Raw genomic sequence first — 57496 nt, forward strand, 5'->3', positions numbered from 1 at the left:
TCACCTCGGTGAGAGTTCGGCAGAGGGTGCCCGGTCGCGCGTACTGCCCTTCCTCGCCCCGCACTCCCGGACCCGAGTCCGCCCACCGACCTCGCGAGGCGAGCATCTGGCCCCCGTGAGGTCGCCATCGCCGCCACGGCCGGGGCGGTCGAGCCGCCATCGCCGCGGCGGCAACAAACCCGGAGCGGCCGGACCCGAGGTCGAACCCTGAGCCGCCGGCCATCGATCCTCGCACCGGCGCACTCGCGAATCTGGCAAGCTCGGGGCTCGTACCGTGGTGACGGTTCCGCAGACCTTCGGGAGTTGCTCATGCCCTACAGTTCTCAGCCCGGCGACCCGGTGTGGGCCGATCTGCTCACCTCCGATCCCGAGGGCGCGATCGTGTTCTACCGCGAGCTGTTCGGCTGGCAGGCCGAGATCTCGCGCGAGTACGGGGGCTACATCACCTTCTCCAAGAACGGGAAAGCCGTGGCCGGGGCGATGACCAACGACGGCGGTTCGGGTGCGCCCGATGCGTGGACCGTCCATCTCGCCGCGACCGATGCCGAGGCCACCGCGCACAAGGCCGCGGCACACGGTGGTTCGGTGCTGGTTCCGGCGACGGCGGTCGGTGAACTCGGTGCGTTCGCCGTGCTGGGGGATTCGGCCGGCGTGCGGGTCGGGGTGTGGGAGAGCGGCACCATGCCCGGATTCGGGGCGCGGGGACAGGTCTCGGACGGGGCGTGGAGCGAGCACGACGGTGTGCCGTCCTGGTTCGCCCTGCACACCCGAGAATACGAGAATTCGCTCGTTTTCTACCGCGACGTGTTCGACTGCAAGGACCTGTTCACCCTCAGTGACGCCCCCGAATACCGGTACACCACACTGCATTCCACCAGTCCCATGCTCGGCGGCATCATGGACGCGAGCGCCCACCTGCCCGAGGGCGTGCCCGGCTACTGGACCGTCTACTTCGGCGCCGAGAACGTCGACGCCTCCGTCCAGCAGGTCCTGGACCTGGGCGGATCGATCGTCTCCCCGGCCATCGACGCCGGGTACGGGCGCATGGCCGCGGTCGCGGACCCCACTGGCGCGCGCTTCAGCCTCGGCGGCAACCCCACCCGATGACCACGAAACCGCTCCCGCACACCGGGAATGCACATTGATCCACCCGTGTTGGCCGCAGATATGACCAATCATGGCGTGGGCACCATCGGGGTGTGGCAACACTATTCGGAACCGACCGCCGACTCGGTGCGCGAGCTCGAACAACTCGGATACGGCGCGCTGTGGCTGGGAGGATCCACCCCCGCGGACTGGCCTGGCTTCGACACCCTGCTCTCGGCCTCGGACTCGATCACCGTGGCCACCAGCATCCTGAACCTGTGGGTCTCCCCGGCCAAGGACGCCGCGCGCACCTACCACCGCCTCGAGGAACGCTTCCCGGGCCGTTTCCTGCTCGGCGTCGGCGTGGGACACCGCGAACAGGACGGGGTCTACGCCAAACCCTACGATGCGATGGTCGCCTACCTGGACGAACTCGACGAGGCCGGGGTCCCCGCCGAACGCCGCGCACTCGCGGCCCTGGGCCCGCGCGTGGCGACACTGGCGCGCGAGCGCACCGCCGGCGCGCTGCCGTATCTCACCGTCCCGGAACACATCGCGAGCCTGCGCGCACTGCTGGGCCCGGACGCGCTCATCGCCACCGAACACAAGGTGGTCCTGGACGCGGACCCCGAGCGCGCGCGAGAGACCGCGCGCGGCACCGTCAACTTCTACCTGGGCCTGAGCAACTACGTGAACAACCTGCGCCGCTTCGGTTTCGGCGAGGACGAGCTCACCGCACCCGCCGGTGACCGCCTCGTCGACGCGGTCGTGGCCCACGGCACCCCCGAACAGGTCGCCGACCGGCTCACCGCCTTCCTGCACGCGGGCGCCGACCACGTCGGCATCCAGGTCCTGGGCGGCGATTCGCTGCCCGCGCTGCGCACCCTCGCGCCCCTGCTGGCCGAACGCAGTCGCTGACACCGTGCACGCCGTGCACATCGGCCGCGAGTGCACGGCGTGCGCATCGGCGTAGACATCACCCGACGAGTGTGAGTACGAACGCCCGCACGATAGTTCGCGCGGCGGGCGGCGACAGCGGTGAGGAACCCGACAGCTGCTCGCTCGCGGACCGCGAACCCTCTTCTCCGATGGCGGCTTTCATCATTGCTCGGCAGAGCCCGGGTGCGCGTGCCCTGCCGTGGTGGTCGGCTCGGGAACACTCGGGTGTGGGGAGCGGATCGGGGTGCTCGCGCACCATGGCGGGTCGCCCGGCTGTTCCCTACCCGGGATCGGGGGCGGTGTCCGGGTGGTAGAACGGCGCGGCCAGACTCGGATCGAGGCCGCCCTCACCACCCCCGCTCGCGCGGCCCGCTGCGCGAGCGTCCGGTTCGTTGTCGGTGGTCAAACGAAAGATCACGCGCTCGATCGCCGGCAGGATCTCGGTGATCGCGAGCGTGCCCTCGGCGAAACGCCCGATCAGCGTGTACGTGACATTGGTCAGGATCAGCGCCACATCCGCCAGATACACCGGATCCGCCCCCGCCAGCACGTCGCGGGCGATCGGGAAGACCGCGGTGACGCCCTGGGTGTCGAGCCGATGCCCGCCCGGCCCCGACCGCGCCCGATGGTAGGCCTCGAGCATCCTCGGATGTCGCTCCCACGGCTCGAACACCGTGCGGCACAACCCCATCAGGCTCTCGCGCAGCGTGCCACCCGGCGGCGGGGGAGTCAGATCGGCGTAGGTATTGCTCGCCATCCACTGCTCGACCGCGGTGACGATCAGCTCGTCTCGGGTCGGAAAAAGCTTGTAGACCGTCGCGAGTGAGACGTGGGCGCGTCGCGCGACCTCACGCAACTGCACCTCGTCGTAGCCGTGTGCGGTGAGCAGCTCGAGCACCGCGTCGATCACCTGTGTGGAGGGATCGGTTCCCTTCTGTCTCGGCACGTTGTTACAGTAACGCGGTTACCGAGTAACCGTGTTACTCGTCACGCCCACCCCGGCGAGGTGACACACGACATTCGCGCACCGAGGCACGAATGCGACCGCGCAGAAAGACCACCCATGCATCGACCGCACCACACCTTCCCGCCCACACCCCCGCGCGCCACGCGCCTGCGCAGGGCGGCGGTGATCGGGGTCGCGCTGTGCACCGCCATGGCCGCGAGCTGGTTCGGAGCGAGCGACTCCGGCGCCGCGCCGGCGCCGGACTTCTACACCCCGCCCGCGCAGTTCGACACCACCCCCGGCGCGATCATCAGGACCGCCGACATGCCCGTACTGCTCGCACCACCCAGCGCGGCGGTCGAATGGCCCGTGCCCGCACAGCGCGTCCTGTACACCTCACGGCTGCAGGATGATTCACCCGTCGCGGTGAGCGGCACCTACATCGACTCCACTCGGCCGTGGCAGGGTGCGGGGGATCGACCCACCATCGTGATCGCCCCGGGAACCGTCGGACAGGGCACCCAGTGCGCGCCCTCGCTCGCGTTCTCCACCGGCCTCTACGCCGACCTCGGCCGGCTGAGCGTCTCGGCGAACCAGGAGGCGATCTCCGCGGTCGCCTGGAACCTGCTGGGCGCACGCGTGTTCGTGACCGACTACATCGGCCTGGGCACCCCCGGCGTGCACACCTACGCCAACCGCCTCGAAGAAGCACACGCGGTCCTGGACGCCGCGCGCGCCGCGCACAACCTCTCCGGCAGCGGACCCGGCACCCCGCTGGCGCTGTGGGGATACTCCCAGGGCGGTGGCGCCACCGCCGCGGCCGCGGAACTGGCACCGCTGTACGCACCGGAACTGAACCTCAAAGGCACCTGGTCCGGTGCGCCGCCCTCGGACCTGACCGCGGTCGTGCGCCAGATCGACGGCAACCTGATCGGCGCGGCGATCGGCTTCGCCATCAACGGCTTCCTCGCGCGCTACCCCGAACTGGCCCAGGACATCGACAAGGTGATCACCCCGGCCGGGCGCACCCTGCTCGACACCGTCAAGACCGAATGCGTCGCGGACATCATCGCCAAACAGCCCTTCACCAAGACCAGCGATCTCACCGTCGACGGCCGTCCGCTGATCGAGCACCTGCAAGATCTGCCCAACGCGGTCAAGGTGATTCGCGATCAGCGCATCGGCACCCTCACCCCGGCCGGCCCCGTGCTGATGACCAGCGGCATCAACGACGACACCATCCCCTACGCACAGGTCCGCCAGCTCGCCCTCGACTGGTGCGACAAGGGCGCCACGGTCACCTTCCGCACCAACAACCTGCCGCCCATCGCACCGGGCACCACGTTCGCCAATCACTTCGGACCCGAACTGATCGACGGCTTCGGCACCAACAACGCCATCAGCTATCTACTCGATCGTCTGGCGGGCAAACCCCTGCAGGGCTGCACGTTCGACTGAAAACCGGTATCGCCCAGGAGGTTCCATGTCCCAGCCCGCCACGTCGTCCCAGCCCGCCACGTCCACACCCGCGTCCCCGTACGGCCCCGCCGTTCACCGGGTCGTGCAGTGGACCACCGGCAATGTCGGCAAGAGTTCGGTGCGCGCGATCGCCTCGAACCCCGGCCTCGAACTCGTCGGCTGCTACGCCTGGTCCCCGGACAAGGTCGGGCGCGACGCCGGGGAACTGGCCGGCATCGAACCCCTGGGCGTCACCGCCACCGACGACATCGACGCGCTGCTGGCGCTGAAACCCGATGTCGTCGTCTACAACCCGATGTGGATCGACGTCGAGGAACTCGCACGCATCCTGTCCGCGGGCATCGATGTCGTGGCCACCGCCTCCTTCATCACCGGGCACAATCAGGGCGCGGGCCGCGAGACACTCCTGAACGCCTGCGCCCGTGGCGGTTCCACCCTGTTCGGATCCGGAATCAGCCCCGGGTTCATCAACCTGATGGCGATCGTGTCCGCCGGAATCTGCGATCGCGTCGACAAGATCACCGTGTCCGAAGCCGCCGACACCACCTTCTACGACTCACCCGAGACCGAGAAGCCCGTCGGATTCGGCCGCCGCATCGACGATCCGGAACTGCCCGCCCTCACCGCCGCGGGAACCGGAGTGTTCGGCGAGGCCGTGCGACTGATCGGCGACGCCCTGGGCATCGAACTCGACGAGGTGCGCTGCGCGGCCGACTACGCCCGGACCACCGCCGATCTGGACCTGGGATCCTGGACCATCGCGGCCGGCTGCGTCGCCGGTGTGCACGCGAGCTGGACGGGGTCGGTCGGCGGGCGCACCCTCGTGCAGATCGATGTGCGCTGGCGCAAAGGCCAGACCCTGCAACCGGATTGGAAGATCGACCAGGACGGCTGGGTGCTGCGAGTCGACGGCCGCCCGACCGTCACGAACGTCATCAGCTTCCTGCCGCCTCCGGATTTCCAGGCCGAGACCATCGCCGACTACATGAGTCTGGGCCACGTCATGACCGCCATGCCGGTCCTCAACGCCATTCCCGCGGTCGTCGCGGCGGCACCGGGCATCCTCACCTACAACGACCTGCCGCTGATCCTGCCGCGCGGGCTGGTCCCGCACGAGTGAACACACACCGACAAGGGCGAAATCCCTCCACGCCCCTGTCGGGTAGCGTATTCACCGCGGTGATGCGTGGCCCGCAGGTGTCGCTGCGGCGAAGAAGATTCCGGTGGCACGATCGAGGAGTTCGTCACGGGACGCGCGACTGCGGTCGGCCAGCCACCAGGTGATCAGTTCGATGTACCCGCCGCTGAGAATGACGGACGTCACCCGGAACGCGGCGGGCTCGATATCGTCGGGAAAAATGGCAACAGCCTGCGCGGTGATGGCGTCGGCGTAATCGAGCAACATGCGCTCGCGGCGTTCGCGCAGCACGGGTTCGATAGCGGTGCCGAAAAGCAAAGGCGCCAAGCGGGGATCGCTGTCCAGGGCGTGAAGCACGGCATCGAGCGACGCGCGCACCCGGGCCGCCTGGTCCCCGCGGTCCGTGCTCAGGACATCCAGCGCAACACGCAGCACCTGGGCGGCGGCCTTGTCGTAGAGCGCCACCAACAGCGCGTCGCGGTCGGCGAAACTCTCCCGAAAATAGCGAGGCGCGATTCCGGCCTTGGCGCTGACCGGGCGCACACCGACACCGGGCAGGCCCTGTTCACTGAAACAGTCCAGTGCCGCATCGAGAAACTGCTCATACCGGAGCTGTCTGCGTTCCTGCGCGGAACTGCCGCCGTATCGGCGTCCTGCTTCGTCCTGCGGGGGAATGGCCACGCGCCTCATCCTGCCAAAACCATTCCGGCGGTGCTGCCACGTGTCATGACTCCGGCTCACTGTGGCCGGATCCTGAGCACGGTTCGATCGCCGAGGTCGACTTGCACCCGTGCGACACCATCGGGCCCGGCACACACGGTGTCCTCGCAGCCGCCCTCGACCAGATACCAGGTTCGCGGCCGTAGCCGGTCCACCTCGATGGTCGTTCGCCGCCGGCCGGCACCGTGACGCAGTACCAGATCGAGGGCCACGCCGTCGGTCTCGGCCCGAGCCACCAGGACATCGGGATATGCGACCGCCGCCAGCCGCGGACCTGTTCTCCATTCCTCGGGCACGCCGTGCCGGGCCAGGTCGTGGAACGCGTTGTGGTGCGTGAACGCGGCCATCACATGCACCTGATTGGACCAGGGGGACAGGCCCTCGTACCGCAGGACCCCCTCGTGCTCGATCAGGCTCTCCTGCTCCTGGATGGCGTGGCGCAGGATCGCGGCCGTCTCGCCGTCGCCCATTTCGTTCGCCGCCAGAAGCGCTCCCGCCCAAGCGAACACACCGCGACCGAAGCGATAGTTCCCGGGGTCGATGCGGTCCCAGGGTTGTAAACGCAATCGCGTGGTCGCGCGGCTGGTGTCGATAACATTCTTCCGGGTCATCCACCAGGTGCGTTCGGCAAGCTCGGGCAATCCCGCATGCAGCCAGAATGTCGCGCCGGCCTCGCCCGAGATCGACGTCGGCAACAGTGTGGGGCCGAGTTTGTTCTTGATGAACATGATTCGACCGTCCGGGCGCATGAACTCACCACTGTCATAACTGTGCTGCACCCGTTCGATCACCGCCTCGGCCAGCGAGGTGCCGTAGACGGTGTCGTACATCAGCAGCGTGTTCACCCCATAGGTGTTGCAGTACGGGTAGATCCAGAACGGTTCGCACGGAAACTGCCCCAGTGGTTCGGCCAGGAAGTTCCGGCGTATCGCGTGCGCGAGAGTGGGGAAATCGCAGTCGTAGACGGTCTTTTCGTCGCGTCGCAGCGACAGTGATCCGGCGCGGGCGTAGTACGAGCCGTTGAGCAGTTCGTACATCCCGATCATCGTGCCCCAGTAGCCGGTGAACATGATGTTGTCCCGGGGAATCGGATCGGGGTCCCAGGACAGGTTGCCCCAGAGATTCTCGATCGCCCAGTAGTTCCAGACGCGGCGATCACGCATCTTGTCGATGGCATTGCGCTGCGCCTCGGCGAGATATCCGGAAAAGGCGGGAGTGCGGGTGTACTGCGCCATCGACAGGGCATAGCCGATGGCGTTGAGCTGGTAGCGGGTCGCAGCCTCACGGAATTGGTCGATCTTGACGAAACCGTCGAAGTTTTCCAGCGGCTGCAACGCGAGATCCAGGGGGTAACGCAGCATCGCGAGCTCGTCGATCGTCGCTTCGGCCACCGGCGGCAGCGCTGAACGAACGGGCACCGACACCGACACCGACACCCGTGCCAGCTCATCGTTGATCGCTCGGCCCCGACCCACCGCGGCTCGGAACGACAGCACACGCGCGAGGGCCCCCGTGCCGAGGGCGGCCGCGGCCGCGGCGGGCACAACCCATTCGGACCACGCCCACACCGCACCATCGGCGCACAGCGCCGCCAGCGCGGCGCTGCCGAACCAGACCATCGGGGGCGCCACGATCGGACCGGTCGTCACCCATACGAACATCGCCAGGACGAACAACAGCAGTGATACGACGAACCACCCGATACCGCCGGAGTGGAGAAATCCCGCGCCCGGCACGAACAATCCGAGCCCCGCCGCTTTGCACCGATCGGATGCGTCGATCACCAACGGGATCGCACCGATCGACCACAGCAGCATCAGGGCCAGGAACATCCGGCGAACCCGGATCCGGGTCACAGGGCCGTGCACGTGAGCCATTTCCGGAATCGGCTGGAATCGCTGTGTCGTGGTACGGGATTCGGTACTCACCACACACCTGCGGCATACGTTGCGCGGACAGTGATCACCATGCCGAGCACCGCCACGATCGGACCGGACACGACCACGAGCAGATGCTGCTGATGCGCGCCATGACCACCAGCCATACCGAAGACGTGTGGATCGAGGGCGACCAGCAGCAGCCAGACCAACCCGCCGACGACCACGACGGGCCCGAGCCGGGACGAGTGCGGACCCGATCGAGCGGATCGCGGTTCGGCGGTGAGGATCGGAACCGTCCCCGGGGCCGCGCGCCGTGCCGGTGGCGGAAACGGAGTATCGCTGCCCGAGCGGTGCCGCAGGGTCACCGCTCGCCATACCATCCGGAACACCCCGAAGATCGTCAATGCAACTGCACAGCAAAGCATTTCGTTACTCCCCCTGCCCGACGTGCGGAACCCGGGCGGCGCCGCGGTCGCGCTGTTGCCCGATTCGGGCGAAGTCCGGATACGCGGTGGTGTGGCCGAACAGCTCTACCCACGATCGATCGCTCGGATCGGGCAGCACCCGTGTGCCGATCAGGTACCCCCGCATCGCCAGCACCGCGACGGCTCCCTGATATCGCGACGGCCGCGACAACCGGTGCACATCGAGCAACTCGTCATCGCAGAGCGTCAACAGCAGGATGCGGGCCGCGCGCCGCAGAGGCAGCGGGAATCGGGCCGCGAAGTCGGCGATCATCACATCGGCCACCGCGCGACCGCCGGCGGTGTATTCCGCGTTCTGTCTTTCGTAGTGCCGGGTCCACCGCATGAACTCCGCGCTCGACCCGGGCACATCGGTGATACCCATGCGACGGCCCACGCCTCGCCAGAAGTAGTACAACGCGTCGAGTTCGCGATCCGACAGCACCGGCGTACCGACCGACTCGGCGATACGGTGCCCTTCCAGGGTCAGCGAGGCCAGCGTGTACAGGTTCTGGTCGTTGGAGATTCGGTAACGGGAGTGGATCTCGTTCAGTCGATCGATCACCGCGCCCCCGCGCCCCGAGGTGTAATCGCATCGCATGATCTCCCCGAAGAACACCAGCGTGTCGTCATTGCGCTGCCGCGTCGCCCGCATGATGTCGCCCGTCCCACCACGATGCACGGTGCGGGCGATGGACGGTATGGACATCTGCCGCAGAAACGCCAGCGTGTAGGCGGCCGCGACGAACACCGAGTTTCCGTACCGGACTTCGAGTAGTAGATGAGTCATGCGCTCGTTGTCGTGCTCGGGATCGAGCCGGGCCAGTTCGTCGCGGATCCGCCGAGGGTGTAGCGCCATTGCCACAGTATCTGTCCACATGCGTGCAAAGATAACAATCTGTCTACGGCCGTGTAAAGATCGCCTGTGCGGCCGGTACCGGCGTGTCCTGCCACGCGGCGCGCGGTTTTCCCTCGTCTATCCCCGGTCGCGGCACCGCTAGGGGCCAGGGACCACCGCGGGCTCGTCCGGCACGGAGGATTCGATGGCGCGCCCGGGCGCCCACGCGCCCAGCACTATCGCGGCCACCAGGGTGAGAATGCCCAGAACCAGGGACGCTTGGCGGATGCCGTGGATGAACGCCGCCTCCGCCGCCTCGGCCAGTGGGTTCGCCTGCGGACCCAGCCGCGCGCTCACCTGCAGCGCGGAGGCGAGGGAATCGGAGACCGGCGCGCGCAGCGGCTCGGGCAGCGCCTCGATCACCGGGGCGATGCGGCGAGAGTACGCCGCGGCCAGAATGCTTCCCGCCAAGGCGATTCCGATGGCGGCGCCGACCTCGCGCGCCGCGTCGTTCACCGCCGCGGCCACACCGTGGTTGCCCGCCGGCACCCCGGACACGATGGCCGTCGTGGCCGCGGCCGCGGACACCCCGAGACCGGCGCTGGTGATCACCAGCGGAAGCACCAGATCCAGATAACCGCCACCCGAGGACACCCGCGCCACCGACACCAGGCCGATCCCGAGAATGCCCAGCCCCACCGCGGTGGGCATCCGCAATCCGAATCGTTCTGCGAGCCAAGGGGATACCGGTGACAGCGCCATCATCGGCCCGGCCATCGGGGCCATCGCCACCGCGGACAGCAGCGGGCGATAATCCAGGATCAACTGCAGATACTGCACGATGAGCAGGAACAACCCGAACGAGACCAGGAACTGGATCGACACCGTGACCGTGCCGCTGCCGAACCCCCGCTGAGTGAAGAGCCGAACGTCCAGCAGCGGGTGGGTCACCCGTAATTCCACGAGCACGAACGCCACCCCCGCCACCAGCGCACCGGCGCCCGCGATCCACACGATCGGCTCGGACCATCCACGTGCCGGGGCCTCGATCGTGACCAGCACCAGCAGCCCGACCGCCGCGGCCGACAGGGCCGCACCCCACAGATCGAACGGCGGATGCGCGGGATCGCGCGACTCGGGCAGCGTGCACGCCGCCACCGCCAGCAGTGCGCCGATCACACTCATGGCCAGCGGAATCGATTGCCACGACCACTGTTCCAGCAGCAGACCCGATCCGATGATCCCCACCACCGCGCCCGTGCCCGCCATCCCGGCCCAGATGCCGATCGCCACACCCCGGCGCGCGGGCGGGAACCCCGCGGTGAGCAGCGAGAGCGTGGAGGGCATCACCAGCGCGGCTCCCACTCCCGCGATCGCGCGCGAGCCGATCAGCCACCCCGAGCCGTGCACCACGAGCGGAACCGCCGAGGCCAGCGCGAAGATCGCCAACCCGACGATCAGCGCGTTGCGCCGCCCGTACCGGTCACCCAGCGCGCCGCCCGGCAACACCAGGCACGCCAGCGCCAGGGTGTAGGCGTCCACGATCCAGGTCAGATGCTGCTGGGTCGCACCGGTGGAGGCGGCGATGCTGGGCAGGGCGGTGTACAGCGCCGCCATCGAGGCGATCACCAGAACGATTGCCAGACAGGTGATCACGAGGGTCCAGCGTTGGGTGCGGGACATGCGGGTCGTGGCGGAGTCCATCGAATCCCTCTATGAAACTAAGAGTAGCGTTACGCTACTATCAGTAGCATAAGTGGGCAGGTCTTCGATAGCCGTCGCGGGGAAGGAATGCTGGAGCCATGAGCGGCCCATCCGAACAACCCGCGCACGACGACGTCGACCCCCGCAAGGCGCGCTCGCGGGCCCGGCTGGTCGACGCCGCGACCGCCCTGCTGAAAACCGGTGGGGTGGAAGCGATCACGATCGAAGCCGTCACCCGGGTCTCGAAAGTCGCCCGCACCACCCTCTATCGGCACTTCGACAACGCCGCCCACCTGCGCGCCGCGGCCCTCGAGCACCTGCTGCCCCCGGTGGTGCGAGCCCCGGAGGCCGGATCACTGCGAGATCGACTGGTGGAACTGGTATCCCGCCAGGCCGCCCTGATCAACGGCGCCCCCGTGCACGTGACCACCCTGGCCTGGCTGGCCACCGCCGATCACACCGACTACGGCACCGCCCCGGCCTTCACCTCGCTGCGCCACCGCATCATCGAACAACACCGCAAGCCCTTCGACGACCTGCTCGGCAGCCCCGAGGCCCGGGCCGCGCTCACCGACGGCACCTGCGAGCTGGCCCTGGCCCAGCTCATCGGCCCCATCGTCTTCCTGCGCCTGATCGGCAGCGCCCCGGCCACCCCCGCCGACTGCGCCCGCATCGTCGATGATTTCCTGGCCGTGCGCACCCGCGACTGAGGCACACGCGCCGATCGCGTTCGACGCGACCGCACCGCGGTGGCGATCGCGCGCACCGCGGCCCATGTCACGCCCGGCATCAGCGCAGGGCGATGGTGACGACCATCGTGGCCTCGGTGGGGCCGTAGCCGCTGACCATCACGCGGCCCGGAGCCCTGCGCGCCACCGATTCCGGCCCGCACGGTGGTGTGCGGCTTATCCGAACACGGTGCCGCACAAGCACATCGATCGTGCGGTGGACCCGAGTCGCTACGCGGCCGCTTCGGCCATCGCACACGAGCGATGGTCGCCGCTCAGTCCTCGGAAGGCTTGCGGGCCTTGCTGGGTTGCACCCGCGAGGGCTCGTTGGGCATCTTCGGATACTGCGGCGGCCACGGCGCGTCCATCAGGCCCGCGGCCATATCCTTCTCCGACATCTCCAGCAGGGGAGCCAACGACTGAGGCGTGCGATCCGCCCACGGGTCACCCAACTGCGCCACCCGCGCCGGGACCGTGGCGATGGTCAACTCGTCGGGCACGACATCGGCCAGATCGTGCCAGGCGATCGGCGTCGAGACCTGCGCACCGACCTTCGGGCGCACACACCAGGCGCCGAACACCGTCTTGTGCGGGGCGTTCTGGTTGTAGTCGACGAACACGCGCGCACCGCGTTCCTCTTTCCACCAGTGCGCGGTGATCTCCTCGGGGTGGCGGCGCTCGAGCTCCCGGGCCAGGGCGACCGCGGCCGCGCGCACTTGATAACCGTCCCACCGGGGTTCGAGTTGTGCGTACAGGTGCAGGCCGCGCGAACCCGAGGTCTTCACCCGCACATCGATACCCAGCTCGGTGCACAGCGCGCGGGTCTGCACCGCCGCGCGGCGCAGGTCCTCGAACCCGATCCCGGGCGAGGGATCCAGGTCGATGCGCAACTCGTCGGTCACCCCGGTCGGGGGCAGCTCGGCTCCGGCGGCGTCGAACACCGGCGGCGCGGTACTGTCGCGATCGGCTCCGGCATGGGTGGCCCAGACGTGAAAACCCAAGCAGCCCAGGTTGACCGCCCACACGATGTGCGCCATGTCCGCCGCGACCAGCGCGTCGCTGGTGGTGCCGTTGGGGGTGATCACCTCGGTGGTCTGCAACCAGTCCGGCACCGAGGCCGGCACCCGCTTCTGGAACCAGGACTTGCCCGAGGCCCCGTCGGGATACCGCTCGAGCAGCACCGGGCGATCCCCGATGGTGCGCATGATCGGATCGGCAACCGCGAGATAGTAATTCACCAGATCGAGCTTGGTGTCCCCGCGCTTGCTGAAATAGACCTTGTCCGGGTTGGAGACGCTCACCGTGCGCCCGGCCACCTCGAGTTCGATCTTGGCGCTCATCGTCGGGCCTCGTCGAAGATCGTGCCCAACTCCGCGGGCGCGACCTCCTCGAGCTGTGCGTAGGTACACGATTCGGGGGTGCGGTCGTCCCGGAAGCGCACCAGGCGCCCGCCGTGCCGCAGTCGTCCGGACATGAGGTGTTCATACCGCACCTCGGCGACAAGTTCCGGGCGCAGCGGCTCCCACGACAGATCCTTGCCGCCGCTCCAGCGGCTCACCCCACCGGGCATCTTGCCCTCGGCCGCGGCCTGCGCGGCCGCGTCGGCCCAGCTGCGCCACGGATGGTTCGCCAGCGCGTTCTCCCGCAGCGGCGCCAGTTCGGTCACCAGTTCCCTGCGGCGCTTGGCGGTGAAGGAACTGGCCACGCCCACATGATTGAGGGTGCCGTCCTCGTCGAACAACCCCAGCAACAGCGAACCCACCCCTTCGCCGTCCTTGTGCCAGCGAAAACCCGCGATCACACAGTCCGCGGTGCGCTCGTGCTTGATCTTGAGCATCACCCGCTTGTCCTGCAGATACGGCAGATCCGCGCCCTTGGCCATCACCCCGTCGAAGCCCGCGCCCTCGAACCGGGTGAACCAGTCCACCGCGGTATCGGGATCCTCGGTCACCGGCGTGAGATGAATGCGCAGCACATCGCTGTCCGAACCGGGCGCGTCAGCGGTCTCGAGCACGGTCTCGAGGAGCCTGCGGCGTTCGGAGAACGGCTCACCGGTCAGATCCCGCTCGCCCAGCGCCAGCAGATCGAACGCCACGAAACTGGCCGGAGTCTCCACCGCGAGCTTGTTCACCCGCGAGGCCGCCGGATGCAGTCGCTGCTGCAGCGTGTCGAAATCCAGGCCGTCGTGCGTGACCAGCACGATCTCACCGTCGATCACACACTTGTCCGGCAGCACCTTGCCCAGTAGCTCCACCAGTTCGGGGAAGTACCGGGTCAAGGGCTTGTCGTTGCGTGATCCGAGCTCGATATCGGGCCCGTCACGGAACACGATGCAGCGGAATCCGTCCCATTTGGGTTCGAACAGCAGACCTGGTTCGCGTGGCACGGCCGCTACCGACTTCGCGAGCATCGGCTTGACCGGCGGCATGACGGGCAGATCCACTGGACCTCCTCGGTTCGATGCTGATCCGAGAACGATCGTAATCCGAACCGGTCAGTTTTCGATCCATCCGTGCTGATCCGCGAACGCGGTCAGCCGGTCCCGAATGGTCAATATCTCCCCGGCCGTCAACGCCGGAGAGGCATCGAGCAGCAGTTCGGTGATGAGCCGACGATGTTCGGTCGCGCTGAGCTGCCCGGCGCCCACCCGCTCACGATCCTTGCTCTTGTGCGCGCGCACCGGCGGCGCCTGCCCGGCGACCAGCGCCAGATTGATCGCCTTGGGACCGCGATCCCCTTCGGTCACATCGAATTCGAACACCCGCCCCTGCCGCAACTCGTCTTCATCCAGCCCTATGTCGTTGACATGCACGAACACATCCGGCCCACCGTCTTCTGGACGAATGAACCCGAAACCCCGAGAGCTGTCGAACGACACCAATTTCCCGATGGACACCTAAACACCCGCTCCTCGTCGCCGCGTCCCTCTGGCGGCCACTTTAGCCCGCAGCTTGATCATTGTTGGAAGAAAGTGCCTTTTGCAACGAATTGAAGACGGTCAGGCCCTGACCGACCATGCCGTTGAGCATCTCGCTGACGCCCTCGGGCCCGTTGAGCACCGTGAGATTCGCACCGGACAGACCCATCGAGGCACTCTTCACGATTTCCGGAAGTTGTTCGATGAGCAACTGATCGAGTGCGATCCGATTGTTCGAGGCCGCGGCCTCGGCTTGGATCCGCATGCGGTCGGCCTCGGCCTCGGCCAGGATCCGTACTCGTTCCGCTTCCGCCAGAGCGGGTTTGACCACCTCCGTCTGCAATTGCTGCTCACGCAGCTCGGCTTGTTTGCGTGCCTGCTCGGCCTGGGCCTGCAGCACCGCCTGCAATGCCAGCGCCTGGGCGAGCGGACCCGCCTGCGCGGCTTCGGCATTGGCCTTGTCGATATCGCGCTGGTATTCCGCGCGCAGCACCGCGGTCTGGCGCTGATACTCCGCCTGCTTGCGCTGGGATTCCTGTTCGGCCTCGGCCGCGGCCTGCGAGGCGGCGGCCTGGGCGATCTGCGCGTCGCGCTTGACCGCGGCGTTGTGCGGAGCCGCCAGCGCCGCGATGTAGCCGAGATTGCCGTCGTCGATGGACTGGATCTGCAGCGAGTCCACCCACAGCCCGATATTGCCCATCTCCACCTTCGAGGCCACCAGCACCTCGTCCGCGAGCTTCTGGCGCTCGCGGATGATCTCCTCGACCGTCATCGACCCCACGATCGAGCGCAGATGCCCGGAGAAGATCCGTCCGGTCAACACCGACATCTCGCGTTCCTGTTCGGACAGGAACCGTTGTGCCGCATTGACGATGGACTGCGTGTCGTTGGCGACCTTGAACGCGATCACCGCGCGCACGTCGAGCTGGATGGCCTGCTTGGTGACACAGCGCTCCTGGATCTCGGCCTCGAACATGGCCAGGGACAGATAGCTCACCTTGCGAAACAGCGGCATCACCCAGGTGCCGTGCCCGATCACCACGCGGAACGGGGCGTCGTCCTTGCTGCCGCCACCGCTGACGAGCATGGCCTCGTCCGGGTCCGGAACGTGATATCCCAGCATCGATGTGTCTCCCTCGATGAATTGATGAATTGTCGAAAGTCAATCGCCGGGAAGCGGTATCCACGCAACAACGTCGACGATTCGGCCCGGATGCACGGCCACGACCAGCACGCTGGTGCCCCCGGCGAGTGCCTCCTCGGCGCGCGCGATGTACAGCTCTGTTCCCCCTCGAATAGCGACCAGCACCTCCCCGAGTGCTCCCGCCCGTCGGATCGGCGTGGTCAGCGTACCCGTCAAGCCCACTACCGGGTCGGTCATCGCCGAGACTCCTTGCCCTCTTGTTCCCAGCGTACGACCGTTTACGGAGTGCTCGAATTTAGCCGAATAATTGCTACTGGTCGGTATGATTACTCGGTCCGCAGGCACCGCTGGTTTCCGAAAGGAACTCCTGATGGGTAAATGCACCGCGCCGGAAGAATATTGCTGGTTCTCGAGCGATCGACCTGGCAGGCTGAAGCGGTGACCACCCCTCCGGATATAGCGGCCGGCTCGGCCGACGACAAACTGGACGCCGGCGTACTCAAGATCGCCGGCGTCGTGGTGCTCGGCGCGATCATGTCGATCCTCGACATCACCGTCGTGACCGTGGCGATTCCGCGGTTCCAGGAAGAATTCCACACCACCTACGCCATTGCCGCCTGGTCCATGACCGGCTACACCCTGGCACTGGCCACCGTGATCCCGCTGACCGGCTGGGCCGCTGATCGTTTCGGCACCAAACGCCTCTACATGGCCGCGCTGATCTTCTTCGTACTCGGCTCGGTGCTGTGCTCCACCGCGTGGAACATCAACTCGCTCATCGCGTTCCGAGTGATCCAGGGCCTGGGCGGCGGCATGCTCATGCCGCTGGGCATGACGATCATGACTCACGCCGCCGGGCCCGCCCGCATCGGGCGCGTCATGGCCGTGCTGGGCGTGCCGATGCTGTTGGGCCCCATCATGGGACCGATCCTGGGCGGCTGGCTGATCGACAGCTACAGCTGGCACTGGATCTTCCTGATCAACCTGCCCATCGGCATCGTGGCGCTGATCCTGGCCGCGATCATCTTCCCCAAGGACAACCCGCAACCGTCCGAGAGCTTCGACTTCGTCGGAATGCTGCTGGCCTCACCGGGTTTGGCGGCGTTCCTGTACGGAGTGTCCTCGATCCCCGGTGAGGGCACCGTGGCCTCGGCCAAGGTGCTCATCCCCGCCGGCATCGGCCTGGCACTGCTGGTGGCGTTCGTGTTCCACGCCCTGCGCACCGAACACCCGCTGATCGATCTGCATCTGTTCCAGAACAAATCGCTGCGCTACGCGGTACTGACGATGACCCTGTTCGCGATGGCGTTCTTCGGCTCGGGCCTGCTGCTGCCGAGCTATCTGCAGCAGGTGCGCGGGGAATCCACCCTGATGGCCGGTCTGCTGATCGCCCCGCAGGGCCTGGGCGCGATGCTGACCATGCCCATCGCCGGCCGGCTGGTCGACAAGATCGGGCCCGGAAAGATCGTGCTCACCGGTATCTCGGTGCTGTCCATCGGTATGGCGTTCCTGACCCAGGTCAAGGCCGACACCCCCTATCCGATGCTGATCGGGGCACTGTTCGTGATGGGCCTGGGCATGGGCTGCACCATGATGCCGACCATGACCGCCGCCATCCAGACGCTCACCCACGCACAGGTCGCACGCGGTTCCACGCTGATGAACATCATCAACCAGACCGCCGGATCCATCGGCACCGCAACGATTTCGGTGGTATTGACCTCGCTGCTGAACAAGCACGCACTCGCCGGTGCGGCCATCGCCTCGCACTACAACCCGAAGGTGGGCCAGGACCTGCCCCCGGGCGCACTGGACGAGGGCTTCGATCTGGCGGCGCAGGCGTTCGCGCACACCTTCATCGTCGCGCTCGTGCTCCTGCTGCTGACCCTGATCCCGGCGTTCTTCCTGCCGCGGGTCAAACCCAAGAGTCCCGAGGGGATCGGCGCGACGACCGTCGTCGCGCACTAGCCGGTACCCCGAGCACCTCGACTACCCGAGCACATCGACGCGGATCGCCCGCCCCGGCAGCAGTCGGGGCGGGCGATCGTTTTTCGCGCGGTGCGCGAATGTAGCTGTGCGCCTTGCGCGGAGGTAGCTGCGCGCAAGGCGCGACAGGAACCCGCTACAGATCCGAGGACAACGGATTGCCCGGGGCGATCGCACCACAGCTGGATCCGGCCGGTTGCCCGGCGAAACGCGCGTCGATCCACGCGAGCGCGCCGGTGGACCACACCGCCAGGGTGGGAATGTGGCTCAGGCCGTCGTACTGGTGGTACTCCACGAGCGCGTTGCCGCTCTCGCAGTATCGGCGCGCCAGTGCACGCACGTCACCGGCCACCATCACCCCGTCCCCGGGGCCCACGCTCGGATTGCCACCGCTGGTGCCCTCGGCCTCGCCGCCCGCACCCTGGGCGATGTACAGCGGGATCGTCGGAGTCGGCGCGGTGGCCAGATTCACCTTGTCCACCGAATCCACCAGCGGGACAACACTGTTGGGGTCGGCGTACTCGGGCTTGACCATCTGCGCCCAGGTCAGTCCGGGATGCTGGAACAGCACGTTGCCGATCGAGGCGTGCTCGACCGCGGCGACGATCTGCGCACCGTACGGGCTCAGATACGGGGTGAAATCGATGCCGTAGGAGCGCGCGACACCGATGATCGCCATCGCCGCCACCCCGGACCAGCCCAGACTGCCGCTGACATAGCGCAGGTTGTGCGCGGGGTTGACCAGCAGTCCGCCCTCGGTCGCGCCGACGATCCGCGCATCGACCTCCGGAGCGTAGGTGGGCGCCAGTGCCGCGGCCCAGCCGGTGGCGATCGCGCCGCCGGAGTAACCCATCAACCCGATCCGGGTCTCGGGGGTCAGGCTCGTGTCCGCGCTGTGGGTCGCGGCCCGGATCGAATCGAGGGTGGTCATCCCGTACTCGGGCCCGGCGGCGAAATCGGCCTGCGGCCCTTCGGTATCGGCGATGATCACCGTGTATCCGCCCGCCAGGATTCCCGAGATCAGCGTCGCCTCCGAGGCCACCACCATCCCGCCGAAACTCAGATCGCCCGCGATCGAACGCGAGGGGCCGTGCTCGGGATCGAGCGAATCGTAGAACGACTGGTAGGCAACGGCTCTGGCCGGATCCGCCCCGCCCGGCGGGATCAGCACCGAGGTGACTCCGGCGCTGGGGCGGTACTGCGCGTCGGTGGTGCGATAGAGCAGCTGGATCGCGGTGACGGGCGTGGCGATACCGGCGATGTGATAGCTCAGCGTCCGGGTGTCCAGCACGGTCCCGGGCTCGATGTCCGAGAGCGGGACATCGCCGTGATAGGTGTAGAACGAATCCGATGCCGCGAACGCCGGGGGCGCGCAGACCGTCGTCGTGGCCGTGGCCACCGACAATGCCGCGATCGCCGACAACATCGGGGCGATCGTGCGTACTTTCCTCATGAATCCCCTCGAGAAGCTACGGCCTGATCGAGGGACGAATCATGCTGCGGCACAACGAGGGCAACAGGATTTCGGTGACGATTCCCGATCAGGGCTCCAACCGGTAACCGGACAGTAATGTCCGGTTACCGGTTGGTAGTTTGTCGCGCTCACCGGTTTCCGTCAAGACCTGCCCGACGGGAACCGGTGAGCGCGGCCGACTCTCACGCCCGCACGCCGACTCTCACGCCCGTACCGGGCGCGGTGCGCTCAATTCCCGCAACGCGGACAAGAACAGCTCGTCCATCCTCGGGCTCAGCTCGCCCAGCGTCGCGGCCCCGGCGTGGGACGCCGATCCGAAGACGCGCTCGAGCTCCTCGGTGCCGGTGGTGGCGCCGATCGAGAGGCACAGGCACGCCACCCCGTCGGCGCGCAGTTCCTCGAGTGCCTTGTACGCGTCGGCTTCGGCGTAGCGCCCCTCGTACCCGTCGTCGTACGGGACCCCGTCCGAGAGCACCAGCAGCAGCCGGTTCTGGGTCCCGGCCTCGTTCGCGAGAATCGCTCCCGCGCCGCGGATCCCGGCTCCCAGACGGGTGTAGTTCGCCGGCTCGAGCTGATTGAGCCGGGCTCGCCCGAGCGCGCCGAACCGCTGATCGAAGGTCTTGATCGCCGGCAGATGCACCGCGTGCCGCCCCTGGGAGCGGAACGCGTAGACCGCGACGCGATCCCCGAGTTCCTCGAGCGTCAACGCCAGCGTGGCCGCGGCGCGCCGCTGATGATCGTGCACCGCCAAGCCTTCCGGATCGGTGTCGGTGGCCGAACCCGAGGCATCGAGCAGGATGAGCACGCCGAGATTGCGTGCGAGTTTGCGGTGCTCGAGGTAGACGTTCTCCGCGCGCGAATGGCCCGAGCGCAGATCGACGAACAGATCGATCAGCGCCTCGATGTCGAGATCGTCGCCATCGGGTCGCGCGCGTAAGACCTTCGGGCCCAGCCCGACCCGGGCCAGCCGCCGCCGCAGCACGTCATCGGCCGAGATTCCGGCCGCGGAGATGTCCGCGGCGACCGTGAGCGGAAAGTCCAGGACCCGGCACCATTCGGGCCGATACCGCTGCTTGTGCACATCCCATTCCGGATGCAGCGCCCCGCCCACTCCCACCGCGGCGCCCGGCTTGTCCGCATCGGTGAAGCGGATTTGCGTGGGCAGCGGCCGGGCCTCGGGCCCGACCACGCGCGCTCGCCGCACGGCGCGCACTTTCGCCTCGGCTCCGGCGGCACCGTCGGAGGACGACCGCGAACTGCCCAGCCGCTTGCGGATCTGATCCATCAGCGATTGCGAACTGAAGAGCGGGTTCTCGAACAATGTGAGAATTTTGCTCCCGCCGGACTGTTCCTCGTCACCGTCGTCCTCGGTCTCGGGGACATCGAGCGGATCGAATTGCAGGTGCAACTCCTGCGTGCCGGCCCGCGCGCCCGGACCGGCGACCGGTTCGAGCAGCCGGGAGGGCTTCAGGACCCCGAACCACTCCGGAGGATCGGGGAGTTTCGCTCGGCCCCGTGCGGTGTCGAGCGAGTCGCCCGTGCTCGCGGTGAACGCCGGGCCCTCGGGTGCCAGCGCCGCGGCGAGGGGGAGTCGGTGCCCGAGCTCGGCGAGCACCCGGCGACCCTCCACCGCCAGATAGCGGCGAGCGATCACCGGGCGGCCACGCAGGGCCTTGACCCACCGCGGGTCCAGACTCCCCGCACCCAGCAGAGCGCTCTGCAGCAGCACCTCGCGCCGCTGCTGTTCGAGCGCCCGCCCCGCCGAGACGAACACGACCCGGCCGTTGGTGTGTGCCCGCTCGCCCGGTCCGGCCTCCGCGACCGTCACGGCCCGGCCGGCCACGAACGTGGCCAGCAGGCGAAACCGCTCGGACGGACTCGGATCCGAGCGACCGCGCACCGTTCCGTTCGTATCCGTTCCGTTCGTATCCGCGTCGTCGATATCCGTGCCGTAGGTATCGACGTCGTAGGTATCCACGTCGTTCACGACCGTGGCAGTACGGCATCGACCAGTTCGCCGAGCGCGCGCACCACATCGCGGTCGTCCGAGAGCGTCTGCACCACCGCGGACTGGACCGCAGCGCGCAGATCCAGCCCACCGGCCACCAGACTTCCCGCGAGAATCAGCATGCGGGTGGAGGACACCTCGCGCAGTGGTGAGCCGTCCAGGTTCCGAATGGCGTTGCCGAGCGAGACCAGCGCGCGGGCGGTCTCCGCATCGACCCCGGCCTCGTGCGCCACCACCTCGATTTCGGTTGCGGCAGAAGGATAATCGAGGTCGATGGCGATGAAGCGCTGGCGCGTGGATTCCTTGAGGTTCTTGAGCACGCTCTGATAGCCGGGGTTGTAGGAGATCACCAGCTGGAACCCCGGCGCCGCCCGCAACGTGGTGCCGAGCCGATCCACGGGAAGCTCACGCCGATGATCGGCGAGCGGATGAATGACCACCGTGGTGTCCTGCCGCGCCTCCACCACCTCGTCGAGGTAGAAGAGCGCGCCCTCGCGCACGGCCCGGGTCAACGGGCCGTCCACCCAGACGGTCTCTCCGCCCTTGAGCAGGAAACGCCCGACCAGGTCCGCGGAGGTCATATCCTCATGGCCCGCCACGGTGATCAGCTCCCGGCCGAGCTCGTTCGCCATCGCCTCCACGAAACGCGTCTTGCCACATCCGGTGGGGCCCTTGAGAAGAACCGGCAGGCCGCCGCGCGCCGCCGCGCGGAAAACCTCCGCCTCGTTGCCGACCGCCCGGTAGAACGGTGCGGTCTCCCACCCGGGGGGAATCGTGGACTCGGCATCGGCCGGGCCGGAATCGGTTGCGACAGTGCTCGATCGGCTGCTCGACATCTCAATTTCCTCGATCGTAGGGAACGACTTTCGGGAGCTCTTTGCCCTCGGGCAGCACGAGCTTTCCGTCCGGATCGATATAGCCGGTGTCCTTGCCGGGGATCGGCAGCACCGGATCGGGGCACAGGCGCCCGGTGCCCTCGCCGCAGATGCCCATATCGAAATACGAGCGCTTCTGGATATCGGCCGGCCACGGGTCGGTGTGCATCGCGAACCATTGCGCGGGAATGTTGTAGCAGACGAAGAAGAAGATGCTGCACGCGGCGAAGATCGCCAGGAAGCGGGTGCCCTGCTGGCGCACGAAACCGCCCTGGACGCGGTCCAGTCCGCGTTCGACGAAGGTGCGGCCGCGATCATCGGTGAAGTAGCGCAGCGAGCACAGCCCCGCCTGCACACCGCCCCACATCAGCCCCTCGTACAACGGCCACTGATAGTAGGTGCCGGCATTGATCGACAGCGATTGGATCGCACCCGGATAGGTGAAAAGGCCCATCGGCATCAGGAACAAACCCTCGATGACGAAATCGAAGAAGAACGTCCAGACCAGCAGCACGCCGATCAATCCCGTATTGCTGATGTTCGGCCATTTCGCTTTGGCCCTGCGCATGATCCAGCAGCCGAGAATGGTGCACATCAGAATGCCGTACGAATATCCCGGCGCGTTCATGAGAATCGGCTCGGCCATCATGTGGCCCGGTTCGCCGAACGAGCGCCACCCCGGAACATCCAGCACCCAGGATCCGCGATTGAACATCCACGTGTTGTAGGTGCTCCACGTATTGAAGTAATTGAGCAGTGGATCCTGGAAGAACAGCAGGCCGCACGCCACCAGCAGCATGCCGTCGGTGGTGATCCGGCGTTCGCGCCGCCAGGGGCGGACGATGAAGAAATAGATGCCGACCGGCAGGCCGATCAGGATCACGGTCGTCCAGACGATGAGGATCGTCTTCATCAATGTCGGTGGATCGCTGGGGCCGGTGGGCACCCGCTCGAAATTGGGTCCGGTGATCCACCGAATCCAGACATACAACTGGAAGGCGAGAATCACGCCGCCGATAACGGCCCAGATCCGGACCGGTTTGCTTTTCGCTTGTACCTGGGAACCGAGCGAGGCGGTGTCGCCGAGCGGCTCGCTGACATGGGGAGCAGATTTCTTGCTCGACAGTTCCGTCATGAAACTGCCTCCTTCTGGATCGATGCACCACATCGCTCGCTCGACCGCTCGGACACGGGAGGCGGATCTGCGATGAGTACGCCGCCAATATACCAGTGGGTATCTGAGAATCCAATGGGGTTCCTAGATCCTCTGTTAGACTCGCCGACATGGTTGAGCGGTGGACTACCGAGCGGCGGCTGGCGCACACCCGATCGCTCCTACTCGATGCCGCGGAGGCGGTGTTCGCCGAAAAAGGCTTCACCGCAGCCACTCTCGATGACATCGCGCATACCGCGGGATACACCAAGGGCGCCATCTACAAGCACTTCAGCACGAAGGAAGATCTCTTCCTGGCGGTGAGCGACCGGTACTGGCGCGGCTATTTCGACACCTTCGCCGAGCTGCTGTCCGCGGTGAGCGAGGTCGGAGCGCGCGAACTGGACGACATCGCCCAGCGGTGGCGTCAACTCGGCACCGACCGGGGTGCGGAACAGGCCGCGCTGGGCCACGAGTTCACGCTGTACCTGCTGCGCAATCCCGAAGTGCGCGAACGGGTCGCGGCCAAGCGGCTCGAGGTGGTGCAGGCGCTGGGGGAGTTCATCGTCGAGGGTCTGCACCGCATCGGCGGCACCCTGCTGATCCCGCCGTTGACCTTCGCGCACGTGCTGATCGCCACCTGCGATTCGGTGGTGCTGGGCAGTCAGCTCAACGACATCGACCTGTACCGGCCCACACTCGAGATGTACCTGTCGGTCATCAAACTGCCCGAGGCGCATCCCGTCCCCGGCGTGAGCTGATCCGCCGCACGCCGGGACCGGCTACACCGGGTCGAAGGCCGAGATCAGCCAGGACGCATGCACTTTGGTGAGCGAGACCCGCACGCTGCTGGCCGTCATGGCCGGATCGGGCTTCTCGGAACTGGTCGTGGTCTGGTTGATGAACACCAGCACCGTCGCGGAGTCCGCACGCAGATCGGCCACCGCCGCACGCACCACCACCGCACTGGTCTTGACCGATTTCGCCTTGGCCGCCGGGGTGACGATCTGATCGGTGAACTGGTTGTAGTAGGTCAGGAAGTCGCCGGTGAGATGGGCTTTGGCCGTGGAGAAATCCCGGTCGAGGGTGTCGGGGGCGTAGGACAGCAGCGCCACGGTCCCCTCCTTCGCGGCCGCGAGCGCCGACTGTGAGGAGTCCTGCCCGACCCGGCGGTCCGGGAGATACTGCGACCCGATCAGGGTCGCGGCCGCGACCACGGCCGCGACCGTGAGGACGCTCAGCGCGGCCACACCCGGTGCGGCGCGCAGGGAACGAAGGGCGCGGGCGAGCCACGCGCGTGCGGTACCGATCACGGAACGAACTCGACTTTCGATATCTTGAGCTGGCCGCCGACCCGCGACACGGTCACGCTGAGCCGCCACACTCGCGGTTCCTGCTGCGCGCCTGCGGAATTGGTGATCTGTGAGGTGGCCGCGACCAGGATCACCGCCGAGTCCTCGGTCATCGACTCCACCGCGCTGGCATTGACCTTGCCCGCCGTGGTGACCTGGGACTGCTGCACGACCTTGGTGAAATCCTCCGAACGACCCTGGAAGTCGTCGTGGAACGCACCCGCGGAATTGTCCAGCACCCGCTGCACGTCATCTTTCGCGTGGTTGAAATCCAGCGAGGTCAGCGCGATCACCCCCTGGCGGGCGGCAGCGGTGAATTCCGCTGCGCGCCTGTCTTTCTCGGAGAGCTGATGGTGATGCCAGAGCGAGTATCCGCTCGTCCCCGCCGAGGCGATGATCACCACCAGGGCCGCGGCGGTCAGTGCGATACGGCGCGGTGTGCCGCGCGGTGCTCGCGCGCGCAGCCGGCGCAACCGGGACGGAGGTGCGGTCTCGGGGTTCTCGTGCGAATCCTTCGTGAGCCGAACCACGAACTCCTCGGGCGCGGAGTCGCCTTCTCCGGCATCGTTGTTCGCGGCAGCCTCCTGCTCGGGAACGGTCTCGTCCACGGCATCGGCATCGGGGTTCCGGGCCTCGTCTCGCGCCGGGGCCGCGCTGTCGTGCGCCGAGGACTCCGCGTCCTCGGCGCGCTGGCGCGCGAGGGTGGCCAGTGCCCGGGCGCGGGCAGCGAGCGCCACCGCCTTGGCCTCCTGTGCGGCGGCCTCGGCTTCGTCCGCGGCGACCTGCGCCTGCTCCGCGGCATATCGCAGGGCGCGCGCACCGGTGCCGACGCGGACCTGCGGGGCCGGGTCGAGGTCGGTATCTGGATCCGCGAGATCCTCCATTGCACTTCCACATCCGTCGCGTCCGTCGTTGGCGAGAACGACGTTATCACTCAAATCTGGAACCTGATCCCGAAAACGGCACAGTCGTGGCACCATTGCCGTCATGTGCTGCGGAAATAAAGTTTCCGTACTTCAGCGCGGGGGGAAGTCGACTGGCAGGCAGCCGGATTCGAGACAGGAAAGCGGAACTCTTCTTCCTGATCAGGGGTGTGCGGTGGCGCGCCGAGAGTTGTGGGCCCGGCGCGGGCACCGCATGTGACTTACTGGCGTTTTACCCTCCGGGGTGGGTTGTGGCGGAGTGATCCCACGACTGGAGGAGTATTGCGTTGTCATTTCTCGCATGTAAGCTTCGTCATAGATGAGAATCACATTTCCGTCAGTGAGTGGAAGACCGGTGGATACATGGCGGCCAGAGTTCGGCGCTGGTCTCCGGGGCTGTCCCGGCGCAGCTCAGGAGTCCTGCAAACGGTCGGCGGGCTGTTCGCGATGTCGGCGGACGCGGTGCGTTTCGCGTTCCGCCGCCCGTTCCAGACCCGCGAATTCCTCGAGCAGTCCTGGTTCATCGTCCGGGTCTCGATGATCCCGACCCTGCTGGTGGCCATCCCGTTCACCGTGCTGGTCAGCTTCACCCTCAACATCCTGCTGCGCGAGCTCGGCGCCGCCGACCTCAGCGGCGCGGGAGCGGCGTTCGGCGCGGTGACCCAGGTCGGGCCGATGGTGACCGTGCTGATCGTGGCAGGCTCCGGAGCCACCGCCATGTGCGCGGACCTGGGCTCGCGCACCATCCGCGAAGAGATCGACGCCATGCAGGTGCTGGGCATCGATCCCATTCAGCGCCTCGTCACTCCACGCATGCTCGCCTCCGGCCTGGTGGCATTCCTGCTGAACAATCTGGTCTGCATCATCGGCATCCTGGGCGGATACGTGTTCTCCGTCTTCGTCCAGGACGTCAACCCCGGCGCCTTCGCCGCCGGAATCACCCTGCTCACCGGAGTGAACGAAGTGATCATCTCCTCGGTCAAGGCGCTGCTGTTCGGTGTCGTCGCGGGATTGGTCGCCTGCTACCGGGGCTTGATCGTCACCGGCGGCGCCAAATCGGTGGGCAACGCGGTCAACGAAACCGTCGTGTACGCGTTCATGTCGCTGTTCGTCATCAATGTCGTGGTCACGGCCATCGGCATCCAGATGACGGCCCGGTGAGGAGCACACGATGACCATCGCAGCCAGATATCCGGGCGCACTGCGCCGCCTGCGCCGGCCCGTCGCGAGCATGGGCCGCATCGGCGATCACACGATCTTCTACGTCAAAGCCCTCACCCGCGCACCGTTCGCGGCCATCCACTACCGCCGCGAGACGATCCGCCTGATCGCCGAGATCAGCATGGGCGCAGGAGCTTTGGCGGTGTTCGGCGGCACGGTGGTGATCGTCGGATTCCTCACCCTGGCCACCGGCGGGACACTCGCGGTGCAGGGCTACAGCTCGCTGGGCAATATCGGCATCGAGGCGCTCACCGGATTCCTGTCCGCGTTCATCAACGTCCGCATCTCCGCACCGGTGGTCGCGGGCATCGGCCTGGCGGCCACCTTCGGCGCCGGAGCCACCGCGCAATTGGGCGCCATGCGGATCAACGAGGAGATCGACGCGCTCGAATCGCTGGCCATCGAACCGATCGCGTATCTGGTCGGCACCCGGATCGTGGCGGGCATGATCGCGATCACGCCGCTGTACGCGCTGGCTGTCATCGCCTCGTTCATCGCCAGCCGGTTCACCACCGTCGTGCTGCTCGGCCAGTCCGCCGGACTCTACGACCACTACTTCTCGACCTTTCTCAATCCGATCGACCTGGTGTGGTCCTTCGCCCAGGCGATGCTCATGGCGCTGGCAATCCTGTTGATACACACCTACTTCGGCTTCTTCGCCAGCGGCGGCCCGTCCGGAGTGGGCATCGCGGTCGGCAACGCGGTGCGCACCTCGCTCATCGCGGTCGTATCGGTGACGCTGCTGGTCTCGCTGTCGGTGTACGGCGCCAACGGCAACTTCAATCTGTCCGGCTAGGGGAGTCCGTGCTATCGAATGTATTGCGCCCCGCGGTGGGCGTGCTGTCCGTCGGAGTGATCGCGGGGTTCGTCGCGGGCGCGGCGATCCTGTTCCAGGGCGGTCTCGAGGACACCGTCGCGGTGACCGTGCTCTCGCCGCGCGCGGGGCTGGTGATGTACCCCGACGCCAAGGTCGAGATGCGCGGCATCACGGTCGGCAGGGTGAGCGCCATCGACGAGCGGCCCGACGGGACCGCCGCGCTGAAACTGGCCATCGATTCGTCTCAGCTGCGGATGATTCCGGCCAATGTCTCGGTCGACATCTCCTCCACGACCGTCTTCGGCGCGAAGTACGTCCAACTGATCCCACCGGAGCATCCCGCCTCCGCCTCCCTCACCGCCGGACAGGTCTTCGACGCCGGACACGTCACCGTCGAGATCAACACGGTGTTCCAGCAGCTCACCCAGGTGCTCGGGCGGATCGAACCGGAGAAACTCAACGAGACCCTCGGGGCGATCGCGGCCGCCACCAAGGGGCGCGGGGACCAGACCGGACGCATGCTCACCGACCTGGAATCGTTTCTGGCACAGGTGGAACCGGCACTGCCCGCCCTGACGAACGATCTGACCCTCGCCCCGGCGGTGGTCGACGCCTACGCCGACTCCGCGCCCGCGCTGCTGGAACTGGCCGGCAATGCCGCCTCGATCAGCGAGACCGTGGTCCAGGAACAGCACAACCTCGACGCCCTGCTGACCGGACTGATCGGCCTGTCCGACACCGGAACCCAGGTCCTGGGCGACAATCGCTCCGCCCTCGCCACGACCCTGCGCCTGCTGGTGCCCACCACCGAACTCACCGACGAGTACAACGCGGCCATCGACTGCTCGGTGACCGGCCTGGCCACCCTGCACGATCTGCCCCCGGCGCGGTACGAGGGCGTGGCCATCTCCGCGAACTTCCTGTTCGGCACCTATCCGTACCGCTATCCCGCGGACCTGCCCAAGGTGGCCGCGACCGGCGGACCGCAGTGCTCGGTCATTCCCGTGCCCTACCAGGGCCGCCCCAAGTTCGTGGTCGCCGACGTCGGCGCCAATCCGTTCGAGAGGGGCGATCAGAACGTGACGCTCAATGTCGAGTCGCTGCAACAGGTCCTGTTCGGCATCCCCCCGAGCGGCGGGCACCGATGAGCACGCGCAACGGCCCGCTGCTCAAATTCGGGATCTTCGCCGCGGTGATGCTGGTGCTGTCCGGGGTGCTGCTGGTGGTGTTCAGCAACTACCGCTCCGGCGCCTCGGACGCCTACTCCGCGGACTTCACCGACTCCTCCGGACTGCGCACCGGGGACACCGTGCGCATCGCCGGCGTGCGGGTCGGCACGGTCCGCGGTGTGTCATTGCGCGCGGACCACCACGTGAGTGTCGCCTTCGAGGCCGATCGCGGCATCGCCCTCACCACGGGCACCCGGGTCGCGATCCGCTATCTCAATCTGGTGGGGGACCGGTACCTTGAACTGACCGAAGGGCCCGGCTCGACCGAGATCCTGCGCCCCGGCGCCCGGATCCCGGTCGAGAAGACCACGCCCGCACTGGATCTGGACCTGCTGCTGGGCGGACTCGAACCGGTGATCCAGGGGCTGAACGCACGGGATGTGAACACCTTCACCTGGTCGCTGCTCGAGATCATGCAGGGCAAGGAGGGAACGATGGACTCGCTGCTGTCCAAGACCGCCTCCTTCACCACGACGCTCGCCGACAACGGCGCGGTGGTGCAGCAACTCATCGACAACCTGAACACGACGATGAAGACCCTGTCCCAGGACGGGGCCCAGTTCTCCGGCACCATCGACAAACTCGAACAACTGGTTACCCAGCTCTCCCAGGATCGCGACCCGATCGGCGCGGCCATCACCGCCCTGGACACCGGCACCGCCTCGATCGCCGACCTGCTCACCCAGGCCCGGCCCCCGCTGGCGGGCACGATCGATCAACTCGCCCGCCTCGCACCGGCATTGGACGCGGACCAGGGCACCCTCGAACAAGCCCTGCAGAAGGCCCCCGAGAACTTCCGCAAGATGGCGCGCACCGGCACCTACGGCAATTTCATCCAGTACTACCTGTGCTCGCTCACCGTCCGGGTGAACGACGCCTCCGGCCAGGTCGTGGTCCTGCCCGCGGTCGCCCAGGACACGGGAAGGTGTGCGCCCTAGCCATGCTCGAATATCGCGGTAGTCATCTCGTCCGCCAGGGACTGGTCGGCATCGTGCTGATCGTGTGCATGATCCTGATCGGCCTGCAGTCCCAGCGATTCATGGAGTGGGGCACCACCGTCCGGTACGAGGCGATGTTCACCGAAGCCGGTGGCCTGCGCGTCGGCGACGAGGTGATCGTGTCGGGCGTCAAAGTCGGGCGGGTCGCGAAGGTGTCCCTGCGTGACGGCGACGCGCAGGTCGTGTTCACGCTCGATTCGAAGGTCCGGCTCGGAGACAAGACCTCCGCGCACATCAAAACCGGCTCACTGCTGGGCAAACGGGTGCTGACCCTGATCTCCGAGGGCCCCGGCACCCTGCGCTCCACACAGACGATCCCGATCGCGCGCACCACCTCGCCGTACTCGCTCACCGACGCGGTCGGGGACCTCACCACCAACGTCTCGGACATCGACACCAAGGCGCTGAACGATTCGCTCAACCTGCTGTCCTCGATGCTCGATCGCGTCGCACCACAGCTGGGTCCGGCCTTCGACGGACTCAGCGCGCTGTCCCGCACGCTCAACGACCGCAATGCCTCGCTGCGGGATCTGCTGGGCGCCACCGCCGACGTCAGCGGAATTCTGGCCCAGCGCAGCGACCAGCTCAATGCCCTGCTGCTGAACGGCAATTCGCTGCTGGGCGTGCTCACCGAACGACGCCAGGCGATCGTGGACCTGCTGGCCAACACCGCCGCTGTCGCCCGGCAGCTCTCGGGCCTGGTCGCGGACAACGAAGCCGAACTCGGGCCCACCCTGGACCATCTGAACTCGGTGACCGCCATGCTCGAGAAGAATCGCGACAGCATCGGCGCGGCACTGCCCGGACTGGTGAAGGTGACCCTGACCCAGGGCGAGATCGTCTCGAGCGGGCCCTTCTACAACGCCTATGTCGCGAACCTCATTCCGGCAGAAGTGATCCAACCGTTCATCGACCAGGCTTTCGGATCGATTCCACTGCCGAACGCGGAGGCGCCCCGATGAGAAGTCCCCGAGTCCGGCGCTTCGCGGCGGCGATACTGGCCGCGGTCGTGCTCATCGCGGGCATCGTGGTGGTGCAGCGACTCATGTTCGCGCCCCGCACGATTCGCGCCGTGTTCAGCTCGGCCACCGCCATCTACCAGGGTGACGAGGTGCGCGTCGCGGGCGTCGAGGTCGGGCGCATCGCCTCCATCGAACCGCACGGCACCACCACCGAACTGGTGCTCGACATCGACCGCGATGTGCGGATCCCCGCCGAGGCCAAGGCGATCATCGTGGCGCAGAGCCTGATCGCGGCCCGCTACGTCCAGCTCACCCCGTCCTATCGAGGCAACGGCGCGGTGCTGAGCGAGGGCGCGGTCATTCCGCTCGAGCGCACCGCCGCCCCGGTCGAATGGGACGAGATCAAGTCCCAATTGACCAGACTGGCAACCGATCTGGGACCCGATACGCTCTCGGGCAGTTCCACCGGCCGGTTCATCGACAGCGCCGCGAACGCATTGGCCGGCAACGGCGAGAAACTGCGCCGCACCCTCACCCAATTATCCGGCGTCGGAAGGGTTCTCGCGGACGGCAGCGGCGACATCGTCGCCATCATCGAGAACCTGCAGCAGTTCGTGACCACCCTGCGCGACTCCAACGTGCAGATCGTGCAATTCCAGAACCGGCTCGCGAGCCTCTCGAGCCTGCTCGATGACAGCCGCTCGGACCTGGACGCCGCCCTGTCGAGCCTGTCGGTCGCGGTCGGGGACATCCAGCGATTCGTGAACGCCAACCGGGACAAGGCGAGCGAGCAGGTGCAGCGGCTCGCGAACGTCACACAAAACCTGGTCGATCACCGCAAGGATCTCGAAGAGCTGCTGCACCTGTTCCCGACCAGCCTCGCGAACTTCTACAACATCTACAACCCCGATACCGCCACCGAAGCGGGCGTCTTCGCGCTCAACAACTTCACCAACCCGATCCAGTTCATCTGCGGCGGCATCGCCAGTCTCGAGAACCTCACCGCCGCCGACTCCGCGACGCGCTGCCGCGACTACCTCGGGCCGTTCCTGAAACTGCTCGAGTTCAATTACCTTCCGGTGGCGGTGAATCCGGTCCTGGGCCCGACCGCGAATCCGAACAACATCATCTACACCCAGCCCGAGCTCATTCCCCAGGTGGTCGACACCAAGACGCAGGCGCCCACCCTGCCCAGCCTGCTCGACATTCTCTTCCCCGGCGGAGGGCACTGACCATGACCACGACACCGCCGCCCCGCGGGCGATACGGAAAACTCCTGACCGTCGGGGCCTGCGCGCTCCTCGGCGCCACCGGCTGCGGCTGGCACGGGGTCAATTCGCTGCCGCTGCCCGGCGCGACCGGTCACGAACCCGGCTCCACCACCATCCACGTGGAAATGGCGAATGTCGGCACCCTGGTGTCGAATTCGCCGGTCCTGATCGACGATGTGGTGGTCGGCAGCGTCGGAGCCATCACACTGAAGGGCTGGCACGCGGACGTCGAGGTCACCATCCGCCCCGCCACCGTCGTGCCGGCCAACGCGGTCGCCTCGATCGGGCAGACCAGCCTGCTGGGCTCGAGCCATCTGGCGCTGGGCACCCCGCCCGGCGTCGCACCCGCGGGCGCGCTGCCCGCCGGGGCGACGATCCCGCTGAGCGACTCCTCCACCTACCCCTCCACCGAGCAGACCCTCGCCTCGGTATCGGTGGTCGTCAACGGCGGCGGGCTGGGTCAGATCGGCGACATCATCCACGGCCTGAACGAGGCGTTCACCGGCCGCCAGGACAAGATCGGCGCCCTGCTGACCCGCCTCGACACCCTGATGAGCACCCTGGACAGCCAACGCGACAATATCGTCGCCACCATCAGCGGCCTGGAACGGTTGTCGGGAACCTTTGCCGCACAACGCGATGTCCTCACCGACACCCTGCAGAAACTGCCCCCAGCGCTGGACGCGCTGCTGGCGGTGCGCCCGGATCTGGTGACCGCCCTGGACAAACTGAAGACCTTCAGCACCGTCGCCACGGGCGTGGTTTCCGACGTGCAGGGCGATCTGGTCACCGATCTCGAACACCTCGAACCGACCCTGAACGCGCTCGCCGACGTCGGCACCAAGATCGGGTCCGCCGTCGCCTTCGCCACCACCTACCCCTACGGCCAGTACGGCATCGACCACGCGCTCAAGGGCGACTACGTCAACCTGATGGCCACCGTGGACCTGACCATCCCACGCCTGCGGCGAGAGCTGCTGCTGGGCACGCCCTGGGGCGATCCGACAGCCGTGATCCAGGCCGCCATGGGCGATCCCGGTTACGCCACCCAGACCAGGAACCCGCTCACCGTCGCGATCGAGCCCCCCGCACCGCAGAGCCCCGGAGGCCGTTGATGTTGCTGACGCGTTTCGTCAAGGCGCAGCTGATCATTTTCTCGATCCTGTCGGTCATCGGACTGGCGGTGATGGGGACCGTCTACATGCGACTGCCTACCCTGGCCGGCATCGGCAGTTACGAGGTCACCGTCGAACTGCCCGCGGCCGGGGGGCTCTACCGGTTCGGCAACGTCACCTATCGCGGCGTCGAGATCGGCAAGGTCACCCGCGTCGAACTGACCGGGGACGGAGTGCGGGCCACCCTCACGATCAGCGGATCGCAGAAGATCCCCGCCGATCTGGACGCGCAGGTGCGCAGCGTCTCGGCGGTGGGGGAGCAGTACGTGGACCTGCGACCGCGCACCGATTCCCCACCGTATCTGCACGAAGGATCGGTGATCGCCAAGCGCGACACCACGATTCCGCAGCCGGTCGGCCCGATGCTGGACCGCCTCAGCGCACTGGTGGGCACCATCCCCCAGGACAAACTGCACGATCTGCTGGGCGAGCTGTTCCAGGGCGTGAACGGCGCGGGCCACGATCTGGACTCGCTACTGACCTCCGCCGGGACGCTGTCCGCCGACCTCAACGGAGTCGGCGGCACCACCCGCACCCTGGTGGAAGACACCGCGCCCCTGCTGGATTCGCAGGCCCGCACCGCCGACGCGATCCGGATCTGGACCCGCAGCCTCTCCGGTGTCACCGCCCAGCTGGTGGCCGAGGACCCCCACATTCGCACCCTGTTGCAGACCGGTCCGGGCGCCGTGCGCGATGTGACCCAGCTGCTGGACTCGGTGAAACTGACCCTGCCGGTGCTGCTGGCCAACCTCTCCAGCGTCGGGCAGCTCGCGGTCACGTATCACGCTGCGCTGGAACAGGTCCTGGTGCTGCTGCCCCCGGCCATCTCGATGATCGAGGCGGTGCACCCGACCAACAACGCCTCCGGCTGGGGTGTGGGCGACTTCCGGCTCAGCGGCACCTCCGACCCGCCCGCGTGCACCGTCGGGTTCCTGCCGCCGTCCTCGTGGCGGCTGCCCTCGGACATCACCACCCTCGACACCCCCGACGGCATGTACTGCAAACTCCCGCAGGATTCGGAGGTCGCGGTGCGCGGTGCGCGCAATTTCCCCTGCCTCGGGCATCCGGGCAAACGCGCCCCGACCGCCGAGCTGTGCAACAGCGACCAGGAGTATCAGCCGGTGGCCGACTCACAGCCCGTGCTGGGCCCCTACCCACGCGATCCCGGTCTCGAAAGCCAGGGCATCCCACCGGATTCGCGCTACGGGCCCGGTGAGGGCGCCCCCTCGGGAGCCGAGAACCTGGTGTCCCCGTCGATCGGCATCGCGCGGTACGACCCGCAGACCGGCAAATACGTCGGACCCGACGGCCGCCTCTATCAGCAGACCGATCTGTCCCGCCCCGGCACCGCCGTGTGGAAGGACCTGCTGCCGCACTGAGGCGGCACCGAACCCGTCGGGGCGGCCCTGCCCGCCCCGGCGTTTCACCGGCCGCCCCCGCCTTTCCCCATCGACGGCGAGGGGCGGCCGGTTCATCGTGGCTCGAGCCGGCGCTCGCCTTCCAGGTCCCGCAGGTAGGTCTCGATCAGTTCGATGGTCTCGGCGTGGCAGGTGTCGATGCCGAAGGCCTCCTCCATGCGCAGCAAGCGCGAGATGCTGGACATGAGCAGCACCAGCGCCCCGGGGGTGTAAGGGCGTTGCTGCGCACCGTATCTCGCGAGGATCTCCGACACCGCGGCCAGCTGTAGTGCGCGAAATCGCTTGGAGGACTCCGTGATTTCGGCGCGGATGGCCTTGCGATGATTGGCCAGCGCGACGAACTCCATGGTCAGCGCGGTCTGGGATTGATCGTGAATGGAGTCCCACAGCGCCCACAGCGGCTGCGGGGACTCGAGCGCGTCGAGCTGATGCCGATAGCTGCGATCCGCGCCGCGCCGGAACAATTCGACGAACAGATTGTCCATGTTGCCGAAGTAGTAATACACCAGTGCGGAATTGGCCTCCGCCAGTGCGGCGATGCGGCGGGTGCTGACCGCGGCGTAGCCCTCCTCGAGCATGATCTGCTGCGCCGCGTCCAGCAGTGCGGCTCGCGTGGTCACGCTGTCCGCGGTCGCGCCGCGCTCGGACTTCATGTGTGGGGCCTCCTGGGTGCTGTGCCGACTCAGCTTACGGACGGGCCGGCGTGCGGTCGCCGCGCCGATCCCGCGAGGGGCGTACCCGATGGTGTCTTGACAGCGGCGAATCCGCTGCCGTATATGTTAATCACTCGCTTAATTAATCACTCGATTAAGGCCCTGGAGCGGGGCATTTCCCCGATCCGCCGCCGTGACGGCCCGGTGCCGCGCGGTCGATCGAAGAATGTGGTGTTGCCTGTGACGACTTCGGAGAAGCCCCCTTCCGCACCGCGCCGCGCCGGCCTCGCGCGGGTCGCGGTGGTGACCGGCGGCGCATCGGGGATGGGACTGTCCATCTGCCGGTCCTTCGCCGAGAACGGTGACCGCGTCGCGGTCCTGGACATCGACGCCGCCGCGGCCCAGCGCGCGGCCGAGCAATTGCGCGCCGAGGGCGGCCAGGCGATGGCGTGCGAGGTCGACGTGACCGATCGCGCCGCGGTGCGCGAGGCGCTGCGCAAGGTCCGCGCGGAGTTCGGCGCCATCGAAATCCTGGTCACCAGTGCGGGTCTGGTGGGGTTCGCCCCCTTCACCGAGATCTCCCCGGAGTCCTGGCAGCGCGTGGTCGAGGTGAACCTCACCGGCGTCTTCCACTGCGTGCAGGCCGCGATCCCGGACATGCTCGCGGCCGGATGGGGCCGGATCGTGACGATCTCGTCCTCGAGCGCGCAGCGCGGATCGCCGGGCATGATCCACTACACCGCGGCCAAGGGCGCGGTCGTCGCCATGACCAAGGGTCTCGCCCGCGAATACGCGCCGAACGGCATCACCGTCAACACGATTCCGCCCTCGGGCATCGACACGCCGATGTCCAGGCAATCCCAAGCGGCCGGAAATCTCCCCGACAACGCGACCATGGCCCGCGCCATTCCGGTCGGGCATCTGGGCACGGGCGAGGACATCGCCGCGGCGTGCGTGTTCCTGTGCTCGGAACAGGCCGGATACATCACCGGTCAGGTTCTCGGAGTGAACGGCGGCTCGGTGATATGAGGACACGACCGGAAACACAGGAGCGATCGACCGTGAAACAACCGACCGCGAGGCAGTGGCCCCGGCCCGCCGAGGGCACCTGGACGCAGCACTACCCCGAACTGGGCACCGGGATGATGTCGTTCGAGGATTCGGTCTCCCCGGAATTCTTCGAACTCGAACGCGAAGCGATCTTCAAGCGCGCCTGGCTCAATGTCGGACGCGTGGAACAACTTCCGCGCACCGGCAGCTATTTCACCAAGGAACTCGACGTGGCCCGCACGTCGCTGATCCTCGTGCGCGATCGCGACGGCGGTGTCAACGCCTTCCACAACATCTGCCGCCATCGCGGAAACAAGCTGGTGTGGAACGAGTTTCCCCGCGAGGAGACCTCCGGAACATGCCGGCAGTTCACCTGCAAATACCACGGCTGGCGCTACGGCCTGGACGGATCACTGGCCTTCGTGCAGCAGGAAGAGGAATTCTTCGACCTCGATGCGCAGGAACTGGGACTCGCGTCGGTGCACTGCGAGGTGTGGGCGGGATTCATCTTCGTGAACCTCGCACCCGAACCCCCGCAGACCCTGCGCGAATTCCTCGGCCCGATGATCACCGATCTGGACGGCTATCCGTTCGACAAGATGACCGAGTGGTACGAGTTCACGGCCGACAATCAGAGCAATTGGAAACTGTTCGCCGACGCCTTCCAGGAGTACTACCACGTGCCGGGACTGCATTCGCAGCAGATTCCCACCGCGGTGCGCACCCCCGGCAAGGGTTTCGAATGCGCGCACTTCCAGCTCGACGGCCCGCATCGCATGGTCTCCACCGGTGGCGCGCGCCGCTGGACCCTGCCGGCGGAATTCATGTACCCGATCGAGCGGATCACCCGCAGCGGTCTGGTCGGGCCGTGGGAATCACCCGATATCGGTGATCCGCCCAAGGGCCTGAACCCCGGCCGGGTCGAACCGTGGGGGATCGACAACTTCCAGATCTTCCCCAATATCGAAATCCTCATCTACCGCGGCTGGTACCTGCTCTACCGCTATTGGCCGACCTCGTACAACACCCACCGTTTCGAAGGCATGCTGTGCTTCCAGCCCGCGCGCACGGTGCGCGAGCGGGTGGAGCACGAGGTCGCCTCGGTGGTGTTCAAGGAGTTCGCCCTGCAGGACGCGGGCATGCTCACCGGAACCCAGACCGCGCTCGAATCCGCCTATCGCACCGCGGGATTGACCAGTTTCCCGGTCAACGATCAGGAAATCCTGGTCAAGCATTTCCACAAGGCCGTCGCCGACCGGGTCGAGGCGTACCTGCGCGAGCGGGAGGCCTGAGATGAGCGCTCCCGTCCTGCCGCCCGCCTTCGCCGATCTCGAGGGGTTCGCGCGAACGTGGTGCCTGGCAACCGAAACCGAGCGCTGGAACCAGCGCCTGAGCAGTTCCATGCCGGAGCTGATCACCTTCTACGACGCCTTCTTCCCGCGCCTGGAGGAAGCCATCGCCTACTGCGACAAATTCCCGCTCGACGATCTGCCCGAGGACGCCCTGGCCCTGCTGCGGCTGGTCTATTCGCTGGTCATGGTCGCCATGGCGGTCGAAATCTTCCAGCAACCCACACCCGTCGACAGCGCCGACGCGGAACTCGAACGGATCAAGGAGCCGCACCCGTGAGCATCACCATCGACACACTCGGACACGAGGTGGGCGCGGAAATCACCGGCCTCGACCCCGCCCGCCTGCTGACGGACGACTCGATTCCCGGCGTCCTCATGGAGGCGCTCGAGCAACACGGCGTGCTGGTGTTCCGCGATCTGCACCTGGATCCGGAAACCCAGGTCGCCTTCTGCCGCAAGCTCGGTCAGGTCGACACCTCACCCGGTCATCATCCGGTCGAGGGCATCTACCGGGTCAGCCTCGACACCTCCAAGAACTCCTCGGCACGCTATCTGCGCGCGACGTTCGACTGGCACATCGACGGCTGCACCCCCGAGGACGACGCCTACCCGCAGATGGCCACCATGCTCACCGCCAAGGCGGTCGCCTCGAGCGGCGGCGAGACCGAATTCGCCAGCACCTACAAGGCGTACGAGAGCCTCACCGCGCAGGAAAAGCTCTCGCTGGCCCCGCTGCGCGTGGTGCACTCGCTCGAGGCCTCACAGCGCCTGGTCACCAAGGAGCCCACGCCCGAGCAACTCGCGGCCTGGCACACGCGCCCGAGCAAGGAGCATCCGCTGATCTGGACGCACAAGTCCGGACGGCGCTCGCTGGTGCTGGGCGCCTCGACCGATCACGTGGTCGGGATGGCGGGTGATCGGAGCCGGGCACTCCTGGACGGGCTGCTGGCGCGATGCACCGCCGCCGCGCGCGTCTACACGCACGAATGGTCCGTCGGGGACACCGTCATCTGGGACAACCGCGGCGTCATCCATCGCGCCGCACCCTATCCGGCCGATTCGCCCCGGGAAATGTTGCGCACCACCGTGCTCGGCGAGGAACCGATCCGGTAACGCGCCCTCGCCACCCCTCTACACCCAGGAGTACGCCATGGCTCGTTGGCCCAAGCCCGCCGAGGGCAGCTGGACGCAGCACTATCCCGAACTCGGCACCGAGCCGATGTCCTACGAGGACTCGATCGCGCCGGAATTCTATGCCCTGGAACAGGACGCCATCTTCAAACGCGCCTGGCTCAATGTCGGGCGCATCGAGCAATTGCCCCGCACCGGAAGCTATTTCACCAAGGAGATCCGCGCCGCGCACACCTCGGTCATCATCGCGCGGGATCGGGACGGCGGCATCAACGCCTTCCACAACATCTGCCGCCATCGCGGAAACAAGCTGGTGTGGAACGAGTTTCCCCGGGAAGAGACCTCCGGAACATGCCGGCAGTTCACCTGCAAATACCACGGCTGGCGCTACGGCCTGGACGGCTCACTGGCCTTCGTGCAGCAGGAGGAGGAATTCTTCGACCTGGACAAGAGCGCCCTCGGACTCGCGAAGGTGCACTGCGAAGTGTGGGCGGGATTCATCTTCGTCAACCTCGCGGCGCGACCGCGGCAAACGCTGCGAGAATTCCTGGGCCCCATGGTCACCGCGCTCGAGGGTTATCCGTTCGACAGGCTGACCGAACGCTACTGCTACAAGTCCGAGGTCGGGGCCAACTGGAAGCTCTACATGGACGCCTTCCAGGAGTTCTATCACGCACCGATTCTGCACGGGAAACAGACGCCCGACAATTTCTCGATCGCCGCGCAGCAGGCCGGATTCGAAGCGCCGCACTACCAGCTCGACGGCCCGCACCGCCTGGTCAGCACCTCGGGCGTGGTCACCTGGGAACTGGATCCCTCGATGCGCAAACCGATGGAGGACATCACCCGCGGCGGGCTGTTCGGGCCTTGGGACACACCGGATCTGGGCACGATGCCCGCGGGGCTCAACCCGGCAGGCTGCGATCCGTGGGGGCTGGACTCGTTCCAGCTGTGGCCGAACTTCGTGATCCTCATCTGGTCCGGCGGCTGGTACCTGACCTATCAATACTGGCCGACCTCGCACAACACCCACACCTTCGAAGGCAATCTCTACTTCGTCCCGGCCCGCACCCCCCGCGACCGGATCGCGCACGAGATGACCGCGCTGACGTTCAAGGAATACGGCCTCCAGGACGCCTCCACCCTCGAGGCGACCCAGATGATGCTCGAATCGCGCGCGGTGCGCACCTTCCACCTCAACGATCAGGAAATTCTGCTGCGGCACCTGCACAAGGTCGCCGCCGACTGGGTCGGTGACTACCAGCGCGAACGCGCGGAGGCCCGGCAGTGAGCGAAACAACCATGAGCACAACGCTTTTGCCCGCCGAATTCGCCGATCTGGAACAGTTCGCCGCGGTGTGGTGCCTGGCCGCGGAATCGGAGCGGTACGACCGCCGCCTGGCCAGTTCCATGGCCGATATGCAGCGCTTCTACGACGCGATCACCCCGCGCGCGCAGGACGCGATCGCCTACTGCGACAAGTTCCCGCTCGAGGACCTGCCCGAGGACGCCAAAAACCTGATGTACCTCATCTATTCGATGATCATGGTGTCCTTCCCGGTCGAGGTGTGGCGCCAGCCGAAGATTCCCGACTCGGGGAACTCCACCCTGAACTGCGTGATCGAGCCGATCCTGTGAGCGAACATGTCACCGTCCTGCGCGCCGCACGTCGGCTCGACATCGACACCGGGCACCTGCACAGCCCGGGCGTCATCGTGGTGGAGGGCAACCGGATCAGCGAGATCGATCCCGCGATCCTGCCCACCGACGCCGAGGTCCTCGACCTGGGTGAGGTGACATTGCTGCCCGGCCTGATGGACATGGAGATCAATCTGCTCATCGGCGGGCCCGACACCCCCACCGGCCTGCCCAATCCCATGCACGGCGTGCAGGACGATCCGGTCTACCGGACCCTGCGCGCGACCATGAACGCGCGCACCACCCTGCACGCCGGATTCACCACGGTGCGCAATCTCGGATTGATGGTCAAGACCGGGGGCTACCTGCTCGATGTGGATCTGGGCCGGGCGATCGAGCAGGGGTGGGTCGAGGGGCCGCGCATAGTCGGTGCGGGACATGCCATCACACCCACCGGCGGTCACCTCGACCCCACCATGTTCCAGCGCCTCGCACCGCACATCATGCCGCTGAGCGTGGAGGAGGGGCGCGCCAACGGAGTGCCGCAGGTGCGCGAATCGGTGCGCTACCAGATCAAGTACGGCGCGGGCGTCATCAAGATCTCCGCCTCGGGCGGGGTGATGTCGCACGGCACCGTCGCGGGCGCACAACAGTATTCCGACGAGGAACTCGTGGCGATCGTCGACGAGGCACACCGCGCCGGGGTACGGGTCGCCGCGCACGCGCACGGTGACGCCGGTATCCGCGCCTGCATCGCCGCGGGCGTGGACTGCATCGAACACGGCTCGCTGGCCAGTGACGACACCATCGCCATGATGGTCGAGCACGGCACCTTCCTGGTGCCCACCAGCTACCTGTCCGAGGGACTCGATGTCTCCAAAGCCGCTCCCGCGCTCCAGAAGAAGGCCGCCGAGGTGTTCCCGCGAGCCCGCGAGACCCTGCGCAAGGCGATCCGTGCCGGGGTCAGGATCGCCTGCGGCACAGACGCTCCCGCGGTCCCGCACGGCGACAACGCCAAGGAGCTGTGGGCGCTGGTGGACCGCGGCATGACGCCGCTGCAAGCCCTGCGGGCCGCGACCGTCACCGCCGCGGAACTGCTCGACGTGGATGACCGGGGCCGGCTCGCACCCGGGCTGCTCGCCGACATCATCGCGGTGCCCGGCGATCCCACCCTCGACATCACCACCGTGCAGGACGTCCGCTTCGTCATGAAGGACGGCCGCATCCACAAGAACACCACGTCCGGTCCGAGGTAACGCATGCGCGGCACAGAGCAGCTATTCATCGGGAACCAGTGGGTCGCACCCAGCACCACCGCCACCATCGAGGTGATCTCACCGCACACCGAACAACCGATCGCGCGGGTCCCCGCGCCGGGCCCGCCGGATGTCGACCGCGCCGTCGCGGCGGCCCGCGCGGCCTTCGACACCGGACCGTGGCCGCGGCTCGATCCGGCCGAACGCCTTGCGGTCGTGCGTCGGCTCGCCGAGCTCTACACCGCCCGGGTGGACGAGATCGCCGAGCTCATCACCGCCGAAATGGGTGCGCCGCTGACATTCTCGCGTTCGGCCCACGCCCGGCTGCCCGGTGCGATGATCCGCGCCTTCGCCGATATCGCCGCGGACTTCGAGTGGACCGAGACCAGGGCGGGCTTTCTGGGCTCGGACATCCTGGTGTGCAAACGGCCCGTCGGCGTGGTCGGCGCGATCATCCCCTGGAACATGCCGATGTTCCTGACGGTCGCGAAACTGATTCCGGCACTGCTGGCCGGATGCACCATCGTGCTCAAACCGTCCCCGGAGACTCCGCTGGACGCGAACCTCATGGCCGAGCTGATCGAACAGGTCGGGCTGCCGCCGGGGGTGGTCAGCGTCCTGCCCGGTGACCGTGAGGTCGGCCGGTACCTGGTGGCGCATCCGGGCGTGGACAAGGTGTCCTTCACCGGATCCACCGCGGCCGGACGACAGGTCGCACAGGTCTGCGGATCCGCGCTGCGCAAAGTCGGACTCGAACTCGGCGGCAAATCCGCCGCGGTGGTCCTGGACGACGCCGACCCGCAGGACTTCGCCACCGGCATGATGGTCGCCGGGCTGATGAACAGCGGCCAGGCCTGCGTCGCGCAGACCCGGATCCTACTGCCGCGCAGCCGATATCAGGAGTACGTCGACGCACTGGCCGACATGGTCGACAAGCTCGTCGTGGGAGACCCTTTCGACACCGCCACCCAGGTCGGACCCATGGTCTCGCAGCGACAGCAGCAGCGGGTGCGTGGATACATCGAGCAGGGACAGCGGGACGGCGCACGGCTGCTGGTCGGCGGCCCGGACCTGCCCGAGGGCCTCGAGCGCGGCTGGTACGTGCGCCCGACGATCTTCGTCGATGTGGACAACGCCATGACCATCGCGCAGGAGGAGATCTTCGGGCCCGTGCTGAGCGTGGTGCCCTACGACAACGACGAGCACGCCGTCCGGCTCGCCGACGCCACCGAATACGGGCTTTCCGGCTCGGTGTGGACCCCCGATCTGGACCGGGGACTGGCGGTGGCGGGGCGGATCCGCACCGGGACCCTCGGTATCAACCAGCCCTACAGCATGGACCCGTTCGCCCCCTTCGGCGGTGTGAAGAGCAGCGGCATCGGCCGTGAATTCGGCCGCGAAGGGCTCGACGGTTTCCTCGACACCACCTCGATCTCGGTGCGCGTCACACCGTGAATGCGCCATGTGCGCTCGCGAATGCGCTGTCGTGCAACTGAATCCGCTCTGTATCGCGCGCTGACACCGCACCCGGCGCTGCTGCGCGGAACCAGATGAGCCGGAACCATGAGATACGCCCCGCACCTGTCAGGTGCGGGGCGTAGTCGCTGTCGCGGCACTCGATTCAGCGTCGCGGTCCTCGGCCCGCCACGCGGCGGCCGGTCAGAATCAGGGCCAGCACCAGCAGGATCGCGGCTGCGGCCAAGACGACCCGCCGGGGTCCACCCGCCCCGGCGGCCCGGAGCAGATCTATCGGCTCGGCGGCAGGGCGCGGCACCGAGCGAAGCTCGGAGCGGGTTCCGGTCTCGGCGGCGGGCTCCGAATCCTCTGCGGGAGCGGATGTCTCGGCCGCGACCTGCGCCGTGCTGGTGATCTCGGTGGCCAGGTTGGTGGCGAACTGGCCGATCAGAGTTCCCGCCACATCCGCCAGCGCGCCGCGCCCGAACTGTGCGGGCTTCCCGGTGATCGCGAGATCGGTCTCGACGAGAACATCCGTGCCACCGCCGGATTCGACCAGGCGGCACACGATCGTCGCCTTCGCCGTGCCGTTGCCCCGGGTTTCGCGACCCCGGCCCTCCAGCACGGCGATGCGGGCCTGCGGATCCTGCGAGACGACCTTGATGACGCCGTTGTAGGTGAGCCCGACGGGCCCCAGCTTGACCTTGATCTTGCCGTGGAAGTCGTCCCCGTCGCGGGAAGTCAGGGTCGCGCCGGGAACGCACGGCGCGATCCGCTCCAGGTCCAGCAGCACCGGCCAGGCATCGTGCGCGGGAACCGGAATACGGAAGGTGTTCTCGAGTTTCATGACAGGTCCTTCGATTCGGCGGTCGTGGCGGCCGCGGCCCGGACAGCGCACACGATGCCCTGATACCCGGTGCAGCGACACAGATTTCCGGACAGACCCTCACGGATCTCACTGTCGGTGGGGTCGGGATTCTCGCGCAGGAACGCGGTCGCCGACAGCACGAAACCCGGTGTGCAGAAACCGCACTGGAGCCCGTGATGGTCGCGGAAGGCCTGCTGCATCGGAGACAGCGTCCCATCGGGTGCGGCGATGCCCTCGATGGTCGTGAGCTCCGCACCGTCCGCCTGCACCGCGAACACCAGGCACGCGCGCACGGCCTCGCCGTCAAGCAGGATCGTGCAGGCCCCGCAGACGCCGTGCTCGCAGCCCAGATGGGTGCCGGTGAGACCGCATCTCTCCCGCAGATAGTCGGCCAGGGTGAGCCGCGCGGGCACCCGGTCGCGGCGGCTGGCTCCGTTGATGCGCAGCTGGATGTCCCGATCAGTCATTGCGTGCCTCCCGCACGGCGCGCAGCCATGCCCGTGTGGTCATCACCGAGCCGACGCGGCGCCGGTATTCGGCGGACCCGTGTAGATCCGCCGGGATCGATTCCAGATCCGCGGTGGCGCTGCGCCCGACTTCCTCGGCATCGACCTCGCTCACCGCGCAACCCAGCAGTTCGGCCTCGGTCGCGGTGGCGCGCACCGGTGTTGGCCCCAGCCCGAACACCACGATGGCGCAGCGGTCGATTCGGGAATCCGCGTCGAGCCGCACCGCGATCACCGCGCCCGCGAGCGCGAAATCGCCACTGCGACGGGCGAATTCCTCGATGGCGAACCCCGATCTCCCCGGCCACCCCGGAAAGACGATGCCGGTGAGCAGCTCGTCGGCCGCCAGCGCGGTGCTCCACATACCGGTGAAGAAATCCGTCGCCGCGATGACGCGTCGCCCGCGCGGGGACAGCGCCTCGAGGTCGGCATCCAGCGCCAGCGCCACGGCCGGGTACTCGCCCGCCGCGTCGGCGTGCGCGATCGCGCCGCCGATGGTGCCGCGATTGCGGATCTGGAAATGCCCGATGAGCGGAGTCGCGCGCGCCAGCAACGGAATTCGGCGGCGGACCTCCTCGGATCGACCGACCTGTGCGTGGGTCGTGGACGCGCCGATCCACACCGCGTCCCCGCGCACCTCGATCCCGCGCAGGCCGGTGACCGCGCGCAGATCGATCAGATGCTCGAAGACGGCGAGCCGCAGCGCCAGCATCGGCACGAGGCTCTGGCCACCGGCGATGAACTTGGCCTCCTCGCCGAGCTCGGCGAGCAGGTTCACCGCCGCCTCGGCGGTCTCGGGAACGTGATAGTCGAACGCGGCGGGCTTCATTCGGTCACCCCCGTCGCAGTGGTGGCGCGGGCCGCGGCCACCAGATCCAGGATGGTGGCGGGGGAGAGCGGCAGCTGCGAGATCTCCACGCCCAGCGGCGCGAGCGCGTCGGCCACCGCGTTGAGCACCGCCGGAGTCGATCCGATCGCTCCGCCCTCCCCGACGCCCTTGTACCCGCCCGGTCCCGGGCTGGGCGTCTGGACGTGACCGACCTCGATGACCGGAACCTCCGCCGCGGTCGGCATGAGATAGTCCAGGAAGGTCGTGGCGATCGGGTTGCCGTCCTCGTCGTAGGCCAGATGCTCGTACAGCGCACCGCCGATCCCCTGTACGGTGCCGCCGTATATCTGGCCCTCCACCACAGCGGGATTGATCATCGGCCCACAGTCCTCACTGACGATGTAGCGCAGCAGCCGCACCCCGCCGGTCTCGATATCGACCTCGCAGGTGCACACATGGGTGGCATTGGCCCAGATCATCAACTGGCCCACGCGATGGCGGCCGCTGGCCTCGAGCCCCGCGGGCACACCGGGCGGCAGCGCATCGGGCGCGAAGTACGCGATGGCGGCCAACTCGGCCAGCGTCACCACGATGTCCGGATTCGCACGGGCGAAGGCCCGGCTGCCGGTGAATTCCACCTCCTCGACAGGTGCGCCGAGCTTGTGCGCGGCGATGGCCAGCAGCCGCTCCCGCAGTCCCGCGGCGGTTTCGGCGATGGCCCCGGCGGTCATGGATCCCGAGCGACTGCCGCCGGTCCCGCCGCCGAAGGGCGTGACCGCGGTATCGCCCTGCACGGTCCGCACATCGGCGATATCGACCCCCAGGGCGTCGGCGGTCAACTGCACCACCGTCGTCTCGAGACTGTTGCCGGCCGATCCGCCCGCGACGTAGACGTTCACCTTGCCCGACGGCTCGATCCGGATGGTCGCGCCCTCGGTGGCGTGGAACGGCGTATTGCCCGTGGTGGGCTCGACATAGGTGCAGGTACCGACACCGAGGTAGCGGCCCTGCGCGCGGGCGCTGCGCTGTTCGGCGCGGAATCGGTCGTAATCGAGCATCCCCAGCGCCTGCTCGAAGGTCTCCAGCGGCGTGATGTCGCTGTACGGCATGCCGTTGGCGTTCGCGTACGGAAGATCCTCCCGCCGCAGCATATTGCGGTGCCGCAGCGCGATCGGGTCCATGCCGATCTGCCGGGCGGCGGCGTCCAGCAGCACCTCGCGGGCCACCGATTCGAACTGCCACGGACCCCGATAGGCCACGCGCCCAACGGTATTGGTGTAGACGAACTTGGCGCTGAAGCCCGCCTGCGGAATCCGATAGGGCCCCGGAAGCAGCAATCCGACCACCATGCCCGCGGTGACCGGTGAGGGAATCGGGTACGCCCCGACGTTCTGCACATGGTCGATGGTGGCGGCCAGGATCGTGCCCTCGGCGTCGAAAGCCATTCGGATGTCGCCGTATTCGTGCCGGGCCATGCCGGCCGACATGAGGTTCTCCTGCCGGTCCTCGATCCACTTCACGGCGGTGCCGAGCCGGCGCGCGGCCAGCATGACGCACACGTCCTCACGCTGGGGCGCGACCTTCTGCCCGAACCCGCCGCCGGTATCACGGACGATGACCCGGACCCGGTGCTCATCGATACCGAGCAGCCGGGCGCAGAATCCGCGCACCTCGTGCGGTGACTGCGACGAGGTCCAGATGGTCATTTCGGCAGTGGCGCCGGACCATTCGGCGACGATGCCGCGGGTCTCCATCGGCACCGGCGCATACGCCTGCTGATGCAGGCGCCGGCGCACCACGTGGGCGGCGGCGTCGAAGACCGGATCCAGATCCGCGGGCGGGCGCCCGCCCATGGCGCCGGCCGAATTCTCGGGGAAGGCGGCGTGTACCAGCTCGGGGGACTCGGACGCGGTGCGGAAGTCGACCACCGGCGGCAGCGGGTCATAGTCGATGACCACGAGTTCCGCGGCGTCCTCGGCGATATAGCGGTCGATCGCGACCACGACCGCGACCGGATCCCCGACGAACCGGGCCTCGTCATCGGCCAGCGGCGGGCGCGGCACGGGCGGGAGCCCGACCATGTCCAGCGCGTAGGAGATCTCGTGCACATCGGGATTCAGGTCGGCGGCTGTGTAGACGGCCAGCACGCCGTCCAGGGCCAACGCCTCGGTGATGTCCACGCCGGTGATCCGGGCCCGCGCGAGCGGACTGCGCACGAAGCACGCGTGGCCCATGGCGGGCCGGGTGACGTCGTCGACGAAGGTGCCGGCTCCGGTGAGCAGGCGCAGATCCTCGAGCCGCGGCACCCGGGTACCGACGACTCCGGCGGTTTCGGTGTCCGTGCGGGTCATCGGGGGATCCGGGAGTGCGGGTGGGCCGGATCTGGAGACCGGTCGATTCGAGTACGCGACAGGCAGTGTCGAGTCATGGGGCGTGCTCCTCGGTTCACGGAGACGATGCGGGCATACCGCTGCCGACCACCTGTCTAGCAGCGGTGTTCGCACAGTGTCAATATCCACTATGCCGTAAACGTAAATGTACTATCACGGATTAGGAGAATCACATTTACGCCTGTGGCCGAGGTATCCCGGACGATGGTTCCGACGCCGGTGGCGTGCGGAAAGGGCAGTCATGCGGGATCTCGCCGTACACCTGCGGCGCTGGCAGGCGGAGAACGCCGACTACGCCCTGGCCACCTTGACCGGGACCAGCGGCAGCGCTCCCCGGCCGATCGGCACGACCATGGCGGTCGACTCGGCCGGGGCGGTGTACGGCAGTCTGTCCGGCGGCTGCGTCGAGTCCGCGGTGTACGAACTGTGCCTCGAGGTGCTGGCCACCGGCGTTCCGATGCGAAAGAGCTTCGGCTACAGCGACCCCGACGCCTTCGCGGTCGGCTTGACCTGCGGCGGCGAGGTCGAGGTCTTCGTGCACCGGGTGACGGCGACCGAACACGCGGTGGTCGAGGCCGCGCTGGACGTGCATGCGCCGGTGGCGTGGGTGCGCGACCTGGTGTCCGGCGCGGTGCTCGCGGTGAGCGACGTCGGAGCGGTAGGTGTGGGATTCGACGGCGCCGACCTGGCCGTCGTGCGGCAGGCGCGGGCGATGCTCGAGGCGGGCTCGAGTGCGGTGCGGGTGATCGGCTGCGCCGAGCGGGAGCGGGTGGTCTTCGTCCAGTCCTTCGCGCCGCCGCCGCGCATGATCGTGTTCGGCACCACCGATTTCGCCACCTCGCTGTGCACCGTCGGCCGATTGCTCGGCTATCGCGTGACCGTCTGCGACGCGCGCGGCACATTCCTCGATCGTGCGCGGTTCACCGACGCGCACGAGGTGGTGGTGGAGTGGCCGCACCGATACCTCGGCACGACCGCCGTCGACAGCCGGACGGTGATCTGCGTGCTGACCCACGATCCGAAGTTCGATATCCCGGTGCTCACCCAGGCGCTGGCCCTGCCCGTGGCCTACGTCGGCGCGCTGGGCTCGCGTCGCGCCGACGGGCAGCGGCGGTCCGAGCTGCGCGCCGCGGGAGTCACGGAAACCCAACTGCGGCAACTGCGTTCGCCGATCGGCCTGGAGCTCGGCGGGCGAACCCCGCAGGAGACCGCGATCGCCGTTGGCGCGGAGATCATCGCTCTGCGCCGGGGTGGCAGCGCGGTGCCGTTATCGGTGACCGAGCGGCCGATTCACCCCCGGGGAGGCGACGTTTAGCCAGGCCCTGCCATGACGCTTTCCCCTGTTGACCTTCCGTCGAACGCGGTGTTAAGTAAATCACGCTATAGCCCAGCGCGCGGTCTGATATCCGGTCCAGGAGATTCCCATTTCCATCGATATCGGCCCCACTCATCGATGAGATGGAGACTCACATGGCGACTCGATTGGTGAACTCCTTTGCGCCGCAAGAAGACGTCATGGCGTCAGTGGATGCGACGCTCGAACATGTCCAGGCCCGCGAACTGCGCTATCGCCTCGCGATCCTCGGCCCGAATCCGCTGGCGGTGGTTCGCTACGCGGGCGGATGGATCTTCGACCGGGTATTGGCGGGCTGGGAGGTGTGGGTGGCGGTGGCCGAATGCGACGATCCCCGCCCGGTCCGGATCCTGGGCGCGGAGGTGCTGGATCTGGAGTCCTGCCTGAACTCGAATCCCGACGCCCGGCCGCAGACGCTCGCGGTGGACACCGCCCTGTTCGGCTCTTATTCGCGGATCAGGAACGGACTGCTCGACAGCCTGGATACCGCGGAGTTCGAAGTGGCCCTGTGGGGCGAGAACTGGCCGGCCGAGCTGGACTGCCGGGTCGGCAGTCCGGTGCAGTACCGGATGAGTTCCGCCGCGCGCGCTTTCAAGGAGCGCGCGTACTCCGCCGCACTGACCTCCGATCCGGTCGACGCCGTGGAGACCTTCCGCGTCGGATCCCCTTCTCTGGCAGCTGATCTGCTTCCCTCGGGCTGAGTGCGTGGCCCCCGGCGTTGACGCGCGGCCGACCGTGTGAAACTCTCGTGCTCGAATATGAGAGTGTGATTCTCACACACGGGAGGCCGTTCGGCCGGTGAGGCCGCGGGGCGGCGTGAAGGAGGGTATTCGATGAAGGTCAGCATCGATACGGATCGTTGCCGTGGCTTCGGCGTCTGCGTCTCGCTGTGTCCGGAGGTGTTCACCCTCACCGACTACGGCTACTCGGAGGTGTCGGTGGACGAGGTGCCGGCCGACCTGGAGGGCGCGGTATCGGAGGCGATCGCGGCGTGTCCGGAGCATGCGATCGAAACCCTGTGACGCACTGAGGCTTGTGACACGCTGAGGGTGCGTGAGTGCTGAGGGTCCAGACCCTCATCCGGCCGGGACGGCCTGCCGTCCCGGCCGTTTTCGTGTGCCGACCGACGGGTCGATAACGGCAGGTCCCATCCCTTTTCTGAATCCGGCGCCCTGTCGCACGGGCAATGGAGAACGCTATTCTCAAATGCGAAGATCAGCGTTACCATCAAAATGAATCTCCCTTACCGATGGCAGGAGCTGTCCAGGATGACTGATTTCGACACAGTCGACTACTTCACGGATCAGGCGCTGGTACCCGATCCCCATCCGTATTACGACCACCTGCGCGCGCAGTGCCCCGTGACCGCCCTGCCGCATCGCGGGGTCTATGCGGTGACGGGGTACGAGGAGACCGCCGAGGTGACGAAGGACGCGGACACGTTCTCCTCGATCATCGCCGTCGGCGGACCGTTCCCGCCCCTGCCGTTCGAGGTCGAGGGTGACGATCTCGGTGAGCTGATCGACCGCAACCGGTCCAAGATGCCCATGTTCGAGCACATGGTGACCATGGATCCGCCGCAGCACACCTACGCGCGGTCCGTGCTGAACCGGCTGCTCACCCCGGCGCGACTGAAGGAGAACGAGGAGTTCATGTGGCGGCTGGCCGACCAGCAGCTGGACGAATTCCTCGCCGACGGCCGGTGCGAATTCGGCACCGCGTACGCCAAACCCTTCTCGCTGCTGGTGGTCGCCGACGTGCTCGGGGTGCCGGAGGAGGATCACCAGAAGTTCCGGGTGGTGCTCGGCGCGGAACGCCCCGGCTCGCGGGTCGGAGCACTCGATGACGATGCCCTCTCCAGCAATCCACTGGCCTGGCTGGACGACAAGTTCTCCGCCTACATCGAGGATCGCCGCGCCGAGCCGCGCGACGATGTGCTCACCCAGTTGGCGCTGGCGAAGTACCCGGACGGTTCCACGCCCGAGGTCATCGACGTGGTGCGCTCGGCGACATTCCTCTTCGCGGCCGGACAGGAGACCACGGCGAAACTGCTGACCTCCGGACTCCGGTTCCTGGCCGACAACCCGGACATTCAGCAGCAGTTGCGCGAGGACCGCGGCAAGATTCCGCTCTTCGTCGAGGAGACGCTGCGGATGGAGGCTCCGGTCAAGAGCATGTTCCGCCTGGCCAAGCAGAACGCTCAGGTGGGTGGGGTGGATGTGCCGATCGGAACCACGGTCATGATCTGCCCCGGCGCGGCCAACCGCGACCCGCGGCGTTTCGAGGAACCGCACGAATTCCGCCTCGATCGCCCGAATGCCCGGGAGCACATCGCCTTCGGGCGCGGTGCGCACACCTGCCCCGGCGGTCCGCTGGCCCGGGTGGAGGGTCGCGTGTCCTTCACGCGTCTGCTCGATCGCATGCTCGACATCCGCATCGACGAGGGGCGGCACGGTCCCGCCGACGCGCGGCGCTACGACTACGAACCCACCTACATCCTGCGCGGCCTGCAGGCACTCCATGTCGAGTACACGCCCAAGTCCTGAGTTTCACACTCCGGCAAGCCAATTCGGCGAACAACGAATAGAGGAAGCAATGACCGGACGGGTCGAAGGAAAGGTCGCATTCATCACGGGTGCGGCGCGCGGTCAAGGCCGCAGCCATGCGGTGCGATTGGCCCAGGAGGGCGCCGACATCATCGCCGTCGACGTGTGCAAGCAGCTCGACAATGTGCCGTTCGCCATGTCCACCCCCGAGGATCTGGCCACCACGGCGGAACTGGTGAAAGCCGAGGGCCGGCGCGTCGTCACCGCCGAGGTCGACGTGCGTGATTACACGGCGCTGAAGGCCGCGGTGGACAGTGGTGTCGAGCAGCTCGGACGGCTCGATGTGGTGGTCGCCAATGCCGGAATCGGCAATGAGGGCGGTCAATTGAGCGAACTCGACGAGACGCTCTGGCAGGACATGATCGACGTCAACCTCGGCGGTGTCTGGAAGAGCGTCAAAGCGGCCATCCCGCACCTGATCGCGGGCGAGCGCGGTGGCTCCATCGTCCTCACCAGCTCGGTCGGCGGCCTCAAGGCCTACCCGAACGTCGGACACTACATCGCCGCCAAGCACGGCGTGGTCGGGCTGATGCGCACCTTCGCGGTCGAACTGGGGCACCACTCGATTCGCGTCAACTCGGTGCATCCGACGCACGTGAACACCCCGATGGTCATGAACGAGGGCACCTACAAGCTCTTCCGGCCGGACCTCGAGAACCCGGGCCCGGCCGACCTCGAGCCCATCTGCCGCATGTTCCACACCCTGCCGGTGCCGTGGGTGGAGTCGGTCGACGTCAGCAACGCGGTGCTGTTCCTGGCCTCGGACGAGTCTCGCTACGTGACCGGTGTTCCGCTGCCGATCGATGCGGGCAGCATGCTCAAATAATCTGTGCGCCTGCGCATCACGCACACTGCCGCCGCCCCTTCCGGGACGGCGGCAGCGCTGTGTGGCGAGGTCAGAGGGACAGGATCGAGGCGGCGGCGGTGCCCGGCGCACCGTAGACCTGGGCGTAGCCGACCTTCGGCTTGCCCGGCACCTGATGGTCGCCGGCCTGGCCGCGCAATTGCAGCACCAGCTCGTAGACCTGCCGGATCCCGGACGCGCCGATCGGTTCGCCGTTGGCGATGAGACCGCCGTCTGTATTGACCGGCAGGCGCCCGCCGATCTCGGTGGCGCCCTCGGCGATCAGCTTCTCCTGGTCGCCGTCCGCGCAGAAGCCGTTCTCCGCCATATGGATCACCTCGGCCCCGGCGTCGGTGTCCTGCAGCTGGATGACGTCCACGTCCTCGGGGCCGATGCCGGCCGCGGCATAGGCGTCCGCGGAGGCGTAGACCGTCGGGGAGACGTCCTCGTCGATCGCGGCCCAGGTGCTGTGGACCTCGTAGGCGCCGTAGCGGCGCGTCCGGATCGCGGAGGACCGCAGGTACACCGGGGTGGAGGTGTATCGCTTGGCGATATCCGCGCGGCACATGATCACCGCCGCGGCGCCCTCGTCGGGCGTGCAGAACATGTAGTGCGTCAGCGGATAGTTCAGCATCGGCGAGCCCAGGATCTCGTCCTCGCCGATCGGCTTGCGCCGGAACGCATTCGGATTGAGCACGCCGTTGCGGTAGTTCTTGGCCGCGACCTTCGCCAGCGTCCGCTGGGAGATGCCGTGGTCCTGCAGGTACCGGTTCGCTTTGATGCCGAAGAACTTCGTGGTGACGAACTGCCCGTTCTCGGCGTACCACCCGGGCAGCCCGAGCTTGGCCGGGTCATCGGTGAAGGCACCGCGTGGATGCTTGTCCATGCCGACCGCGATACCGACGTCGTAACGCCCGGAACGGATCGCCTCGGCGGTCTGCTCGATCGAGCTGGCGGCCGTGGCGCAGGCATTGAACACATTGGTGAACGGGATCCCGGTCAGACCGACCAGGCGGGTGACCGCATCGGGGTTGCTCACCTCGTAACTGCCGCCGAACCCGAATTGGATGTCTTTCCATTGGATTCCGGCATCGGCCAGGGCGGCCTGGATGGCCTCGGCCCCCATCTCCATCGCCGTCTTGGGAAAACGGCCGAACGGATGGATACCGATGCCGATGATGGCAACGTCGTTCATATCGATACTCCTCTACTCATCCGAATCCGCGATCACACCGGCGCGAAGGCCACGGTCACGACCTCCGTCCCGTCGGCTTCGGAGTACAGCGGTACGAATGCCAGCTCCACCGCCATGCCCGCGCGCAACCGATCCGGATCGGCCTCGGTGAGCCGGGTTTCCACGCGCACCTCCTCGCCGAGCTGCACCAGTCCGATGCCGAACGGCTCGAACGATTCGCCCGTCTCGCGCCCCGCGTAGGGCAGCTTGGGCACGAATCCCTGTGTGGTCCAAGCGATCAGCGTTCCCCGGCGCGGCAACAGCCGATCGGTCATGTCCGGTCCGCTGCATCGGGGGCAGCGCTGCTGGCGAGGCCAGGTCACCGCCCCGCAAGCGCCGCAGCCACTGCCGATGAGCTGCGGATCGTCGTCGGGCCACGTGGAGACCTCGGGTGCGAGTGCCTTGGCCATGTGCCGTCCTCCATTTTCTCTGTCGAACTTCGAATGCTCTGAAACGTCAAGAGGTTTCGCTGGGCGGCTACTCGTACCGAACCGTCGTCTCGGGACCGTCCGGCACGGCCTGGCAGGTGAGCACGTAGCCCTCCTGGACCTCGTCCTCGGTCAGCGCGTCGTTCACCGCCATGGTCGCCGTGCCTTCGGTGAGCCGCCCCATGCACGTGGCGCAATTGCCCTGCTCGCACGAGAACGGCGGCGTCAGCCCCGCCCGTCGCGCCGCTTGCAGCAGCGTCTCGCCCGCCCGCCGCGGCACCGACACCTTCTTGCGGTCGAGAAGGATCGTCACCGTCCCGCCCTCGGCGGATAGGGTGACGGCGTCCGGTGTGCTCACGACGGAGCCGGGCCGGGATGTCGAGTCCGCGAGATCCGCGACCGCGGGGGCCGAGGGGATGACGGGGGCGGGTGCGCCGAAGCGTTCGCTGAAGATGAGACCCGGCCCGGGCAGGGCGTTCTCGATCATCTCCATGAAGGCTTCCGGGCCGCAGATGTACGCGTCGCCGTGCGCGTCCGCGTTCACGAAGGCGCGCACCAGGTCCGGGGTCAGGAAACCGCGGTCGGAGTCGAGGTGCCGCACGACCTCCAGGCGTCCCGGATAACGCTCGGCCAGGGTGAGTAGCGTCGCCTCGAAGATCATCGAGGGCTGGTCGCGGTCCGCGCACAGCAGCCGCACTCGGCGATCGGTGGTGGCCAGCGCGCTCTTGGTCAGCGACAGCACCGGGGTGATGCCGGAGCCGCCGCTGAAGCCGAGTATCGGAACCTCCGACGGGCGCAGGCAGAATCGCCCCGCCGCCCTGCTCATGTCGAGCTCATCGCCCTCGGATACGTTGTCGTGCAACCAGTTCGAGACCTGACCGCCCGGAACCCGCTTCACGGTCGTCATGAGTTCGCCGTCGGTCTCCGGCGCGCTGGACATGGAATAGGACCGGTAGAGGTTCTTGCCGTCCACCGCCACCCGGAACGTGCAGAACTGACCCGCCCGATACTCGAGCGGTTCATCGTGTGGTTCCAGGACGAAAGTGCGGGAGTCCGCGCTCTCCTTGATGATCCGGGTCACGGTCGCCCGCTGGAACGAGGGGGGTCGGGCCATGAGAACCAATTCCTCCGCTGTCGATGGTCGGATTAGAGCTGTGCCAGTCGAGGGGCCGCGCCCTCGGTGCGAATCAGAACCCCGGCCTCACGGACGAGTTCTCTCGTGCTGCCGAGCAATCCGTCCAGCACGAGCGTGCGCCGCACGTGCCGGTGCAGATCGTGTTCCGCGGTGAACCCGATCCCGCCCAGCACCTGCTGGCAGTGGCGCGCGGTGATCTGCGCGGCCCGCCCGGCCGCGGCCTTGGCCAGCAGCGCCCCGAGATCGTCGCCCGCGACGGTGAGCGTCGCTTCGGCCCCTTCGATCGCGATCAGCGCCTCGGCGAGCCGGTGCCGCACCGCCTGGAACGCCGCGACCGGGCGCCCGAACTGCTCACGCTCCAGCGCATGTCGCCGAGCGAGCCCCAGCATCGCCCGACTGCTGCCCACGAGCCACCAGGCCAATGCCCGCCGCCCCGCCGCCAACGCCTCATGACGGGCGGATCGATGAGCGTCGGTGCCGTGGCCGTTCGCGAGGGGACCGGGCGTCACCTCTCGAGCATCGAGCGGATCTGTCGTCGCGAAGCCGTGAAGGGCGTCCGGCGAGGGGCCGCCGGCACGATCGGTCCCGGTCGAGGCGGGCCCGATGAGCCGCACCGGGTGCAGGGGGAGTTGTTCGTCGACGGTGGTCCCGGCGCGGTCGGTGCGTTCCCACTCGAGCCATGCGCCACCGGTGAAGGGCAAGGGCGTGGTGCCCAGTGGGTCCGCCCCCGCAGTGTGGAGGATGACGTCGTTGAGAAGCGGTGCGTGCGAACCGGTTTCGCCGAGCAGGCGGAAGACCAGCGGAATCGCGAGATTCGGAATGTCGGTGAGCATGTCGGTCCAGCCCAGTTCGGCGAGGGCACGGTCGAGTTCGGCGCCGGCGGCGACGGTGAGCATGGTCTTGCGCACGGTCTGCTCGAGGAGGTCGAGCTCGTCCGGGGCGGTGTCGAAATCGGCCACGGCTCAGTCCTTTCCGAGATCGAGCAGGCGGCGCGCGATGATATTGCGCTGGATCTCGGCGGTGCCGCCGTAGATCGTCGCGGCACGCGAATACAGGTATTCGGTCCGCCATTCCGGATCGGAGAGTTCCAGCACGCCCGGCAGCAGATCGCGCGCGGTGTCGAACAACCGCTGTTCGGCGGTGGCCAGGAGCACCTTGTCGATCGAGGTCTCCGGGCCCAGGCGCGCCCCGTTCGCCAGGCGCCGCTGAGTGGCGCGCGAGCGGCAGCGCACGGTGTGCAGCGCCAGGAACGCCTCGCCGAGCTCGGTGTCATCGGGTATCGCGGTGTGCGCCACGATGCGATCGAGGCGGGTGAACAGGTAGGTGATCCGATGCCAGAAGCAGGCGGAGCGCTCGTGCGGGAGCAGATCCATCGCGACCCGCCACCCGTCGCCGGGCCTGCCCAGCATCCGGTCGGCGGGCACCACGACATCGTCGAAATACACCTCGGCGAACTCGTCGACGCCGTGCATGGTGCGCAGCGGTCGCACGGTGATGCCGGGGGAGTCCATATCGACGAAGAAAGCGGTGATGCCCTCGTGCGCGGGCGCGGTCATGCCTTCGCGCCCAGGCGCGGTCATGCCTTCGCGCCCAGGCGCGGTGCGCGTGAGCAGCACACAGCGCGTGGAGTACTGTGCCAGGCTGGTCCACACCTTCTGTCCGTTGATCACCCAATCCGACCCGCGGGGAACGGCTTTGGTGGTGATCGAGGCCAGATCGCTGCCGGATCCCGGCTCGGAGAACCCCTGGCACCACTGCTCCCGGCCCGACAGCAGCCGCGGCACCATCTCCGCCGCCAGCTCCGGGCGGGCGTAGGAGATCATGGTCGGCGCGAGCACCTCGATCATCGAGTAGATGCCCGGCTCGGCCAGATCGCGCGAGGCGACCTCCTCACCGAGCACCGCCCGCAAAACCGCCGGTCC

The 57496-nt window shown here is 67.5% G+C and carries 55 protein-coding genes (1 of these 55 running past the window's edge); 28 read left to right on the top strand and 27 right to left on the bottom strand.

Translation table 11 applies throughout. The features are described 5' to 3' along the window. Window positions 1–309 precede the first annotated feature (309 nt). Window positions 310–1107, top strand: coding sequence for a VOC family protein (locus NJ1_RS14725; protein WP_067693501.1), 798 nt, complete (start codon window positions 310–312; stop codon window positions 1105–1107). 60 nt (window positions 1108–1167) lie between these two features. Continuing rightward, a complete protein-coding gene (locus NJ1_RS14730; protein WP_067693504.1) occupies window positions 1168–2004 on the top strand; it encodes an LLM class F420-dependent oxidoreductase in 837 nt (278 codons plus the stop codon). A 301-nt stretch (window positions 2005–2305) separates the two neighbouring features. Here NJ1_RS14730 and NJ1_RS14735 read toward each other — a convergent pair whose 3' ends face one another. Continuing rightward, window positions 2306–2971: a TetR/AcrR family transcriptional regulator gene (locus NJ1_RS14735; protein ID WP_067693508.1), complete on the bottom strand. Its 666-nt coding sequence runs from the start codon at window positions 2969–2971 to the stop codon at window positions 2306–2308. Window positions 2972–3088: 117 nt separating this feature from the next. On the opposite strand from NJ1_RS14735, the gene NJ1_RS14740 reads away from it, so the two are divergent. Next, window positions 3089–4429 (top strand): lipase family protein, encoded by a 1341-nt coding sequence (locus NJ1_RS14740; protein WP_084478199.1) that lies wholly within the window; start codon window positions 3089–3091, stop codon window positions 4427–4429. 25 nt (window positions 4430–4454) lie between these two features. Beyond that, the gene (locus NJ1_RS14745) at window positions 4455–5570 is read left to right on the top strand and encodes an NAD(P)H-dependent amine dehydrogenase family protein (protein ID WP_084478201.1); all 1116 of its coding nucleotides are present in this window, start codon (window positions 4455–4457) and stop codon (window positions 5568–5570) included. A gap of 51 nt (window positions 5571–5621) precedes the next feature. Here the strand turns inward: NJ1_RS14745 and NJ1_RS14750 are convergent, their stop codons facing one another. The 5 genes from NJ1_RS14750 to NJ1_RS14770 all read right to left on the bottom strand — a co-directional run bounded on the left by NJ1_RS14750 (window position 5622) and on the right by NJ1_RS14770 (window position 11194). Further along, window positions 5622–6269 carry a TetR/AcrR family transcriptional regulator gene (locus NJ1_RS14750; RefSeq protein WP_067693511.1) on the bottom strand — a complete coding sequence of 216 codons (648 nt, stop codon included), beginning with the start codon at window positions 6267–6269 and terminating at the stop codon, window positions 5622–5624. Window positions 6270–6325: 56 nt separating this feature from the next. Then, entirely contained in the window at window positions 6326–8236 is a 1911-nt protein-coding gene (locus tag NJ1_RS39710; RefSeq protein ID WP_169813141.1) for a linalool dehydratase/isomerase domain-containing protein, read from the bottom strand. After that, window positions 8233–8568, bottom strand: a complete 336-nt coding sequence (locus NJ1_RS14760; RefSeq protein ID WP_157573967.1) for a hypothetical protein — start codon at window positions 8566–8568, stop codon at window positions 8233–8235. The genes NJ1_RS39710 and NJ1_RS14760 overlap by 4 nt, the downstream gene beginning before the upstream one ends. A gap of 49 nt (window positions 8569–8617) precedes the next feature. Next, window positions 8618–9532: an oxygenase MpaB family protein gene (locus NJ1_RS14765; RefSeq protein ID WP_084478205.1), complete on the bottom strand. Its 915-nt coding sequence runs from the start codon at window positions 9530–9532 to the stop codon at window positions 8618–8620. A gap of 117 nt (window positions 9533–9649) precedes the next feature. Continuing rightward, window positions 9650–11194: an MFS transporter gene (locus tag NJ1_RS14770; RefSeq protein ID WP_067693520.1), complete on the bottom strand. Its 1545-nt coding sequence runs from the start codon at window positions 11192–11194 to the stop codon at window positions 9650–9652. Between the two features lie 98 nt (window positions 11195–11292). On the opposite strand from NJ1_RS14770, the gene NJ1_RS14775 reads away from it, so the two are divergent. Next, complete coding sequence (locus tag NJ1_RS14775; protein WP_067693524.1) at window positions 11293–11904, top strand: TetR/AcrR family transcriptional regulator; 612 nt, start codon at window positions 11293–11295, stop codon at window positions 11902–11904. Between the two features lie 293 nt (window positions 11905–12197). On the opposite strand, the gene NJ1_RS14780 is transcribed toward NJ1_RS14775, so the two are convergent. The 5 genes from NJ1_RS14780 to NJ1_RS14800 are packed head-to-tail and all read right to left on the bottom strand — an operon-like array spanning window position 12198 to window position 16220. After that, entirely contained in the window at window positions 12198–13262 is a 1065-nt protein-coding gene (locus tag NJ1_RS14780; RefSeq protein WP_067693527.1) for a DNA polymerase domain-containing protein, read from the bottom strand. Further along, entirely contained in the window at window positions 13259–14365 is a 1107-nt protein-coding gene (locus NJ1_RS14785) for an ATP-dependent DNA ligase (RefSeq protein WP_218025199.1), read from the bottom strand. The genes NJ1_RS14780 and NJ1_RS14785 overlap by 4 nt, the downstream gene beginning before the upstream one ends. A 51-nt stretch (window positions 14366–14416) precedes the next feature. Then, entirely contained in the window at window positions 14417–14818 is a 402-nt protein-coding gene (locus NJ1_RS14790) for a cold-shock protein (protein WP_067693530.1), read from the bottom strand. A 43-nt stretch (window positions 14819–14861) separates the two neighbouring features. Then, the gene (locus NJ1_RS14795; RefSeq protein ID WP_067693533.1) at window positions 14862–15962 is read right to left on the bottom strand and encodes an SPFH domain-containing protein; all 1101 of its coding nucleotides are present in this window, start codon (window positions 15960–15962) and stop codon (window positions 14862–14864) included. 39 nt (window positions 15963–16001) lie between these two features. Next, window positions 16002–16220 (bottom strand): NfeD C-terminal domain-containing protein, encoded by a 219-nt coding sequence (locus tag NJ1_RS14800; RefSeq protein WP_067693536.1) that lies wholly within the window; start codon window positions 16218–16220, stop codon window positions 16002–16004. A gap of 201 nt (window positions 16221–16421) precedes the next feature. Between NJ1_RS14800 and NJ1_RS14805 the strand changes: the two genes are divergently transcribed. Then, the gene (locus tag NJ1_RS14805; protein WP_067693975.1) at window positions 16422–17951 is read left to right on the top strand and encodes a DHA2 family efflux MFS transporter permease subunit; all 1530 of its coding nucleotides are present in this window, start codon (window positions 16422–16424) and stop codon (window positions 17949–17951) included. Between the two features lie 154 nt (window positions 17952–18105). Here NJ1_RS14805 and NJ1_RS14810 read toward each other — a convergent pair whose 3' ends face one another. The 4 genes from NJ1_RS14810 to NJ1_RS14825 all read right to left on the bottom strand — a co-directional run bounded on the left by NJ1_RS14810 (window position 18106) and on the right by NJ1_RS14825 (window position 23461). Continuing rightward, entirely contained in the window at window positions 18106–19395 is a 1290-nt protein-coding gene (locus NJ1_RS14810) for a lipase family protein (protein WP_084478211.1), read from the bottom strand. Between the two features lie 250 nt (window positions 19396–19645). Then, entirely contained in the window at window positions 19646–21343 is a 1698-nt protein-coding gene (locus NJ1_RS14815) for a nitric oxide reductase activation protein NorD (RefSeq protein WP_067693978.1), read from the bottom strand. A gap of 83 nt (window positions 21344–21426) precedes the next feature. Continuing rightward, window positions 21427–22287 carry a CbbQ/NirQ/NorQ/GpvN family protein gene (locus tag NJ1_RS14820; protein ID WP_084478213.1) on the bottom strand — a complete coding sequence of 287 codons (861 nt, stop codon included), beginning with the start codon at window positions 22285–22287 and terminating at the stop codon, window positions 21427–21429. A gap of 1 nt (window position 22288) precedes the next feature. Beyond that, the gene (locus tag NJ1_RS14825) at window positions 22289–23461 is read right to left on the bottom strand and encodes a spirocyclase AveC family protein (RefSeq protein WP_067693542.1); all 1173 of its coding nucleotides are present in this window, start codon (window positions 23459–23461) and stop codon (window positions 22289–22291) included. Between the two features lie 149 nt (window positions 23462–23610). Here NJ1_RS14825 and NJ1_RS14830 point away from each other — a divergent pair, with 149 nt between their 5' ends. Continuing rightward, window positions 23611–24240: a TetR/AcrR family transcriptional regulator gene (locus NJ1_RS14830; protein WP_067693544.1), complete on the top strand. Its 630-nt coding sequence runs from the start codon at window positions 23611–23613 to the stop codon at window positions 24238–24240. Between the two features lie 21 nt (window positions 24241–24261). On the opposite strand, the gene NJ1_RS14835 is transcribed toward NJ1_RS14830, so the two are convergent. Together NJ1_RS14835 and NJ1_RS14840 are read right to left on the bottom strand one after the other, a co-directional pair. Then, window positions 24262–24861 carry a twin-arginine translocation pathway signal gene (locus tag NJ1_RS14835; RefSeq protein ID WP_067693547.1) on the bottom strand — a complete coding sequence of 200 codons (600 nt, stop codon included), beginning with the start codon at window positions 24859–24861 and terminating at the stop codon, window positions 24262–24264. Next, window positions 24789–25769 carry an Rv1363c family protein gene (locus NJ1_RS14840; RefSeq protein ID WP_245717392.1) on the bottom strand — a complete coding sequence of 327 codons (981 nt, stop codon included), beginning with the start codon at window positions 25767–25769 and terminating at the stop codon, window positions 24789–24791. Before NJ1_RS14840 ends, NJ1_RS14835 begins: the two co-directional genes overlap by 73 nt. Window positions 25770–26117: 348 nt before the next feature. Between NJ1_RS14840 and NJ1_RS14845 the strand changes: the two genes are divergently transcribed. The 8 genes from NJ1_RS14845 to NJ1_RS14880 are packed head-to-tail and all read left to right on the top strand — an operon-like array spanning window position 26118 to window position 34806. Further along, window positions 26118–26915, top strand: a complete 798-nt coding sequence (locus NJ1_RS14845; RefSeq protein ID WP_067693550.1) for an MlaE family ABC transporter permease — start codon at window positions 26118–26120, stop codon at window positions 26913–26915. 10 nt (window positions 26916–26925) lie between these two features. Next, a complete protein-coding gene (locus tag NJ1_RS14850; protein ID WP_067693553.1) occupies window positions 26926–27771 on the top strand; it encodes an ABC transporter permease in 846 nt (281 codons plus the stop codon). Window positions 27772–27779: 8 nt separating this feature from the next. Next, window positions 27780–28940: an MCE family protein gene (locus NJ1_RS14855; RefSeq protein WP_067693556.1), complete on the top strand. Its 1161-nt coding sequence runs from the start codon at window positions 27780–27782 to the stop codon at window positions 28938–28940. After that, window positions 28937–29959, top strand: coding sequence for an MCE family protein (locus NJ1_RS14860; RefSeq protein ID WP_067693559.1), 1023 nt, complete (start codon window positions 28937–28939; stop codon window positions 29957–29959). Before NJ1_RS14855 ends, NJ1_RS14860 begins: the two co-directional genes overlap by 4 nt. Before the next feature lie 2 nt (window positions 29960–29961). Beyond that, entirely contained in the window at window positions 29962–30981 is a 1020-nt protein-coding gene (locus NJ1_RS14865) for an MCE family protein (protein WP_067693561.1), read from the top strand. Then, complete coding sequence (locus NJ1_RS14870) at window positions 30978–32213, top strand: MCE family protein (protein ID WP_067693564.1); 1236 nt, start codon at window positions 30978–30980, stop codon at window positions 32211–32213. The genes NJ1_RS14865 and NJ1_RS14870 overlap by 4 nt, the downstream gene beginning before the upstream one ends. Window positions 32214–32215: 2 nt before the next feature. After that, window positions 32216–33367 carry an MCE family protein gene (locus NJ1_RS14875; protein ID WP_067693567.1) on the top strand — a complete coding sequence of 384 codons (1152 nt, stop codon included), beginning with the start codon at window positions 32216–32218 and terminating at the stop codon, window positions 33365–33367. 2 nt (window positions 33368–33369) lie between these two features. Further along, entirely contained in the window at window positions 33370–34806 is a 1437-nt protein-coding gene (locus NJ1_RS14880; protein ID WP_067693987.1) for an MCE family protein, read from the top strand. Between the two features lie 92 nt (window positions 34807–34898). Here NJ1_RS14880 and NJ1_RS14885 read toward each other — a convergent pair whose 3' ends face one another. Next, window positions 34899–35498: a TetR/AcrR family transcriptional regulator gene (locus tag NJ1_RS14885; protein WP_067693570.1), complete on the bottom strand. Its 600-nt coding sequence runs from the start codon at window positions 35496–35498 to the stop codon at window positions 34899–34901. A gap of 240 nt (window positions 35499–35738) precedes the next feature. On the opposite strand from NJ1_RS14885, the gene NJ1_RS14890 reads away from it, so the two are divergent. From NJ1_RS14890 to NJ1_RS14925, 8 genes are read left to right on the top strand one after another with little or no spacing between them, the layout of a single operon-like run. Further along, complete coding sequence (locus tag NJ1_RS14890) at window positions 35739–36527, top strand: SDR family NAD(P)-dependent oxidoreductase (RefSeq protein ID WP_281202127.1); 789 nt, start codon at window positions 35739–35741, stop codon at window positions 36525–36527. Window positions 36528–36559: 32 nt separating this feature from the next. Beyond that, window positions 36560–37840: an aromatic ring-hydroxylating oxygenase subunit alpha gene (locus NJ1_RS14895; RefSeq protein WP_245717393.1), complete on the top strand. Its 1281-nt coding sequence runs from the start codon at window positions 36560–36562 to the stop codon at window positions 37838–37840. 1 nt (window position 37841) lies between these two features. Beyond that, window positions 37842–38177, top strand: coding sequence for a hypothetical protein (locus NJ1_RS14900; protein WP_067693576.1), 336 nt, complete (start codon window positions 37842–37844; stop codon window positions 38175–38177). Continuing rightward, window positions 38174–39013, top strand: coding sequence for a TauD/TfdA dioxygenase family protein (locus NJ1_RS14905; protein ID WP_067693579.1), 840 nt, complete (start codon window positions 38174–38176; stop codon window positions 39011–39013). The genes NJ1_RS14900 and NJ1_RS14905 overlap by 4 nt, the downstream gene beginning before the upstream one ends. 37 nt (window positions 39014–39050) lie before the next feature. Continuing rightward, window positions 39051–40322, top strand: a complete 1272-nt coding sequence (locus NJ1_RS14910; RefSeq protein ID WP_067693581.1) for an aromatic ring-hydroxylating oxygenase subunit alpha — start codon at window positions 39051–39053, stop codon at window positions 40320–40322. 11 nt (window positions 40323–40333) lie between these two features. Continuing rightward, the gene (locus NJ1_RS14915) at window positions 40334–40669 is read left to right on the top strand and encodes a hypothetical protein (protein WP_067693993.1); all 336 of its coding nucleotides are present in this window, start codon (window positions 40334–40336) and stop codon (window positions 40667–40669) included. Then, window positions 40666–41925, top strand: coding sequence for a metal-dependent hydrolase family protein (locus NJ1_RS14920; protein ID WP_067693584.1), 1260 nt, complete (start codon window positions 40666–40668; stop codon window positions 41923–41925). Before NJ1_RS14915 ends, NJ1_RS14920 begins: the two co-directional genes overlap by 4 nt. Window positions 41926–41928: 3 nt before the next feature. Beyond that, entirely contained in the window at window positions 41929–43380 is a 1452-nt protein-coding gene (locus tag NJ1_RS14925) for an aldehyde dehydrogenase (protein WP_067693587.1), read from the top strand. A 166-nt stretch (window positions 43381–43546) separates the two neighbouring features. Here NJ1_RS14925 and NJ1_RS14930 read toward each other — a convergent pair whose 3' ends face one another. The 4 genes from NJ1_RS14930 to NJ1_RS14945 are packed head-to-tail and all read right to left on the bottom strand — an operon-like array spanning window position 43547 to window position 47934. Next, window positions 43547–44227 carry an SRPBCC family protein gene (locus tag NJ1_RS14930; protein ID WP_067693590.1) on the bottom strand — a complete coding sequence of 227 codons (681 nt, stop codon included), beginning with the start codon at window positions 44225–44227 and terminating at the stop codon, window positions 43547–43549. Next, window positions 44224–44715: a (2Fe-2S)-binding protein gene (locus tag NJ1_RS14935; protein ID WP_067693593.1), complete on the bottom strand. Its 492-nt coding sequence runs from the start codon at window positions 44713–44715 to the stop codon at window positions 44224–44226. Before NJ1_RS14935 ends, NJ1_RS14930 begins: the two co-directional genes overlap by 4 nt. Continuing rightward, window positions 44708–45583, bottom strand: coding sequence for an FAD binding domain-containing protein (locus tag NJ1_RS14940; RefSeq protein ID WP_067693596.1), 876 nt, complete (start codon window positions 45581–45583; stop codon window positions 44708–44710). The genes NJ1_RS14935 and NJ1_RS14940 overlap by 8 nt, the downstream gene beginning before the upstream one ends. Further along, the gene (locus tag NJ1_RS14945; RefSeq protein WP_067693599.1) at window positions 45580–47934 is read right to left on the bottom strand and encodes a xanthine dehydrogenase family protein molybdopterin-binding subunit; all 2355 of its coding nucleotides are present in this window, start codon (window positions 47932–47934) and stop codon (window positions 45580–45582) included. The genes NJ1_RS14940 and NJ1_RS14945 overlap by 4 nt, the downstream gene beginning before the upstream one ends. A 280-nt stretch (window positions 47935–48214) precedes the next feature. On the opposite strand from NJ1_RS14945, the gene NJ1_RS14950 reads away from it, so the two are divergent. The 5 genes from NJ1_RS14950 to NJ1_RS14970 all read left to right on the top strand — a co-directional run bounded on the left by NJ1_RS14950 (window position 48215) and on the right by NJ1_RS14970 (window position 52759). Continuing rightward, window positions 48215–49288: an XdhC family protein gene (locus NJ1_RS14950; RefSeq protein WP_067693602.1), complete on the top strand. Its 1074-nt coding sequence runs from the start codon at window positions 48215–48217 to the stop codon at window positions 49286–49288. Window positions 49289–49533: 245 nt separating this feature from the next. Beyond that, window positions 49534–50028 (top strand): hypothetical protein, encoded by a 495-nt coding sequence (locus tag NJ1_RS14955; protein ID WP_067693996.1) that lies wholly within the window; start codon window positions 49534–49536, stop codon window positions 50026–50028. Window positions 50029–50160: 132 nt separating this feature from the next. Then, entirely contained in the window at window positions 50161–50349 is a 189-nt protein-coding gene (locus NJ1_RS14960; RefSeq protein WP_067693605.1) for a ferredoxin, read from the top strand. A gap of 246 nt (window positions 50350–50595) precedes the next feature. Beyond that, on the top strand, window positions 50596–51873 hold the full coding sequence (locus NJ1_RS14965; RefSeq protein WP_067693608.1) for a cytochrome P450: 1278 nt from the start codon (window positions 50596–50598) through the stop codon (window positions 51871–51873). 49 nt (window positions 51874–51922) lie between these two features. After that, entirely contained in the window at window positions 51923–52759 is an 837-nt protein-coding gene (locus NJ1_RS14970; protein WP_067693611.1) for a mycofactocin-coupled SDR family oxidoreductase, read from the top strand. 70 nt (window positions 52760–52829) lie between these two features. Here NJ1_RS14970 and NJ1_RS14975 read toward each other — a convergent pair whose 3' ends face one another. The 5 genes from NJ1_RS14975 to NJ1_RS14995 form a co-directional block, all read right to left on the bottom strand. Then, window positions 52830–53972, bottom strand: coding sequence for a thiolase family protein (locus tag NJ1_RS14975; protein WP_067693614.1), 1143 nt, complete (start codon window positions 53970–53972; stop codon window positions 52830–52832). 32 nt (window positions 53973–54004) lie between these two features. Next, entirely contained in the window at window positions 54005–54421 is a 417-nt protein-coding gene (locus tag NJ1_RS14980) for a Zn-ribbon domain-containing OB-fold protein (protein ID WP_067693617.1), read from the bottom strand. 67 nt (window positions 54422–54488) lie between these two features. After that, on the bottom strand, window positions 54489–55553 hold the full coding sequence (locus NJ1_RS14985; RefSeq protein ID WP_067693619.1) for a ferredoxin--NADP reductase: 1065 nt from the start codon (window positions 55551–55553) through the stop codon (window positions 54489–54491). Window positions 55554–55585: 32 nt separating this feature from the next. Beyond that, complete coding sequence (locus NJ1_RS40495; protein WP_245717394.1) at window positions 55586–56533, bottom strand: acyl-CoA dehydrogenase family protein; 948 nt, start codon at window positions 56531–56533, stop codon at window positions 55586–55588. 3 nt (window positions 56534–56536) lie between these two features. Continuing rightward, window positions 56537–57496: the 3' portion of an acyl-CoA dehydrogenase family protein gene (locus NJ1_RS14995; protein ID WP_067693999.1), read on the bottom strand. Its footprint extends 177 nt past the window's final position; 960 of the gene's 1137 nt are visible here — the last part of the coding sequence; the start codon falls outside the window, past its right edge; the stop codon is at window positions 56537–56539.

The organism is Nocardia jejuensis NBRC 103114, assembly GCF_001613145.1.
Taxonomy (GTDB): Bacteria; Actinomycetota; Actinomycetes; order Mycobacteriales; family Mycobacteriaceae; genus Nocardia; species Nocardia jejuensis.

What these genes read in the sequence shown, in the direction of transcription:
- NJ1_RS14860 (WP_067693559.1), top strand. Translation starts at nt 28,937, where the DNA reads ATGAGCACGCGCAACGGCCCGCTGCTCAAATTCGGGATCTTCGCCGCG.
- NJ1_RS14780 (WP_067693527.1), bottom strand. Translation starts at nt 13,262, where the DNA reads ATGAGCGCCAAGATCGAACTCGAGGTGGCCGGGCGCACGGTGAGCGTC.
- NJ1_RS14945 (WP_067693599.1), bottom strand. Translation starts at nt 47,934, where the DNA reads ATGACCCGCACGGACACCGAAACCGCCGGAGTCGTCGGTACCCGGGTG.
- NJ1_RS14975 (WP_067693614.1), bottom strand. Translation starts at nt 53,972, where the DNA reads ATGAACGACGTTGCCATCATCGGCATCGGTATCCATCCGTTCGGCCGT.
- NJ1_RS14985 (WP_067693619.1), bottom strand. Translation starts at nt 55,553, where the DNA reads ATGGCCCGACCCCCCTCGTTCCAGCGGGCGACCGTGACCCGGATCATC.
- NJ1_RS14730 (WP_067693504.1), top strand. Translation starts at nt 1,168, where the DNA reads ATGACCAATCATGGCGTGGGCACCATCGGGGTGTGGCAACACTATTCG.
- NJ1_RS14965 (WP_067693608.1), top strand. Translation starts at nt 50,596, where the DNA reads ATGACTGATTTCGACACAGTCGACTACTTCACGGATCAGGCGCTGGTA.
- NJ1_RS14725 (WP_067693501.1), top strand. Translation starts at nt 310, where the DNA reads ATGCCCTACAGTTCTCAGCCCGGCGACCCGGTGTGGGCCGATCTGCTC.
- NJ1_RS14925 (WP_067693587.1), top strand. Translation starts at nt 41,929, where the DNA reads ATGCGCGGCACAGAGCAGCTATTCATCGGGAACCAGTGGGTCGCACCC.
- NJ1_RS14830 (WP_067693544.1), top strand. Translation starts at nt 23,611, where the DNA reads ATGGTTGAGCGGTGGACTACCGAGCGGCGGCTGGCGCACACCCGATCG.
- NJ1_RS14845 (WP_067693550.1), top strand. Translation starts at nt 26,118, where the DNA reads ATGGCGGCCAGAGTTCGGCGCTGGTCTCCGGGGCTGTCCCGGCGCAGC.
- NJ1_RS14870 (WP_067693564.1), top strand. Translation starts at nt 30,978, where the DNA reads ATGAGAAGTCCCCGAGTCCGGCGCTTCGCGGCGGCGATACTGGCCGCG.
- NJ1_RS14825 (WP_067693542.1), bottom strand. Translation starts at nt 23,461, where the DNA reads ATGACGGAACTGTCGAGCAAGAAATCTGCTCCCCATGTCAGCGAGCCG.
- NJ1_RS14745 (WP_084478201.1), top strand. Translation starts at nt 4,455, where the DNA reads ATGTCCCAGCCCGCCACGTCGTCCCAGCCCGCCACGTCCACACCCGCG.
- NJ1_RS14915 (WP_067693993.1), top strand. Translation starts at nt 40,334, where the DNA reads ATGAGCACAACGCTTTTGCCCGCCGAATTCGCCGATCTGGAACAGTTC.
- NJ1_RS14810 (WP_084478211.1), bottom strand. Translation starts at nt 19,395, where the DNA reads ATGTTGTCGGCGATCGCGGCATTGTCGGTGGCCACGGCCACGACGACG.
- NJ1_RS14900 (WP_067693576.1), top strand. Translation starts at nt 37,842, where the DNA reads ATGAGCGCTCCCGTCCTGCCGCCCGCCTTCGCCGATCTCGAGGGGTTC.
- NJ1_RS14765 (WP_084478205.1), bottom strand. Translation starts at nt 9,532, where the DNA reads ATGTGGACAGATACTGTGGCAATGGCGCTACACCCTCGGCGGATCCGC.
- NJ1_RS14740 (WP_084478199.1), top strand. Translation starts at nt 3,089, where the DNA reads ATGCATCGACCGCACCACACCTTCCCGCCCACACCCCCGCGCGCCACG.
- NJ1_RS14930 (WP_067693590.1), bottom strand. Translation starts at nt 44,227, where the DNA reads ATGAAACTCGAGAACACCTTCCGTATTCCGGTTCCCGCGCACGATGCC.
- NJ1_RS14885 (WP_067693570.1), bottom strand. Translation starts at nt 35,498, where the DNA reads ATGAAGTCCGAGCGCGGCGCGACCGCGGACAGCGTGACCACGCGAGCC.
- NJ1_RS14970 (WP_067693611.1), top strand. Translation starts at nt 51,923, where the DNA reads ATGACCGGACGGGTCGAAGGAAAGGTCGCATTCATCACGGGTGCGGCG.
- NJ1_RS14980 (WP_067693617.1), bottom strand. Translation starts at nt 54,421, where the DNA reads ATGGCCAAGGCACTCGCACCCGAGGTCTCCACGTGGCCCGACGACGAT.
- NJ1_RS14795 (WP_067693533.1), bottom strand. Translation starts at nt 15,962, where the DNA reads ATGCTGGGATATCACGTTCCGGACCCGGACGAGGCCATGCTCGTCAGC.
- NJ1_RS14770 (WP_067693520.1), bottom strand. Translation starts at nt 11,194, where the DNA reads ATGGACTCCGCCACGACCCGCATGTCCCGCACCCAACGCTGGACCCTC.
- NJ1_RS14865 (WP_067693561.1), top strand. Translation starts at nt 29,962, where the DNA reads ATGCTCGAATATCGCGGTAGTCATCTCGTCCGCCAGGGACTGGTCGGC.
- NJ1_RS14960 (WP_067693605.1), top strand. Translation starts at nt 50,161, where the DNA reads ATGAAGGTCAGCATCGATACGGATCGTTGCCGTGGCTTCGGCGTCTGC.
- NJ1_RS14875 (WP_067693567.1), top strand. Translation starts at nt 32,216, where the DNA reads ATGACCACGACACCGCCGCCCCGCGGGCGATACGGAAAACTCCTGACC.
- NJ1_RS14800 (WP_067693536.1), bottom strand. Translation starts at nt 16,220, where the DNA reads ATGACCGACCCGGTAGTGGGCTTGACGGGTACGCTGACCACGCCGATC.
- NJ1_RS14820 (WP_084478213.1), bottom strand. Translation starts at nt 22,287, where the DNA reads ATGTCGAGCAGCCGATCGAGCACTGTCGCAACCGATTCCGGCCCGGCC.
- NJ1_RS14775 (WP_067693524.1), top strand. Translation starts at nt 11,293, where the DNA reads ATGAGCGGCCCATCCGAACAACCCGCGCACGACGACGTCGACCCCCGC.
- NJ1_RS14850 (WP_067693553.1), top strand. Translation starts at nt 26,926, where the DNA reads ATGACCATCGCAGCCAGATATCCGGGCGCACTGCGCCGCCTGCGCCGG.
- NJ1_RS14910 (WP_067693581.1), top strand. Translation starts at nt 39,051, where the DNA reads ATGGCTCGTTGGCCCAAGCCCGCCGAGGGCAGCTGGACGCAGCACTAT.
- NJ1_RS14935 (WP_067693593.1), bottom strand. Translation starts at nt 44,715, where the DNA reads ATGACTGATCGGGACATCCAGCTGCGCATCAACGGAGCCAGCCGCCGC.
- NJ1_RS14760 (WP_157573967.1), bottom strand. Translation starts at nt 8,568, where the DNA reads ATGGTATGGCGAGCGGTGACCCTGCGGCACCGCTCGGGCAGCGATACT.
- NJ1_RS14950 (WP_067693602.1), top strand. Translation starts at nt 48,215, where the DNA reads ATGCGGGATCTCGCCGTACACCTGCGGCGCTGGCAGGCGGAGAACGCC.
- NJ1_RS14940 (WP_067693596.1), bottom strand. Translation starts at nt 45,583, where the DNA reads ATGAAGCCCGCCGCGTTCGACTATCACGTTCCCGAGACCGCCGAGGCG.